28 protein-coding genes, 1 other RNA gene and 1 pseudogene (1 of these 30 running past the window's edge) are annotated in these 57,671 nt (G+C 34.2%); 26 read left to right on the top strand and 4 right to left on the bottom strand.

The annotated features are described in order from the left end of the window. From IDG64_RS05820 to IDG64_RS05795, 6 genes are all read left to right on the top strand, one after another. Positions 1–66, top strand: the end of a protein-coding gene (locus IDG64_RS05820) for a YppE family protein (protein WP_001000805.1). The gene continues 285 nt to the left of window position 1, outside the view; the window shows 66 of its 351 coding nt (coding positions 286–351); the start codon falls outside the window, past its left edge; the stop codon is at positions 64–66. Next, positions 59–622, top strand: a complete 564-nt coding sequence (locus IDG64_RS05815; protein ID WP_000241308.1) for an SLOG family protein — start codon at positions 59–61, stop codon at positions 620–622. Before IDG64_RS05820 ends, IDG64_RS05815 begins: the two co-directional genes overlap by 8 nt. A 13-nt stretch (positions 623–635) precedes the next feature. Then, positions 636–980, top strand: a complete 345-nt coding sequence (gene gpsB, locus IDG64_RS05810) for a cell division regulator GpsB (protein WP_001286320.1) — start codon at positions 636–638, stop codon at positions 978–980. Between the two features lie 62 nt (positions 981–1,042). Then, positions 1,043–1,422: RNase P RNA component class B (gene rnpB, locus IDG64_RS05805), an RNA gene on the top strand. A gap of 208 nt (positions 1,423–1,630) precedes the next feature. Further along, positions 1,631–2,776 carry a THUMP domain-containing class I SAM-dependent RNA methyltransferase gene (locus IDG64_RS05800; RefSeq protein ID WP_000487150.1) on the top strand — a complete coding sequence of 382 codons (1,146 nt, stop codon included), beginning with the start codon at positions 1,631–1,633 and terminating at the stop codon, positions 2,774–2,776. Positions 2,777–2,859: 83 nt separating this feature from the next. Continuing rightward, complete coding sequence (locus IDG64_RS05795) at positions 2,860–3,192, top strand: DUF4889 domain-containing protein (protein WP_000516793.1); 333 nt, start codon at positions 2,860–2,862, stop codon at positions 3,190–3,192. A gap of 205 nt (positions 3,193–3,397) precedes the next feature. Here IDG64_RS05795 and IDG64_RS05790 read toward each other — a convergent pair whose 3' ends face one another. After that, entirely contained in the window at positions 3,398–4,738 is a 1,341-nt protein-coding gene (locus tag IDG64_RS05790; protein ID WP_000798984.1) for a PepSY-associated TM helix domain-containing protein, read from the bottom strand. A 303-nt stretch (positions 4,739–5,041) separates the two neighbouring features. Between IDG64_RS05790 and IDG64_RS05785 the strand changes: the two genes are divergently transcribed. The 7 genes from IDG64_RS05785 to ebh all read left to right on the top strand — a co-directional run bounded on the left by IDG64_RS05785 (position 5,042) and on the right by ebh (position 46,819). Then, positions 5,042–8,482 carry a dynamin family protein gene (locus tag IDG64_RS05785; protein WP_000608512.1) on the top strand — a complete coding sequence of 1,147 codons (3,441 nt, stop codon included), beginning with the start codon at positions 5,042–5,044 and terminating at the stop codon, positions 8,480–8,482. A 19-nt stretch (positions 8,483–8,501) separates the two neighbouring features. Beyond that, positions 8,502–9,380: a 5'-3' exonuclease gene (locus tag IDG64_RS05780; RefSeq protein WP_001133021.1), complete on the top strand. Its 879-nt coding sequence runs from the start codon at positions 8,502–8,504 to the stop codon at positions 9,378–9,380. A gap of 475 nt (positions 9,381–9,855) precedes the next feature. Then, complete coding sequence (gene ald / locus IDG64_RS05775; RefSeq protein WP_000959424.1) at positions 9,856–10,974, top strand: alanine dehydrogenase; 1,119 nt, start codon at positions 9,856–9,858, stop codon at positions 10,972–10,974. Between the two features lie 94 nt (positions 10,975–11,068). Then, complete coding sequence (tdcB, locus tag IDG64_RS05770; protein WP_000210828.1) at positions 11,069–12,109, top strand: bifunctional threonine ammonia-lyase/L-serine ammonia-lyase TdcB; 1,041 nt, start codon at positions 11,069–11,071, stop codon at positions 12,107–12,109. Positions 12,110–12,139: 30 nt separating this feature from the next. After that, on the top strand, positions 12,140–13,462 hold the full coding sequence (locus IDG64_RS05765; RefSeq protein ID WP_000064778.1) for an APC family permease: 1,323 nt from the start codon (positions 12,140–12,142) through the stop codon (positions 13,460–13,462). 155 nt (positions 13,463–13,617) lie between these two features. Continuing rightward, positions 13,618–15,009: a multidrug efflux MFS transporter NorB gene (norB, locus tag IDG64_RS05760; RefSeq protein WP_000414688.1), complete on the top strand. Its 1,392-nt coding sequence runs from the start codon at positions 13,618–13,620 to the stop codon at positions 15,007–15,009. A 397-nt stretch (positions 15,010–15,406) separates the two neighbouring features. Beyond that, a complete protein-coding gene (ebh, locus tag IDG64_RS05755) occupies positions 15,407–46,819 on the top strand; it encodes a hyperosmolarity resistance protein Ebh (protein ID WP_206171292.1) in 31,413 nt (10,470 codons plus the stop codon). A gap of 58 nt (positions 46,820–46,877) precedes the next feature. Here ebh and IDG64_RS05750 read toward each other — a convergent pair whose 3' ends face one another. Continuing rightward, on the bottom strand, positions 46,878–47,279 hold the full coding sequence (locus IDG64_RS05750) for a ribonuclease HI family protein (RefSeq protein WP_001062943.1): 402 nt from the start codon (positions 47,277–47,279) through the stop codon (positions 46,878–46,880). Positions 47,280–47,681: 402 nt separating this feature from the next. On the opposite strand from IDG64_RS05750, the gene IDG64_RS15490 reads away from it, so the two are divergent. Further along, positions 47,682–47,813, top strand: a complete 132-nt coding sequence (locus IDG64_RS15490) for a hypothetical protein (protein WP_000529136.1) — start codon at positions 47,682–47,684, stop codon at positions 47,811–47,813. A gap of 64 nt (positions 47,814–47,877) precedes the next feature. Here IDG64_RS15490 and IDG64_RS05745 read toward each other — a convergent pair whose 3' ends face one another. Next, entirely contained in the window at positions 47,878–48,582 is a 705-nt protein-coding gene (locus IDG64_RS05745) for a queuosine precursor transporter (RefSeq protein ID WP_000282171.1), read from the bottom strand. Positions 48,583–48,826: 244 nt separating this feature from the next. Between IDG64_RS05745 and IDG64_RS15485 the strand changes: the two genes are divergently transcribed. The 12 genes from IDG64_RS15485 (at position 48,827) to IDG64_RS05685 (ending at position 57,267) form a co-directional block, all read left to right on the top strand. Further along, positions 48,827–49,021, top strand: coding sequence for a zinc-finger domain-containing protein (locus IDG64_RS15485; protein WP_001795441.1), 195 nt, complete (start codon positions 48,827–48,829; stop codon positions 49,019–49,021). Between the two features lie 11 nt (positions 49,022–49,032). Further along, positions 49,033–49,284 (top strand): NifU N-terminal domain-containing protein, encoded by a 252-nt coding sequence (locus IDG64_RS05735; RefSeq protein ID WP_000691942.1) that lies wholly within the window; start codon positions 49,033–49,035, stop codon positions 49,282–49,284. Between the two features lie 37 nt (positions 49,285–49,321). Then, positions 49,322–50,446, top strand: coding sequence for a virulence factor (locus IDG64_RS05730; RefSeq protein ID WP_000404645.1), 1,125 nt, complete (start codon positions 49,322–49,324; stop codon positions 50,444–50,446). 15 nt (positions 50,447–50,461) lie between these two features. Beyond that, on the top strand, positions 50,462–50,899 hold the full coding sequence (brxA, locus tag IDG64_RS05725; protein ID WP_000995287.1) for a bacilliredoxin BrxA: 438 nt from the start codon (positions 50,462–50,464) through the stop codon (positions 50,897–50,899). Positions 50,900–51,322: 423 nt separating this feature from the next. Next, complete coding sequence (locus tag IDG64_RS05720) at positions 51,323–52,279, top strand: thymidylate synthase (RefSeq protein ID WP_000934895.1); 957 nt, start codon at positions 51,323–51,325, stop codon at positions 52,277–52,279. A 199-nt stretch (positions 52,280–52,478) separates the two neighbouring features. After that, positions 52,479–52,958 (top strand): dihydrofolate reductase, encoded by a 480-nt coding sequence (locus IDG64_RS05715; protein WP_000175746.1) that lies wholly within the window; start codon positions 52,479–52,481, stop codon positions 52,956–52,958. A gap of 14 nt (positions 52,959–52,972) precedes the next feature. After that, positions 52,973–53,812 carry a fatty acid kinase binding subunit FakB2 gene (gene fakB2, locus IDG64_RS05710; protein WP_000166059.1) on the top strand — a complete coding sequence of 280 codons (840 nt, stop codon included), beginning with the start codon at positions 52,973–52,975 and terminating at the stop codon, positions 53,810–53,812. 85 nt (positions 53,813–53,897) lie between these two features. Then, positions 53,898–54,431, top strand: a complete 534-nt coding sequence (msrA, locus tag IDG64_RS05705; protein WP_000159902.1) for a peptide-methionine (S)-S-oxide reductase MsrA — start codon at positions 53,898–53,900, stop codon at positions 54,429–54,431. Next, on the top strand, positions 54,424–54,852 hold the full coding sequence (gene msrB, locus IDG64_RS05700; RefSeq protein ID WP_000913315.1) for a peptide-methionine (R)-S-oxide reductase MsrB: 429 nt from the start codon (positions 54,424–54,426) through the stop codon (positions 54,850–54,852). Before msrA ends, msrB begins: the two co-directional genes overlap by 8 nt. Before the next feature lie 11 nt (positions 54,853–54,863). Next, a complete protein-coding gene (locus IDG64_RS05695) occupies positions 54,864–55,364 on the top strand; it encodes a PTS sugar transporter subunit IIA (RefSeq protein ID WP_000473652.1) in 501 nt (166 codons plus the stop codon). Continuing rightward, positions 55,364–55,585, top strand: coding sequence for a YozE family protein (locus IDG64_RS05690; protein WP_000801007.1), 222 nt, complete (start codon positions 55,364–55,366; stop codon positions 55,583–55,585). The genes IDG64_RS05695 and IDG64_RS05690 overlap by 1 nt, the downstream gene beginning before the upstream one ends. Before the next feature lie 191 nt (positions 55,586–55,776). Next, entirely contained in the window at positions 55,777–57,267 is a 1,491-nt protein-coding gene (locus IDG64_RS05685) for a S41 family peptidase (protein ID WP_000342125.1), read from the top strand. Between the two features lie 112 nt (positions 57,268–57,379). On the opposite strand, the pseudogene IDG64_RS05680 reads toward IDG64_RS05685, so the two are convergent. Beyond that, positions 57,380–57,671: pseudogene (locus tag IDG64_RS05680) on the bottom strand (transposase); the annotation flags it as partial.

Raw genomic sequence — 57,671 nt, 5'->3', positions numbered from 1 at the left:
AAAAGTGTTCAATATGATTTACAAAATATATTAGATGGCGTAACAAAAGAGGGTACTCATGGTTAAAACAGTTTATGTAACAGGTTACAAATCATTCGAATTAAACATTTTTAAAGATGACGCACCTGAAGTACATTATTTAAAACAATTTATAAAACATAAAATTGAACAACTGTTGGATGAAGGATTAGAATGGGTGTTAATACAAGGGCAAATGGGTATAGAATTATGGACTGCAGAAGTTGTTATTGAATTACAACGAACATATGATTCGTTAAAGTTTGCTGTAATTACACCGTTCCAAGGACATACAGAAAAGTGGAATGAACATAATCAAAGTAAGTATGCCAACATAATTAAGCATGCAGATTATGTTGATAGTATTTTTCATACGTCGTATCAGGGTCCTTTTCAATTTAAACAAGCAGATCAATTTATGCTTGAACATTCGGATCAAACATTGCTCATTTATGATGAGGAACAAGAGGCAAGTCCTAAGTTCTTCAAGCAGATGTTAGTTGATTTTATGGATAAAACAAACTATACTTGTGATATTGTGACGTTCGATGAATTAACAGCATTCATCAATGACTTACAGTGGTCTGAAGATCAAAGTTTCTAATGAGGTGGAAAAAATGTCAGATGTTTCATTGAAATTATCAGCAAAAGATATTTATGAAAAAGATTTTGAAAAAACGATGGCTCGTGGCTATAGAAGAGAAGAAGTAGATGCATTTTTAGATGACATTATTGCTGATTATCAAAAAATGGCCGATATGAATAATGAAGTTGTAAAATTATCAGAAGAGAATCATAAACTTAAAAAAGAATTAGAAGAATTAAGACTACGTGTAGCAACATCAAGACCTCAGGACAATAAAAGTTTTTCTTCGAATAATACAACAACAAATACATCTTCAAATAATGTAGATATTTTAAAACGTATTTCAAACTTAGAAAAAGCTGTATTTGGTAAATAATTACTAAATACAAAAGTTTAACTGTCTTACTAATAATGACTATGTTATAATTTTAAAAGTGATATTTTGGGTAATCGCTATATTATATAGAGGAAAGTCCATGCTCACACAGTCTGAGATGATTGTAGTGTTCGTGCTTGATGAAACAATAAATCAAGGCATTAATTTGACGGCAATGAAATATCCTAAGTCTTTCGATATGGATAGAGTAATTTGAAAGTGCCACAGTGACGTAGCTTTTATAGAAATATAAAAGGTGGAACGCGGTAAACCCCTCGAGTGAGCAATCCAAATTTGGTAGGAGCACTTGTTTAACGGAATTCAACGTATAAACGAGACACACTTCGCGAAATGAAGTGGTGTAGACAGATGGTTATCACCTGAGTACCAGTGTGACTAGTGCACGTGATGAGTACGATGGAACAGAACATGGCTTATAGAAATATCACTACTAGTTTAGCTCTCCTAGATGATGGAGAGCTTTTTTCATGAAAAGAACACTTAAAATTAACGCCTTGTCTTGATATAATGACACTGCCTTGTTTTAAAATAATAAGCGAATGCGTTAATGTATCAGCGATTAAATTTGTTGGAAATGTATAAAAAACACAAGCTAAGAATAAAATACCTGTATAAAAGGAGAATCATATATGTTTCAATTACTTGCAGTTTGTCCAATGGGATTAGAAGCTGTTGTTGCTAGGGAAATTCAAGAATTAGGCTATGAAACAAATGTTGAAAATGGTCGTATATTTTTTGAAGGAGACGCAAGTGCAATTGTAAAGGCAAATTTATGGTTGCGCACAGCAGACCGAATCAAAATTGTTGTTGGACGTTTTAACGCAACAACGTTTGACGAATTATTCGAACAAACCAAAGCGCTCCCTTGGGAATCTATAATTGATAAAGAGGGTAACTTCCCAGTTCAAGGTAGAAGCGTTAAATCAACACTACATAGTGTGCCAGATTGTCAGGCGATAACTAAGAAAGCTATTGTTGAACGATTACGTCGCGCATATAACGAAAAAGGTTGGTTAAATGAATCAGGTGCGAAATACCCCGTTGAAGTTGCCATTTTAAAAGATAATGTATTATTGACTATCGATACATCAGGTTCTGGTTTGAACAGACGTGGATATAGATTAGCACAAGGTGAAGCACCAATTAAAGAAACGTTGGCAGCAAGTTTAATCCGTCTTGCAAACTGGAAAGGTGATACACCTTTAATTGATCCATTTTGCGGTTCGGGTACAATAGCTATAGAAGCTTGTTTAATTGCTCAAAATATCGCACCTGGTTTTAATCGCGAGTTCGTATCAGAGCAATGGAACATCATGCCAGCAAATATTTATGATGATTACCGTGATGAAGCGGATAAGATGGCTGATTATGATAAAGAAATCGAAGTATATGCTTCTGATATCGATCCAGAAATGGTAGAGATTGCTAAGCGTAACGCTGAAGAAGTTGGGTTGTCTGATATTATTAAATTTAGTGTAAAAGATGTCAATACATTAACAATTGATACAGAAGAACCGGTGGCGTTAATTGGAAATCCTCCATATGGTGAACGTATTGGTGATCGTGAAGAAGTTGAAGAAATGTACCGTTATATTGGTAAACTAATGAAACAACATCCATTTTTATCTACATACATTTTAACAAGTAATAAAGAATTTGAATATTTAGTAGATCGTAAAGCAACGAAGCGACGTAAGTTATTTAATGGATATATAGAATGTACTTATTATCAATACTGGGGTAAAAAGACAGAACGTAAAACTATTGAAAACTAAAGTGTTTCTAATGCGTGACTAAAATTAGTAATAATTAAGTTCTCATGATAATAGGTATTTTTGAAAAATGGAGGAGTCTATAAATGGGTAAAAAAATGGGTCTAGGTTTATCTATTGCATTGATTGTTATTGGTATTGCCGTTGTATGTTTAATGATTTTTTCTAGTCAAAAAACGACTTATTTTGGTTATATGAATAGTAAAACAAATGCAGAAAAAGTTGTCAGTGAAAAAGATGGATTAGTCAAACATAATATCAAAGTAGAACCATCAAATGATTTTAAACCGAAAAAAGGAGACTTTGTAAAATTAGTTTCTAAAGATGATGGGAAGACATTTTATAAACAAGAGATTGTTAAACATGATGACGTCCCACACGGTTTAATGATGAAAATTCACGACATGCATATGAATTAATAAAAAAGCATCTATAACGTAATTTTGAAGAAGTAGAGTTATCTTCTTATGCGTTTTAGATGCTTTTTTATCTTCAAATTCAAAAAATCGGACAGATAAAAAGTAAAAACTTTCCATCAGTACGATTTATTATAGAACCCGTTTTAAGTAATTAGAGAGACGAGAATCATTTTGTAAATTTCGTCAGTTCAAAACTTTAAGTGCATTATTGTTTAGCACGACGATCTTTAATATATAATATTAATTCAATTATAAATACAAGGATAAGTGATAATCCAAATAATGGCATTAATAATCCTAATACAATTAAACATATTATGAGTGATATAGATGCTGGTTTTTTTACGCGATGTGGTACTTTTACTGCAGTATTTTTTGTACGCTTTATCCAAGAGACAAACCCCATGCCAATGGCTACTAATAAAGCGATACATACAAATAAATTAATGATTTTATTTAAAATGCCGAATAAATGACCTTCGTGAAGCGGAATGCCCCATGTAAACCATTTAGCAATAATACCGTAGTCATCATATTTAATCGTACCTAGCTTTTTACCGCTATATTGGTCGAAATAAAGTGTTTGTTCCTTGTAAGGTGATACATCTAGCCCAGTAACACCTGAATTACTAGTATTAGATACAATAAAGGTACCATTTTTATCACTTGGATATACGATTGAAAACGGCTTTTTAATACCAGCTTTTTGCGCTTGTACAACGACCTTATCAATAGATATTTGATAATCTAATTTGGTTTGAGGCATTGCTGCATTACCATGATGACCACTTGAACCTTTTTCGGATGAAGCTGGCTGTTTATTTTTACGTGTAGCCCAAGGTAATTCGTTCAAATCTGATTTAGGTGGATTAATCGCTAATTCACCTTGACCAAGGTCACCGTTTGTGTCCATCATACCGGCAATTTTACTGCCCATAAAACCAGACCATGGCAATCCAGTTAAAACTAATACAAATACTGGAATTGCAATGATAACTCCAATCATTGCGTGCCACTTTTGCCAACGAAGTGCCTTACCTTTGTTAGAAATTAAATGCTTCTTAATGAGTAAATAAGTACCAGATAAAATCATGAATATCGTCCAACATGCGGTTAACTCTACTAAATAATTAATAATAGTATTTTCAGTAAACAAAGAACTATGTATACTTCGCATCACATTAGAATACGTATGTTTCGCATTTTGATCTGCAACAAATTGATTGTTATGATCTAGAAAGACGTAACGTTGATTTCCTGCCATATCACTCAGTGTAATTCGTTTGTTATATGGTTCATCAAGTATGCTAACTTTACTTACAAAGAATCCTTCATATTGTTGTTCAACTTGATGTACTGCATCATTTAATGTTTGATGCGTTTTTACATCACTGTCACCAAAAAACTCATTCTTATAAATATTATTTTCAACTTCTGGAAAGAACAAGTAACCAATGCCCGAAATGGTTAAAGTGATTAACAGTGGAGCAATAAATATTGCTGCATAGAAATGTAATCTTTGTAATGGATTAAATGTATTTTTCATATTTCCCTCCCAATTGGCTATTATACGGTGTCAATTCTGTGACGTGTGTGAACAAACTGTGACAATATTTATTTTCTAGAAAAATTTAACGATGATTTGTGATTTTTAGAAATATGAACTTTTAAGTTGGAATGTTTGAAGAAAATTGATTATTCGTATGTTTTATCAAGCAGCTATGATAAAATTTAAACATAATACAATGCGAGCCATTTAACGATCTATGTTTAAATGGACATCGATATTGTATGAATTCGTTTTAACAAGCAAGCATTTCTATGTGAACGAACCAAAGGGGAAAGTAACATGATTAATAAAGAACAATTAGATCTTTTATATAAATTAAAAAAAGAAGTTGAAAAGTCGCGAAATGAAGCACTTTTACATACAATTAACCAAGTAATTAAGAAAGTATATTTGCAGCAATATACATGTTCGTTCGTTGGACATTTTTCTGCAGGTAAATCGACACTGATAAATTTATTAATTGAACAAGATATCTTACCAAGTTCACCTGTACCAACGACAAGTAATACTGCTATTGTGTCAGTTTCAGACAATCACGATATTATTGCTAATTTGCCGAATCAAACGTATGCCAAATTATCTAATTATGATGAAGTAAGGGAAATGAATCGCCAAAATGTCGACGTTGAATCTGTAGAAATTAATTTTCAATCAGCTAAATTTGAAAATGGGTTTACGTTGCAAGATACACCAGGTGTTGATTCAAATGTTGCATCACATCAGTCAATAACAGAACAATATATGTATACAAGTAATATGATATTTTATACGGTTGACTATAACCACGTTCAATCTGAACTTAACTTTAAGTTTATGAAGCATATAAATGATGTTGGAATACCTGTTGTGTTTATCATTAATCAAATTGACAAGCATCAAGACGATGAATTGTCATTCTCTACGTTTAAATCACGAGTTGAAAAATCAATTGCAGATTGGGGCATTAAATTAGAACGCACCTTTTATGTATCTAAATTTGATCACCCTGAAAATGAACTTGAAGTATTATCAAGTTATCTAATTTCATTAGATCAACATAGAGAGACAATAGAGGATTATACATCAAGAACGGTTGAATACATTACCGAAGCTCAGCTAGATTACATTCAGTCTGAAATTCAGGAAGTACTAGAAGATTTAGGTATCGAAGAAGCGGAGTTTGAACAAGCATTTTTAAATAGTCAACAACATCAAGCAATTAGTGAAGAGGCACAACTTTTAAATAATCCAGATGAATTAATGGCATTTTTAAAGAATAAGCGTAAAAATATTTTAGAAAATGCATACATTATGCCGCATAATATGAGAGAAATGTTACGAAGTTATTTGGAAAGTATGTCTCAAGACTTTAATGTTGGTGGGTTTTTTAATAAAAAGAAGAAAAAGCTACAAATTCAACAACAGCGATTATTAACAGCGACAGATGCGTTACAAGAACATGTTAATCAACAAATTCGTCAACCAATGCGAGAAGATATGTCATTTGTAACGCGTTTTATCAATAAAAAAGAAGCTTCAGATAAAGTATTAAATCAGCATTATGACGTTAAGCCGGAAATGATTGAAGATTTATATCAACCACAAACATCAATCAGCAATACTTATGTACTTACATTTTCAGACGAAGTGGTTAAAGCCATTAAGAAATATGTTGAACAACAATCAACACCAATTTTTAAAGAAATAATAGAAAATGTGCAGGCAGATGAATTACCAACAGAAGAAAGTGATGATTTAAAAGAATATCAACGTTATACAGAATTAAATGAGCTGCGTCAGTCATTGACGACTAAGAATTATCGTCACTACTATATTCATTTAGATGAATCTCTAGATAAATTAATAGGTCGACAAGAGACAACATATCAAGTGGCTACTGATAATACTCAGGATAATCGTGATAATCAGCAGCTAAATCAAAATACAGCTACAACAAATATGTCTATAGATATTCAAAAAGCGCTTGATATAATTTCGGATGTGCCTTTGTTCAAGCGTACAAAGCAAGATATCCACGAAACATTAACACGTATAGATAATAAATTAATAAAAATAGGTGTATTTGGAACATTTAGTGCTGGTAAAAGTAGTTTGATAAATGCATTATTAGGCGAGCAGATTTTAGTCAGTTCTCCAAATCCTACTACAGCAGCTACTACAGAAATATCTTATGGAGACGAGAGTTATATAACGCTAAAATCACAATCGCAATTATTAGATGAAATTAATGCAGTAGTTGAATACCAAGATATGTCTTTTTCAACTATAGAAGACTTTATTAATTCAGATTTAGAAAAGTTAAAATCACATTTAAATAAAAATCAACTCGCTTTTGTACATGCAGTTGAAAAACATTATAATTTGTATGTCAATATGTTGGAAAATGGTGAAAAACATGCCATTAATCAACAAGAATTGAAAAAGTGGAGTGCAGAAGATGAATACGCAACATTTGTTAAAACAGTACACATTGCATTAATGCATGATTGGTTAAAAGGTAAAATAATTGTTGATTCATTAGGGCTACACTCAAATAACCAAAGGCATACAAATGAAACCGAGCAAATTTTAACTTCTTCAGACTTAATATTGTATGTAAGTTATTTTAATCATTCATTTACTGATAATGACAAGGCGTTTATAGAACACATGAAAGATATGAACCAGTTGAATGAAAACCAAGCATTTAAAATGGTAATTAATGCTGCTGATTTAGCAGAAAGTCAAGATGATCTTGAAGCGGTTGAAACATATGTATCAGATGCATTAAGACAAGTACACTTACAATCAGACATTTTTGCTGTATCAAGTCGAAATGCATTACAAGCTGAAGATAAGGGCATTGATCAATTAAAACAAAGCATACAACAATTTGTTGATGTTGAATCTAAATCAATTTTAGAACAACAAATGATTCATCAGCTTAAACAAATGGATCGTTCTTATGTAGAGATGATTACAGAATTTGAAACAAATAAAGCTGATATTTCACGTCGCCAACAAAGGTTAACAGTCTATAAAGATAAACAGCGTTTACAACATCAATTAATTGATGCGACGTTACAACATACAGACAACGAAGTTGAAGAACAAGTTTATCATTTAAATGCACGTTTAAAATTACAACTACTTGACGATGTTAAATCAGTGTTTAATTCTCAAATGACGCAAAATAGTGATTTTAATGAAGAAAAGAAAGTGTCTACGAAAGTATACTTAGATCAAATTCATCAACGATTGTTTTTAGAGCAATCTTTAATTACAGAACGTATAAAAAAATACTTTAATAAGCAACTCACTGAGCAAATTGCACCAATCGTTCAACAATTAGCAGATTTACATGTCATTGTTAATCCTCAGTTTAACTTTGAATCAGCTAATATAGAGCAACCATTATTGCACATCGATTTCAATGATATGCTAAATGCATTGCCTAAACAATTAACAAAACGTAAAATTTTGAATCCAAATGGGCAAAGAGATATACATGAATCAATTTGTCAAAGTACGTTAGGATTATTACAACCACAAATGGGATTATTGAGGCAACAACTTGAATTATATGTTAAGCAAATGGCTGTAGAAGCTGAATCGCAATTTGAAAGTTTTGAAGCTAATATTCAAACGCAAATAAACGATTTATTAGCATTTGATTTAGATACAACACTTATCAATCAATTGAAAGATAAACATCAACAACTGAAAACTATTTTATATTAAGAAAGAAGGAACGTTTTAAATGCCTAATAAAATATTACTTGTAGATGGTATGGCACTATTATTTAGACATTTCTACGCTACAAGTCTTCATAAACAATTTATGTACAATTCACAAGGTGTACCTACAAATGGAATACAAGGGTTTGTGCGTCATATCTTTTCGGCAATACATGAAATACGCCCTACACATGTAGCTGTATGTTGGGATATGGGACAATCAACTTTTAGAAATGATATGTTTGATGGTTATAAGCAAAATCGTTCTGCACCACCAGAAGAATTGATACCACAATTTGATTATGTTAAAGAAATTTCAGAGCAATTTGGCTTTGTAAATATTGGCGTTAAAAACTATGAAGCGGATGATGTTATAGGTACATTAGCACAACAATATTCAACTGATAACGATGTCTATATTATTACGGGCGACAAAGATTTACTGCAATGTATTAATGACAATGTTGAAGTCTGGCTAATTAAAAAAGGTTTTAACATTTATAATAGATATACATTACATCGTTTTAACGAAGAATATGCCCTTGAACCACAACAACTAATCGATATTAAAGCGTTTATGGGTGATACAGCAGATGGATATGCAGGTGTTAAAGGAATTGGTGAGAAAACGGCTATTAAGTTAATTCAGCAATATCAAAGCGTTGAAAATGTGGTTGAAAACATTGATGCATTATCAGCTGGGCAACGTAATAAGATTAATGACAATTTAGATGAACTATATTTATCGAAGCGACTGGCTGAAATTCACACACAAGTACCAATTGATAGTGAAGCGCTTTTTGAGAAAATGTCATTTGCAACAACGCTTAATCATATTTTATCAATTTGTAACGAACATGAATTACATGTTTCAGGAAAATATATTTCATCCCATTTTTAAAAAGTATAAGATTTTATGAAAAATTAAACCAATTAAGTATAAAAAGACTATTTCTATCGATACAAGGTAGAAATAGTCTTTTTGCGTATTTGGATATGTCAGAGTGAATAAATAAGCCGAATTTTGATAGATACATATTTGATTAATCAATAGAGTATAAAGAATTATATTTCATCCAAATAAATTACCATACACTACAAAATAGTACAGTTACAACTTTATTAATCTAAAAAAACATATTTGATTAATTAGTTTTTGAGTCAATGTATTAATACAACTATAAATCAAATGGAGTATAAGAAATAAATATAGTGGTATAATTGCACATAATATTTAAGAATAAGAATAATATATTAAATATTTATTAACAAATTATAGATAAAATATGAATAATTAATTAATGGTATTTACATATTCATAACCAAAGGATAAAATAATTGTGAAATTATTCACAAATGAAAGAGGAGTGTTGCAAATGTTAGTTGCAGTAGTCAAAGAATTAAAACAAGGTGAAGGACGTGTAGCTTGCACACCCGAAAATGTGCGTAAGTTAACGGATGCAGGACATAAAGTAATTGTTGAAAAAAATGCTGGCATTGGTTCAGGATTTTCTAACGATATGTATGAAAAAGAAGGCGCTAAGATCGTAACTCACGAACAAGCATGGGAAGCTGATCTTGTTATCAAAGTAAAAGAACCTCATGAAAGCGAATATCAATATTTCAAAAAGAATCAAATTATCTGGGGATTTTTACATCTAGCATCTTCAAAAGAAATAGTAGAAAAAATGCAAGAAGTTGGTGTAACTGCGATTAGTGGTGAAACCATTATAAAAAATGGAAAAGCAGAATTATTAGCGCCAATGAGTGCTATAGCAGGTCAACGCTCAGCAATTATGGGAGCTTACTACTCTGAAGCACAACATGGTGGTCAAGGTACTTTAGTGACTGGTGTACATGAAAATGTGGATATACCTGGTAGTACATATGTGATTTTCGGTGGTGGCGTAGCAGCAACAAATGCAGCAAATGTTGCCTTGGGACTAAATGCTAAAGTAATCATTATCGAGTTAAACGATGACCGCATTAAATATCTTGAAGATATGTATGCAGAAAAAGATGTCACAGTAGTCAAATCAACACCAGAAAATTTAGCAGAACAAATTAAGAAAGCAGATGTATTTATTTCTACAATTTTAATTCCAGGTGCGAAACCGCCAAAATTGGTTACTCGTGAGATGGTTAAATCAATGAAAAAAGGTTCAGTATTAATCGATATAGCTATTGACCAAGGTGGAACTATTGAAACAATTAGACCAACTACAATTTCTGATCCAGTGTATGAAGAAGAAGGTGTGATTCATTATGGTGTACCAAATCAACCAGGAGCAGTCCCAAGAACTTCAACAATGGCATTAGCACAAGGAAATATTGATTATATATTAGAAATTTGTGACAAAGGCTTAGAACAAGCAATTAAAGATAATGAAGCCTTAAGTACTGGTGTAAACATTTACCAAGGACAAGTGACAAATCAAGGATTAGCTTCATCACATGACCTAGATTATAAAGAAATATTAAATGTTATCGAATAGATAATAATTTAAATGAAATTGAGTGAAATGAATATTTTAAATATAGCATTATAGTTTGGACTAAAAATTTACAAAACGGAAGGATGTAATTATTATGACAACCAACACAGTTACATTACAAACAGCACATATTGTAAGTTTAGGAGATATCGAAGAAGCTAAAGCAAGCATTAAACCATTTATTCGTCGAACACCTCTAATTAAATCAATGTATTTAAGCCAAAGTATAACTAAAGGGAATGTATTTCTAAAATTAGAAAATATGCAATTCACAGGATCTTTTAAATTTAGAGGCGCTAGCAATAAAATTAATCACTTAACAGATGAACAAAAAGAAAAAGGCATTATCGCAGCATCTGCTGGGAACCATGCACAAGGTGTTGCTTTAACAGCTAAATTATTAGGCATTGATGCAACTATCGTAATGCCTGAAACAGCACCACAAGCGAAACAACAAGCAACAAAAGGCTATGGGGCAAAGGTTATTTTAAAAGGTAAAAACTTTAACGAAACTAGACTTTATATGGAAGAATTAGCGAAAGAAAATGGCATGACAATCGTTCATCCATATGACGATAAGTTTGTAATGGCAGGCCAAGGAACAATTGGTTTAGAAATTTTAGATGATATTTGGAATGTGAATACAGTCATCGTACCAGTTGGCGGTGGAGGATTAATTGCAGGTATTGCCACCGCATTAAAATCATTTAACCCTTCAATTCATATTATCGGTGTTCAATCTGAGAATGTTCATGGTATGGCTGAGTCTTTCTATAAGAGAGATTTAACTGAACATCGAGTGGATAGCACGATAGCAGATGGTTGTGATGTAAAAGTTCCTGGTGAACAAACATATGAAGTAGTTAAACATTTAGTAGATGAATTTATTCTTGTTACTGAAGAAGAAATTGAACATGCTATGAAAGATTTAATGCAGCGTGCCAAAATTATTACTGAAGGTGCAGGCGCATTACCAACAGCTGCAATTTTAAGTGGAAAAATAAACAATAAATGGCTTGAAGATAAAAATGTTGTTGCTTTAGTTTCAGGCGGGAATGTTGACTTAACTAGAGTTTCAGGTGTCATTGAACATGGACTGAATATTGCAGATACAAGCAAGGGTGTGGTAGGTTAAAACATTTAATCTTAAAAATGAGGTGTAATTATGTCAAATGGTAAAGAATTACAAAAAAATATAGGTTTCTTCTCAGCGTTTGCTATTGTTATGGGGACAGTTATTGGTTCAGGAGTATTCTTTAAAATATCAAACGTAACAGAAGTAACAGGAACAGCAGGAATGGCCTTGTTTGTATGGTTCCTAGGCGGCATCATTACCATTTGTGCGGGGTTAACAGCAGCAGAACTTGCTGCTGCAATCCCTGAAACAGGTGGCTTAACGAAGTATATAGAATATACATACGGTGATTTCTGGGGCTTCCTATCAGGTTGGGCGCAATCATTTATTTATTTTCCAGCTAACGTAGCAGCATTGTCTATCGTATTTGCGACACAGCTAATTAATTTATTCCATTTATCTATAGGTTCGTTAATACCAATAGCAATCGCATCTGCGTTATCTATTGTGTTGATAAATTTCCTAGGTTCAAAAGCAGGCGGAATTTTACAATCAGTTACTTTAGTAATTAAACTGATTCCAATCATCGTTATTGTAATTTTTGGTATTTTTCAATCTGGAGATATCACTTTTTCATTAATTCCAACTACAGGTAATTCAGGAAATGGTTTCTTTACAGCAATTGGTAGTGGTTTATTAGCAACTATGTTTGCATATGATGGTTGGATTCATGTAGGAAATGTTGCGGGGGAACTTAAAAATCCTAAACGCGATTTACCTTTAGCGATTTCAGTTGGTATCGGTTGTATTATGGCTGTATATTTATTAATTAACGCTACATTTTTATTAACGTTGCCAATAGAACTACTTGCTGGTAACTTAAATGCAGCTTCAGATACATCAAAAATATTATTTGGTGAAAATGGCGGTAAAATTATTACAATCGGTATATTAATTTCTGTTTATGGTACGATCAATGGCTATACTATGACTGGTATGCGCGTACCATATGCAATGGCTGAAAGAAAATTATTGCCATTTAGCCACTTATTCGCAAAATTAACAAAATCTGGCGCACCATGGTTTGGCGCAATTATACAACTTATAATCGCTATCATCATGATGTCAATGGGAGCATTTGATACAATTACAAACATGTTAATCTTTGTTATTTGGTTGTTCTATTGTATGTCATTTGTTGCGGTAATAATTTTAAGAAAACGTGAACCAAATATGGAGCGTCCATATAAAGTACCGTTATATCCGATCATACCTTTAATTGCTATTTTGGCAGGATCTTTTGTATTAATTAATACACTGTTTACACAATTTATATTAGCAATCATTGGAATTCTAATAACAGCACTTGGTATACCAGTTTATTACTATAAGAAGAAACAAAAAGCAGCATAAGGTAAGATAACTAGCATTGAGAATAAATGGATGGACTACTAATAAATTTAAAGTTTTACACATTAAAATTAAAACCATTCAATTATTCTAACGAACAGACAAATTTCTGTTATGGAATTTGTCTGTTTTTCAAAAGTATAGGGAGGCAAATAGAGATGGAAAAGCCGTCAAGAGAGGCATTTGAAGGCAATAATAAGTTGTTAATAGGAATTGTTTTAAGTGTAATAACGTTTTGGCTATTTGCACAATCATTGGTTAATGTTGTACCAATACTTGAAGATAGTTTCAATACAGATATTGGAACGGTTAATATCGCCGTTAGTATAACTGCTTTATTTTCAGGAATGTTTGTAGTAGGAGCAGGTGGTCTTGCTGATAAATATGGCAGAATTAAACTCACGAACATTGGTATTATCTTAAATATATTAGGTTCATTATTAATCATTATTTCAAATATTCCTTTATTACTTATTATAGGAAGATTAATTCAAGGACTTTCAGCAGCATGTATTATGCCTGCAACTTTGTCTATTATTAAGTCATATTACATTGGGAAAGATAGACAACGCGCTTTAAGTTATTGGTCAATTGGCTCATGGGGCGGCTCTGGTGTTTGTTCATTTTTTGGAGGTGCAGTTGCAACGCTTTTAGGTTGGCGTTGGATTTTCATCCTATCAATTATAATTTCATTAATTGCACTGTTTCTTATTAAAGGCACACCTGAAACTAAATCTAAATCGATTTCTCTAAATAAATTTGACATTAAAGGTCTGGTTCTTTTAGTCATTATGCTCCTCAGTTTAAATATTTTAATTACTAAAGGATCAGAATTAGGTGTAACCTCACTTCTTTTTATCACTTTATTAGCAATTGCAATTGGATCTTTTAGTTTATTTATAGTTCTTGAAAAGCGTGCTACAAATCCTTTAATCGATTTTAAATTATTTAAAAATAAAGCTTACACAGGTGCAACAGCTTCAAACTTTTTGTTAAATGGTGTTGCAGGAACATTAATAGTAGCCAACACATTTGTTCAAAGAGGTTTAGGATATTCTTCATTGCAAGCAGGAAGTTTATCAATCACTTATTTAGTAATGGTACTAATTATGATTCGTGTTGGTGAAAAGTTACTTCAAACACTCGGATGCAAGAAACCAATGTTAATTGGAACAGGAGTTCTTATTGTCGGAGAATGTCTCATTTCATTAACTTTCTTGCCAGAAATATTGTATGTCATTTGTTGTATTATAGGTTATTTATTCTTTGGTTTAGGACTAGGGATATATGCTACACCATCAACAGATACAGCAATTGCAAATGCACCGTTAGAAAAAGTAGGCGTTGCTGCAGGTATCTATAAAATGGCTTCTGCATTAGGTGGAGCATTTGGCGTCGCATTGAGTGGTGCAGTATATGCAATCGTATCAAATATGACAAACATTTATACAGGTGCAATGATTGCATTATGGTTAAATGCAGGTATGGGAATATTATCATTCGTTATCATTTTGTTACTTGTGCCTAAACAAAACGACACTCAATTATGATAATTGAGAATTAAATTGAAATCATACAAGTCGCTACAATATTAAACAAAAATATAAACCGATTCTTATGTGTCATTATTTTAAATGAACATAGGGATTGGTTTTTTATTACTCTTTTACACTACTTTATTTATAATTAATATAAATTGTCACAAATTCAATTTACCTTACAATATATTTTGTGTTATTATATTCTTGAGCATAAATAAATTGTTCAACACATAGTTGTAATGTGTTTCAATACTTTTTGGATAGATTGCGAAATTGTATTGAATCGTCATCGTTTTAAATTTTTAAATGAGAATGGAATGAGCATTACAATATACAAGCAATCAAAAGTAAATACATTCACAACACAACAGAGACATAACAACAAGATAAGGAGTGAACAATAGCTGTGAATTATCGTGATAAAATTCAAAAGTTTAGTATTCGTAAATATACAGTTGGTACATTTTCAACTGTCATTGCGACATTGGTATTTTTAGGATTCAATACATCACAAGCACATGCTGCTGAAACAAATCAACCAGCAAGCGTGGTTAAACAGAAACAACAAAGTAATAATGAACAGACTGAGAATCGAGAATCTCAAGTACAAAATTCTCAAAATTCACAAAATAGTCAATCATTATCTGCTACTCATGAAAATGAGCAACCAAATATTAGTCAAGCTAATTTAGTAGATCAAAAAGTAGCGCAATCATCTACTACTAATGATGAACAACCAGCATCTCAAAATGTAAATACAAAGAAAGATTCGGCAACGGCTGCGACAACACAACCAGATAAAGAAGAAGGTAAGCATAAACAAAACGAAAGTCAATCTGCTAATAAAAATGGAAACGACAATAGAGCGGCTCATTTAGAAAATCATGAAGCAAATGTAGTAACAGCTTCAGATTCATCTGATAATGGTAACGTACAACATGACCGAAATGAATTACAAGCATTTTTTGATGCAAATTATCATGATTATCGCTTTATTGACCGTGAAAATGCAGATTCTGGCACATTTAACTATGTAAAAGGCATTTTTGATAAGATTAATACGTTATTAGGCAGTAATGATCCAATAAACAATAAAGACTTGCAACTTGCATACAAAGAATTGGAACAAGCTGTTGCTTTAATTCGTACAATGCCTCAACGTCAACAAACTAGCCGTCGATCAAACAGAATTCAAACGCGTTCTGTTGAGTCTAGAGCTGCAGAGCCTAGATCAGTATCAGACTATCAAAATGCAAATTCATCATATTATGTTGAAAATGCTAATGATGGTTCAGGATATCCTGTAGGTACATATATCAATGCTTCTAGTAAAGGGGCGCCATATAATTTACCAACTACACCATGGAATACATTGAAGGCCTCTGACTCAAAGGAAATTGCTCTTATGACAGCGAAACAAACTGGAGATGGCTACCAATGGGTTATTAAGTTTAATAAAGGACATGCTCCACATCAAAATATGATTTTCTGGTTTGCATTACCAGCAGACCAAGTGCCAGTAGGAAGAACTGACTTTGTAACAGTTAATTCAGATGGAACAAATGTACAATGGAGTCATGGAGCAGGAGCAGGTGCAAATAAACCACTTCAACAAATGTGGGAATATGGAGTAAATGATCCTGATCGTTCACATGACTTTAAAATAAGAAATAGAAGTGGCCAAGTAATATATAGCTGGCCAACTGTCCATGTTTATTCTTTAGAAGATTTATCTAGAGCGAGTGATTATTTTAGTGAAGCTGGAGCAACAGCTGCTACTAAAGCATTTGGTAGACAAAATTTTGAATATATTAATGGTCAAAAACCTGCTGAATCACCGGGTGTTCCTAAAGTTTATACTTTCATCGGTCAAGGTGATGCAAGTTATACAATTTCATTTAAAACACAAGGTCCAACTGTTAATAAATTGTACTATGCAGCAGGTGGGCGTGCTTTAGAGTACAATCAATTATTTATGTACAGTCAACTATACGTCGAATCAACGCAAGACCATCAACAACGTCTTAATGGTTTAAGACAAGTGGTTAATCGTACATATCGCATAGGTACAACTAAACGTGTAGAAGTGAGTCAAGGAAATGTACAAACGAAAAAGGTATTAGAAAGTACAAACCTAAATATAGATGATTTTGTTGATGATCCATTAAGTTATGTTAAGACGCCGAGTAATAAAGTGTTAGGTTTTTACCCAACTAATGCAACTACTAACGCTTTTAGACCGGGGGGCGTTCAGGAATTAAATGAATATCAATTAAGTCAATTATTTACTGATCAAAAATTACAAGAAGCAGCAAGAACTAGAAACCCAATAAGATTAATGATTGGTTTCGACTATCCTGATGGTTATGGTAATAGTGAAACTTTAGTTCCTGTTAACTTAACGGTATTACCTGAAATCCAACATAATATTAAATTCTTTAAAAATGACGATACTCAAAATATTGCTGAAAAACCATTTTCAAAACAAGCTGGGCATCCAGTTTTCTATGTATATGCAGGTAACCAAGGGAATGCTTCCGTGAATTTAGGTGGTAGCGTAACATCTATTCAACCATTACGTATTAATTTAACAAGTAATGAGAATTTTACAGATAAAGATTGGCAAATTACAGGTATTCCGCGTACATTACACATTGAAAACTCGACAAATAGACCTAATAATGCCAGAGAACGCAATATTGAACTTGTTGGTAACTTATTACCAGGGGATTACTTTGGAACGATACGTTTTGGACGTAAAGAACAATTATTCGAAATTCGTGTTAAACCACATACACCAACAATTACAACGACAGCTGAGCAATTAAGAGGTACAGCATTACAAAAAGTACCTGTTAATATTTCGGGAATACCGTTGGATCCATCTGCATTGGTTTATTTAGTTGCACCAACAAATCAAACTACGAATGGTGGTAGTGAGGCAGATCAAATACCATCTGGTTATACGATACTTGCGACTGGTACACCTGATGGGGTCCATAACACAATTACTATACAACCAAAAGATTATGTTGTATTCATACCACCAGTAGGTAAACAAATTAGAGCAGTAGTTTATTATAATAAAGTAGTTGCATCTAATATGAGTAATGCTGTTACTATTTTGCCAGATGACATTCCACCAACAATCAATAATCCTGTTGGAATAAATGCCAAATATTATCGTGGTGATGAAGTTAGCTTTACTATGGGGGTTTCAGATAGACATTCTGGATTAAAAAGTACAACTATTACGACATTGCCAAGTGGTTGGACATCAAATTTAACTAAATCCGACAACAAAAACGGCTCATTAGCTATTACAGGTAGAGTCTCTATGAATCAGGCATTTAACAGTGATATTACATTTAAAGTATCAGCGACAGACAATGTCAATAATACGACAAATGATAGTCAATCTAAACATGTGTCAATTCATGTAGGTAAAATTAGTGAAGATGCTCATCCGATTGTATTAGGAAATACTGAGAAAGTTGTAGTAGTCAATCCGACTGCTGTATCTAATGATGAAAAGCAAAGCATAATTACTGCCTTTATGAATAAAAACCAAAATATAAGAGGATATTTAGCATCAACTGATCCAGTAACTGTCGATAATAATGGTAATGTCACATTACATTACCGTGATGGCTCATCAACAACGCTTGATGCTACAAATGTGATGACATACGAACCAGTTGTGAAATCTGAATATCAAACTGCCAATGCAGCTAAAACAGCAACGGTAACGATTGCTAAAGGACAATCATTTAATATTGGTGATATTAAACAATATTTTACTTTAAGTAATGGACAAGCTATTCCAAGTGGCACATTTACAAATATTACATCTGATAGAACTATTCCAACTGCACAAGAAGTTAGTCAAATGAATGCAGGCACGCAGTTATATCACATAGTTGCTTCAAATGCATATCATAAAGACACTGAAGATTTCTATATTAGTTTAAAAATCGTTGATGTGAAACAACCTGAAGGCGATCAACGTGTCTATCGTACGTCAACATATGATTTAACTACTGATGAAATCTCAAAAGTAAAACAAGCTTTTATTAATGCAAATAGAGATGTAATTACACTTGCCGAAGGTGATATTTCAGTTACAAATACACCTAATGGTGCTAATGTAAGTACTATTACAGTAAATATTAATAAAGGTCGATTAACGAAATCATTCGCGTCAAACCTAGCTAATATGAATTTCTTGCGTTGGGTTAATTTCCCGCAAGATTATACAGTGACATGGACGAATGCAAAAATTGCAAACAGACCAACAGATGGTGGTTTATCATGGTCTGATGACCATAAATCTTTAATTTATCGTTATGATGCTACATTAGGCACACAAATTACAACTAATGTTATTTTAACGATGCTAAAAGCGACTACTACAGTGCCTGGATTGCGTAATAATATTACTGGTAATGAAAAAACACAAGCAGAAGCTGGCGGAAGACCTAACTTTAGAACGACTGGTTATTCACAATCAAATGCGACAACTGATGGTCAACGTCAATTTACGTTGAATGGTCAAGTGATTCAAGTGTTAGACATCATCAACCCTTCAAACGGTTATGGTGGGCAACCTGTTACAAATTCAAATACTCGTGCAAACCATAGTAACTCAACTGTTGTTAACGTAAACGAACCGGCAGCTAATGGTGCTGGCGCATTTACAATTGACCACGTTGTAAAAAGTAATTCTACACATAATGCAAGTGATGCAGTTTATAAAGCACAGTTATACTTAACGCCATATGGTCCAAAACAATATGTTGAACATTTAAATCAAAATACAGGAAATACTACTGACGCTATTAACATTTATTTTGTACCAAGTGACTTAGTGAATCCTACAATTTCAGTAGGTAATTACACTAATCATCAAGTGTTCTCAGGTGAAACATTTACAAATACTATTACAGCGAATGATAACTTTGGTGTGCAATCTGTAACTGTACCAAATACATCACAAATTACAGGTACTGTTGATAATAACCATCAACATGTTTCTGCAACGGCACCAAATGTGACATCAGCAACTAATAAGACAATCAATTTATTAGCAACTGATACAAGCGGCAATACAGCTACAACTTCGTTCAATGTAACAGTGAAACCTTTGCGTGATAAATATCGAGTTGGTACTTCATCAACGGCTGCTAATCCTGTGAGAATTGCCAATATTTCGAATAATACGACAGTATCACAAGCTGATCAAACAGCAATTATTAATTCATTAACGTTTACTGAAACAGTACCAAATAGAAGTTATGCAAGAGCAAGTGCGAATGAAATCACTAGTAAAACAGTTAGTAATGTCAGTCGTACTGGAAATAATGCCAATGTTACAGTAACTGCTACTTATCAAGATGGAACAACATCAACAGTGACTGTACCTGTAAAGCATGTCATTCCAAAAATCGTTGCACATTCGCATTACACTGTACAAGGCCAAGACTTCCCAGCAGGTAATGGTTCTAGTGCATCAGATTACTTTAAGTTATCTAATGGTAGTGCCATTCCAGATGCGACGATTACTTGGGTAAGTGGTCAAGCGCCAAATAAAGATAATACACGTATTGGTGAAGATATAACAGTAACTGCACATATCTTAATTGATGGTGAAACAACGCCGATTACGAAAACAGCAACATATAAAGTAGTAAGTACAGTACCGAAGCATGTCTTTGAGACGAATAGAGGCGCTGTGTTCCCAGGTGTATCTGATGTGTATGATGCGAAACAATATGTTAAACCAGTTAATGATTCTTGGACACAAAATGCGCAACGTATGAATTTCCAATTTACAAATTCATATGGACCAAGTAAAGATGTGGTTGGTATTTCAACAAGGGATATTCGAGTTACTTATGATAATCACCAAACGCAAATTATCAAGATTTTAGCAAAAGTTAAACCAGATCCACCGCGAATTGATGGCAACTCTGTGACTTATAAAGCAGGTCTTACTAACCAACAAATTAAAATTAATAATGTGTTAAGTAGTTCATCTATTAAATTATTTAAAGCAGATAATACGCCATTAACGATTACAAACACGACTTATGGTAGTGGTAATACTGCAGTTGTAACGGTAAGTGATGCGTTACCAAATGGTGTGATTAAGGCAAGGTCTTCTATCACAATGAATAATGTGACGTACACTACTCAAGATGAACATGGTCGAGCGATAGATGTAACAAGAAATGAATCTGTTGATTCAAATGACAGTGCAACAGTAACAGTGACACCACAATTACAAGCAACTACTGAAGGCGCTGTATTTATTAAAGGTGGCGACGGTTTTGATTTCGGACACGTAGAAAGATTTATTCAAAACCCGCCACATGGGGCAACGGTTGCATGGCATGATAGTCCAGATACATGGAAGAATACAGTCGGTAACACTCATAAAACTGCGGTTGTAACATTACCTAGTGGTCAAGGTACGCGTAATGTTGAAGTTCCAGTCAAAGTTTATCCAGTTGCTAATGCTAAGGCGCCATCACGTGATGTGAAAGGTCAAAATTTGACACATGGTACAAACGCTATTGATTACATTACATTTGATCCAAATACTAATACGAATGGTATTACAGCAGCATGGGCAAATAGACAACAACCAAATAACCAGCAAGCAGGCGTTCAACATTTAAATGTCGATGTCACATATCCAGGTATTTCAGCTGCTAAACGAGTTCCTGTAACTGTGAACGTATATCAATTTGAATTCCCTCAAACTACTTATACAACAACAGTTGGTGGCACTTTAGCAAGTGGTACGCAAGCATCAGGATATGCACATATGCAAAACGCTAATGGTTTACCAACAGATGGATTTACGTATAAATGGAATAATGCAGCAACTGGTACAAACGATGCAAACTGGGCAGCTATGAATAAACCTAATATGGCTAAAGTCGTTAACGCAAAATATGACGTCATCTATAACGGACATACTTTTGCAACATCTTTACCAGCGAAATTTGTAGTAAAAGATGTGCAACCAGCGAAACCAACTGTGACTGAAACAGCGGCAGGAGCGATTACAATTGCACCTGGAGCAAACCAAACAGTGAATACACATGCCGGTAACGTAACGACGTATGCTGATAAATTAGTTATTAAACGTAACGGCAGTGTCGTGACAACATTTACACGTCGCAATAATACAAGTCCATGGGTGAAAGAAGCATCTGCAACAACTGTAGCAGGTATTGCTGGAACTAATAATGGTATTACTGTTGCAGCAGGTACTTTCAATCCTGCTGATACAATTCAAGTTGTTGCAACACAAGGTAGTGGTGAAACAATCAGTGATGAGCAACGTAGTGATGATTTCACAGTTGTCGCACCACAACCGAACCAAGCGACTACTAAGATTTGGCAAAATGGTCATATTGATATCACGCCTAATAATCCATCAGGACATTTAATTAATCCAACACAAGCAATGGATATTGCTTACACTGAAAAAGTGGGTAATGGTGCAGAACATAGTAAGACAATTAATGTTGTTCGTGGTCAGAATAATCAATGGACAATTGCGAATAAGCCTGACTATGTAACGTTAGATGCACAAACTGGTAAAGTGACGTTCAATGCCAATACTATAAAACCAAATTCATCAATCACAATTACTCCGAAAGCAGGTACAGGTCACTCAGTAAGTAGTAATCCAAGTACATTAACTGCACCGGCAGCACATACTGTCAACACAACTGAAATTGTGAAAGATTATGGTTCAAATGTAACAGCAGCTGAAATTAACAATGCAGTTCAAGTTGCTAATAAACGTACTGCAACGATTAAAAATGGCACAGCAATGCCTACTAATTTAGCTGGTGGTAGCACAACGACGATTCCTGTGACAGTAACTTACAATGATGGTAGTACTGAAGAAGTACAAGAGTCCATTTTCACAAAAGCGGATAAACGTGAGTTAATCACAGCTAAAAATCATTTAGATGATCCAGTAAGCACTGAAGGTAAAAAGCCAGGTACAATTACGCAGTACAATAATGCAATGCATAATGCGCAACAACAAATCAATACTGCGAAAACAGAAGCACAACAAGTGATTAATAATGAGCGTGCAACACCACAACAAGTTTCTGACGCACTAACTAAAGTTCGTGCAGCACAAACTAAGATTGATCAAGCTAAAGCATTACTTCAAAATAAAGAAGATAATAGCCAATTAGTAACGTCTAAAAATAACTTACAAAGTTCTGTGAACCAAGTACCATCAACTGCTGGTATGACGCAACAAAGTATTGATAACTATAATGCGAAGAAGCGTGAAGCAGAAACTGAAATAACTGCAGCTCAACGTGTTATTGACAATGGCGATGCAACTGCACAACAAATTTCAGATGAAAAACATCGTGTTGATAACGCATTAACAGCATTAAACCAAGCGAAACATGATTTAACTGCAGATACACATGCCTTAGAGCAAGCAGTGCAACAATTGAATCGCACAGGTACAACGACTGGTAAGAAGCCGGCAAGTATTACTGCTTACAATAATTCGATTCGTGCACTTCAAAGTGACTTAACAAGTGCTAAAAATAGCGCTAATGCTATCATTCAGAAGCCAATAAGAACAGTGCAAGAGGTACAATCTGCGTTAACAAATGTAAATCGTGTCAATGAGCGATTAACGCAAGCAATTAATCAATTAGTACCTTTAGCTGATAATAGTGCTTTAAGAACTGCTAAGACGAAACTTGATGAAGAAATCAATAAATCAGTAACTACTGATGGTATGACACAATCATCAATCCAAGCATATGAAAATGCTAAACGTGCAGGTCAAACAGAATCAACAAATGCACAAAATGTTATTAACAATGGTGACACGACAGACCAACAAATTGCCGCAGAAAAAACAAAAGTAGAAGAAAAATATAATAGCTTAAAACAAGCAATTGCTGGATTAACACCAGACTTGGCACCATTACAAACTGCAAAAACTCAGTTGCAAAATGATATTGATCAGCCAACGAGTACGACTGGTATGACAAGCGCATCTGTTGCTACATTTAATGAAAAACTTTCAGCAGCTAGAACTAAAATACAAGAAATTGATCGCGTACTGGCATCTCATCCAGATGTTGCAACGATTCGTCAAAACGTGACAGCAACAAATGCTGCTAAAACAGCACTTGATCAAGCACGTAATGGCTTAACAGTCGATAAAGCACCTTTAGAAAATGCGAAAAATCAACTACAACATAGTATTGACACGCAAACAAGTACAACTGGTATGACACAAGACTCTGTAAATGCTTATAATGCGAAGTTAACGGCTGCACGTAATAAGGTTCAACAAATCAGTCAAGTATTAGCAGGTTCACCGACTGTAGATCAAATTAATACAAATACGTCTGCAGCAAATCAAGCTAAATCTGATTTGGATAATGCACGTCAAGCTTTAACACCAGATAAAGCGCCGCTTCAAAATGCGAAAACGCAATTAGAACAAAGCATTAATCAGCCAACAGATACAACAGGTATGACGACCGCTTCGTTAAATGCGTACAACCAAAAATTACAAGCAGCGCGTCAAAAGTTAACTGAAATTAATCAAGTGTTGAATGGCAATCCAACGGTCCAAAATATCAATGATAAAGTGGCAGAGGCAAACCAAGCTAAGGATCAATTAAATACAGCACGTCAAGGTTTAACATTAGATAGACAACCAGCGTTAACAACATTACATGGTGCATCTAACTTAAACCAAGCACAACAAAATAATTTCACGCAACAAATTAATGCTGCTCAAAATCATGCTGCGCTTGAAACAATTAAGTCTAACATTACGGCTTTAAATACTGCGATGACGAAATTAAAAGACAGTGTTGCGGATAATAATACAATTAAATCAGGTCAAAATTACACTGACGCAACACCAGCTAATAAACAAGCGTATGATAATGCAGTTAATGCGGCTAAAGGTGTCATTGGAGAAACGACTAATCCAACGATGGATGTTAACACAGTGAACCAAAAAGCAGCATCTGTTAAATCGACGAAAGATGCTTTAGATGGTCAACAAAACTTACAACGTGCGAAAACAGAAGCAACAAATGCGATTACGCATGCAAGTGATTTAAACCAAGCGCAAAAGAATGCATTAACACAACAAGTGAATAGTGCGCAAAATGTTCAAGCAGTAAATAATATTAAACAAACAACTCAAAGCTTAAACACTGCAATGACAGGTCTAAAACGTGGCGTTGCTAATCATAACCAAGTCGTACAAAGTGATAATTATGTCAACGCAGATACTAACAAGAAAAATGATTACAACAATGCATACAACCATGCGAATGACATTATTAATGGTAATGCACAACATCCAGTTATAACACCAAGTGATGTTAACAATGCCTTATCAAATGTCACAAGTAAAGAACATGCATTGAATGGTGAAGCTAAGTTAAATACTGCGAAACAAGAAGCGAACACTGCATTAGGTCATTTAAACAATTTAAATAATGCACAACGTCAAAACTTACAATCGCAAATTAATGGTGCGCATCAAATTGATGCAGTTAATACAATTAAGCAAAATGCAACAAACTTGAATAGTGCAATGGGTAACTTAAGACAAGCTGTTGCAGATAAAGATCAAGTGAAACGTACAGAAGATTATGCGGATGCAGATACAGCTAAACAAAATGCATATAACAGTGCAGTTTCAAGTGCCGAAACAATCATTAATCAAACAACAAATCCAACGATGTCTGTTGATGATGTTAATCGTGCAACTTCAGCTGTTACTTCTAATAAAAATGCATTAAATGGTGATGAAAAATTAGCACAATCTAAAACAGATGCTGCAAGAGCAATTGATGCATTACCGCATTTAAATAATGCACAAAAAGCAGATGTTAAATCTAAAATTAATGCTGCATCAAATATTGCTGGCGTAAATACTGTTAAACAACAAGGTACAGATTTAAATACAGCGATGGGTAACTTGCAAGGTGCAATCAATGACGAACAAACGACATTAAATAGTCAAAATTATCAAGATGCGACACCAAGTAAGAAAACAGCATACACAAATGCGGTACAAGCTGCGAAAGATATTTTAAATAAATCAAATGGTCAAAATAAAACGAAAGATCAAGTTACTGAAGCGATGAATCAAGTGAATTCTGCTAAAAATAACTTAGATGGTACGCGTTTATTAGATCAAGCGAAGCAAACAGCGAAACAGCAGTTAAATAATATGACGCATTTAACAACTGCACAAAAAACGAATTTAACAAACCAAATTAATAGTGGTACTACTGTCGCTGGTGTTCATACGGTTCAATCAAATGCCAATACATTAGATCAAGCCATGAATACGTTAAGACAAAGTATTGCCAACAAAGATGCGACTAAAGCAAGTGAAGATTACGTAGATGCTAATAATGATAAGCAAACAGCATATAACAACGCAGTAGCTGCTGCTGAAACGATTATTAATGCAAATAGTAATCCAGAAATGAATCCAAGTACGATTACACAAAAAGCAGAGCAAGTGAATAGTTCTAAAACGGCACTTAACGGTGATGAAAACTTAGCTACGGCAAAACAAAATGCGAAAACGTACTTAAACACATTAACGAGTATTACAGATGCTCAAAAGAACAATTTGATTAGTCAAATTAGTAGTGCGACAAGAGTTAGTGGTGTTGATACTGTAAAACAAAATGCACAACATCTAGATCAAGCTATGGCTAGCTTGCAAAGTGGTATTAACAACGAATCTCAAGTTAAATCATCTGAGAAATATCGTGATGCTGATACAAATAAACAACAAGAGTATGATAATGCTATTACTGCAGCGAAAGCGATTTTAAATAAACAACATGGTCCAAACACTGCGCAAAATGCAGTTGAAGCAGCATTGCAACGTGTGAATACTGCGAAAGATGCATTGAATGGCGATGCAAAATTAATTGCAGCTCAAAACGCAGCGAAACAACATTTAGGTACTTTAACGCATATCACTACAGCTCAACGTAATGATTTAACAAATCAAATTTCACAAGCTACAAACTTAGCTGGTGTTGAATCTGTTAAACAAAGTGCAAATAGTTTAGATGGCGCAATGGGTAACTTACAAACGGCTATCAACGATAAGTCAGGAACATTAGCGAGCCAAAACTTCTTGGATGCTGATGAGCAAAAACGTAATGCATACAATCAAGCTGTATCAGCAGCCGAAACCATTTTAAATAAACAAACTGGACCGAATACAGCGAAAACAGCAGTCGAACAAGCACTTAATAATGTTAATAATGCGAAACATGCATTAAATGGTACGCAAAACTTAAACAATGCGAAACAAGCAGCGATTACAGCAATCAATGGCGCATCTGATTTAAATCAACATCAAAAAGATGCATTAAAAGCACAAGCTAATGGTGCTCAACGCGTATCTAATGCACAAGATGTACAACGTAATGCGACTGAACTGAACACGGCGATGGGCACATTAAAACATGCCATCGCAGATAAGACGAATACGTTAGCAAGCAGTAAATATGTCAACGCCGATAGCACTAAACAAAATGCTTACACAACTAAAGTTACCAATGCTGAACATATTATTAGCGGTACGCCAACGGTTGTTACGACACCTTCAGAAGTAACAGCTGCAGCTAATCAAATAAACAGCGCGAAACAAGAATTAAATGGTGACGAAAGATTACGTGTAGCAAAACAAAACGCCAATACTGCTATTGATGCATTAACGCAATTAAATACTCCTCAAAAAGCTAAATTAAAAGAACAAGTGGGACAAGCCAATAGATTAGAAGACGTACAATCTGTTCAAACAAATGGACAAGCATTGAACAATGCAATGAAAGGCTTAAGAGATAGTATTGCTAACGAAACAACAGTCAAAGCAAGTCAAAACTATACAGACGCAAGTCCGAATAACCAATCAACATATAATAGCGCTGTGTCAAATGCGAAAGGTATCATTAATCAAACTAACAATCCGACTATGGATGCTAGTGCGATTACCCAAGCTGCAACACAAGTGAATAATGCTAAAAATGGTTTAAACGGTGCTGAAAACTTAAGAAATGCACAAAACACTGCTAAGCAAAACTTAAATACGTTATCACACTTAACAAATAACCAAAAATCTGCCATCTCATCACAAATTGACCGTGCAGGTCATGTGAGTGAGGTAACAGCTGCTAAAAATGCAGCAACTGAGTTAAACACGCAAATGGGCAACTTGGAACAAGCTATCCATGATCAAAACACAGTTAAACAAGGTGTTAACTTCACTGATGCAGATAAAGCTAAACGTGATGCGTATACAAATGCGGTAAGCAGAGCTGAAGCAATTCTGAATAAAACGCAAGGTGCAAATACGTCTAAACAAGATGTTGAAGCGGCTATTCAAAATGTTTCAAGTGCTAAAAATGCATTAAATGGTGATCAAAACGTTACAAATGCGAAGAATGCAGCTAAAAATGCATTAAATAACTTAACGTCAATTAATAATGCACAAAAACGTGACTTAACAACTAAAATTGATCAAGCAACAACTGTAGCTGGTGTTGAAGCTGTATCTAATACAGGTACACAATTGAATACAGCGATGGCTAACTTGCAAAATGGTATTAATGATAAAGCAAATACACTAGCAAGTGAAAACTATCATGATGCTGATTCAGATAAGAAAACTGCTTATACTCAAGCCGTTGCGAACGCAGAAAATATTTTAAATAAAAATAGTGGATCAAATTTAGATAAAGCTGCCGTTGAAAACGCGTTGTCACAAGTTGCTAATGCGAAAGGTGCCCTAAATGGTAACCATAATTTAGAGCAAGCTAAATCAAATGCAAACACTACTATAAACGGACTTCAACATTTAACAACTGCTCAAAAAGATAAATTGAAACAACAAGTGCAACAAGCACAAAATGTTGCAGGTGTAGATACTGTTAAATCAAGTGCCAACACATTAAATGGTGCTATGGGTACGTTAAGAAATAGCATTCAAGATAACACAGCTACGAAAAATGGCCAAAACTATCTTGATGCTACAGGAAGTAACAAAACAAACTATAACAATGCTGTTGATAGTGCTAATGGTGTCATTAATGCAACAAGCAATCCAAATATGGATGCTAATGCAATTAACCAAATCGCTACACAAGTGACATCAACGAAAAATGCATTAGATGGTACACATAATTTAACGCAAGCGAAACAAACAGCAACAAATGCCATCGATGGTGCTACTAACTTAAATAAAGCGCAAAAAGATGCGTTGAAAGCACAAGTGACAAGTGCGCAACGTGTTGCAAATGTAACAAGTATCCAACAAACTGCAAATGAACTTAATACAGCTATGGGTCAATTACAACATGGTATTGATGATGAAAATGCAACAAAACAAACTCAAAAATATCGTGACGCTGAACAAAGTAAGAAAACTGCTTATGATCAAGCTGTAGCTGCTGCGAAAGCAATTTTAAATAAACAAACAGGTTCAAATTCAGATAAAGCAGCAGTTGACCGTGCATTACAACAAGTAACAAGTACGAAAGATGCATTGAATGGTGATGCAAAACTGGCAGAAGCGAAAGCGGCAGCTAAACAAAACTTAGGCACTTTAAACCATATTACGAATGCACAACGTACTGACTTAGAAGGCCAAATCAATCAAGCGACGACTGTTGATGGCGTTAATACTGTAAAAACAAATGCCAATACATTAGACGGCGCAATGAATAGCTTACAAGGTTCAATCAATGATAAAGATGCGACATTAAGAAATCAAAATTATCTTGATGCGGATGAATCAAAACGAAATGCATATACGCAAGCTGTCACAGCGGCTGAAGGCATTTTAAATAAACAAACTGGTGGTAACACATCTAAAGCAGACGTTGATAATGCATTAAATGCAGTTACAAGAGCGAAAGCGGCTTTAAATGGTGCTGACAACTTAAGAAATGCGAAAACTTCAGCAACAAATACGATTGATGGTTTACCTTACTTAACACAATTACAAAAAGACAACTTGAAGCATCAAGTTGAACAAGCGCAAAATGTAGCTGGTGTAAATGGTGTTAAAGATAAAGGTAATACATTAAATACTGCCATGGGTGCATTACGTACAAGTATCCAAAATGATAATACGACGAAAACAAGTCAAAATTATCTTGATGCATCTGATAGCAACAAAAATAATTACAATACTGCTGTAAATAATGCAAATGGTGTTATTAATGCAACGAACAATCCAAATATGGATGCTAATGCGATTAATGGCATGGCAAATCAAGTCAATACAACAAAAGCAGCGTTAAATGGTGTACAAAACTTAGCTCAAGCTAAAACAAATGCGACGAACACAATTAACAACGCACATGACTTAAACCAAAAACAAAAAGATGCATTAAAAACACAAGTTAACAATGCACAACGTGTATCTGATGCAAATAACGTTCAACATACAGCTACTGAATTGAACGGTGCGATGACAGCACTTAAAGCAGCTATTGCTGATAAAGAAAGAACAAAAGCAAGCGGTAATTATGTCAATGCTGATCAAGAAAAACGTCAAGCGTATGATTCAAAAGTGACTAACGCTGAAAATATCATTAATGGTACACCGAATGCGACATTAACAGTCAATGATGTAAATAGTGCGACTTCACAAGTCAATGCGGCTAAAACAGCATTAAATGGCGATAACAACTTACGTGTTGCTAAAGAAAATGCTAATAATACAATTGATGGCTTAGCACAATTGAATAATGCACAAAAAGCAAAATTAAAAGAACAAGTTCAAAGTGCAACTACATTAGAAGGTGTTCAAACTGTTAAAAATAGTTCTCAAACGTTGAATACAGCGATGAAAGGCTTAAGAGATAGTATTGCGAATGAAGCAACAATTAAAGCAGGTCAAAACTACACTGACGCAAGTCCAACTAATCGTAACGAGTACGACAGCGCAGTTACTGCAGCAAAAGCAATCATTAATCAAACATCGAACCCAACGATGGAACCAAATACTATTACGCAAGCAACATCACAAGTGACAACTAAAGAACATGCATTAAATGGTGCGCAAAACTTAGCTCAAGCTAAGACAACTGCGAAAAACAACTTAAATAACTTAACATCAATTAACAATGCACAAAAAGATGCGTTAACGCGTAGCATTGATGGTGCAACAACAGTAGCTGGTGTAAATCAAGAAACTGCCAAAGCAACAGAATTAAATAACGCAATGCATAGTTTACAAAACGGTATCAATGATGAGGCACAAACTAAACAAACTCAGAAATACCTAGATGCAGAGCCAAATAAGAAATCAGCTTATGATCAAGCTGTAAATGCAGCGAAAGCAATTTTAACAAAAGCTAGTGGTCAAAATGTAGACAAAGCAGCAGTTGAACAAGCATTACAAAATGTGAACAGTACGAAGACGGCGTTGAACGGTGATGCGAAATTAAATGAAGCTAAAGCCGCTGCGAAACAAACGTTAGGTACATTAACACACATTAATAATGCACAACGTACAGCGTTAGATAATGAAATTACACAAGCAACAAATGTTGAAGGTGTTAATACAGTTAAAGCCAAAGCGCAACAATTAGATGGTGCTATGGGTCAATTAGAAACATCAATTCGTGATAAAGACACGACGTTACAAAGTCAAAATTATCAAGATGCTGATGATGCTAAACGAACTGCTTATTCTCAAGCAGTAAATGCAGCAGCAACTATTTTAAATAAAACAGCTGGCGGTAATACACCTAAAGCAGATGTTGAAAGAGCAATGCAAGCTGTTGCACAAGCAAATACTTTATTAAACGGTATTCAAAACTTAGAACGTGCGAAACAGGCTGCTAACACAGCGATTACAAACGCTTCGGACTTAAATACAAAACAAAAAGAAGCATTAAAAGCACAAGTAACAAGTGCAGGACGCGTATCTGCAGCAAATGGTGTTGAACATACTGCGACTGAAATAAATACTGCGATGACAGCTTTAAAACGTGCTATTGCTGATAAAGCTGACACAAAAACTAGTGGTAACTATGTCAATGCTGATGCGAATAAACGTCAAGCATATGATGAAAAAGTGACAGCTGCCGAAAGTATCGTTAATGGTACACCAACACCAACGTTAACACCATCAGATGTTACAAATGCAGCAACGCAAGTAACGAATGCGAAGACGCAGTTAAACGGTAATCATAATTTAGAAGTAGCGAAACAAAATGCTAACACAGCAATTGATGGTTTAACTTCTTTAAATGGTCCGCAAAAAGCAAAACTTAAAGAACAAGTGGGTCAAGCGACGACGTTGCCAAATGTTCAAACTGTTCGTGATAATGCACAAACATTAAACACTGCAATGAAAGGTCTACGAGATAGCATTGCGAATGAAGCAACGATTAAAGCAGATCAAAACTACACAGATGCAAGTCAAAACAAACAAAATGACTACAACAATGCAGTCACTGCAGCAAAAGCAATCATTGGTCAAACAACTAGTCCATCAATGAATGCGCAAGAAATTAATCAAGCGAAAGACCAAGTGACAGCTAAACAACAAGCGTTAAATGGTCAAGAAAACTTAAGAACTGCGCAAACAAATGCGAAGCAACATTTGAATGGCTTAAGTGACTTAACTAATGCACAAAAAGATGCAGCGAAACGCCAAATCGAAGGTGCAACGCATGTTAATGAAGTAACACAAGCGCAAAATAATGCGGACGCATTAAATACAGCTATGACGAACTTGAAAAATGGTATTCAAGATCAAAATACGATTAAGCAAGGTGTTAATTTCACTGATGCAGATGAAGCGAAACGTAATGCATATACAAATGCAGTGACGCAAGCTGAACAAATTTTAAATAAAGCACAAGGTCCAAATACTGCAAAAGACGGTGTCGAAACTGCGTTACAAAATGTACAACGTGCTAAAAACGAATTGAACGGTAATCAAAATGTTGCGAACGCTAAGACAACTGCGAAAAATGCATTGAATAACCTTACATCAATTAATAATGCACAAAAAGCAGCATTGAAATCACAAATTGAAGGTGCGACAACAGTTGCAGGTGTAAATCAAGTGTCTACAATGGCATCTGAATTAAATACTGCAATGAGCAACTTACAACGTGGTATTAATGACGAAGCAGCTACAAAAGCAGCTCAGAAATATACTGATGCAGATAGAGATAAACAAACTGCATACAATGATGCTGTAACAGCAGCTAAAACGTTATTAGATAAAACAGCTGGTTCAAATGACAATAAAGTAGCCGTTGAACAAGCATTACAACGTGTGAATACTGCTAAAACAGCATTAAATGGTGACGCGCGATTAAATGAAGCGAAGAACACAGCTAAACAACAAGTAGCGACAATGTCACATTTAACTAATGCTCAAAAAGCAAACTTAACAGAACAAATTGAACGCGGTACAACTGTTGCTGGTGTTCAAGGCATCCAAGCAAATGCTGGTACTTTAAATCAAGCAATGAATCAATTAAGACAAAGTATTGCTTCTAAAGATACGACTAAATCAAGCGAAGATTATCAAGACGCGAATGCAGATCTACAAAATGCATACAACCATGCAGTATCTGATGCTGAGGGTATTATTAGTGCAACGAATAATCCTGAAATGAATCCAGATACGATTAATCAAAAAGCGAGCCAAGTTAATAGTGCGAAGTCAGCATTGAACGGTGATGAAAAATTAGCAGCTGCAAAACAAACTGCGAAAACAGATATCGGTCGTTTGACAGACTTGAACAATGCACAACGAACTGCGGCAAATGCTGAAGTGGATCAAGCACCAAATCTTGCAGCTGTCACAGCGGCTAAAAATAAAGCAACATCGTTAAACACAGCGATGGGTAATTTGAAACATGCACTTGCTGAAAAGGATAATACGAAACGTAGTGTCAATTACACAGATGCGGATCAACCAAAACAACAAGCGTATGATACTGCAGTTACACAAGCAGAAGCAATTACTAATGCAAATGGCAGTAACGCGAATGAAACACAAGTTCAAGCAGCGCTTAACCAATTGAATCAAGCTAAAAACGACTTGAATGGTGATAATAAAGTTGCTCAAGCGAAAGAAACAGCAAAACGTGCATTAGCTTCATATAGTAACTTGAATAACGCGCAATCAACTGCAGCAACTAGTCAAATTGACAATGCAACGACAGTAGCAGACGTAACTGCTGCACAAAATACTGCTAATGAATTAAATACAGCAATGGGTCAACTTCAAAATGGTATTAATGACCAAAACACTGTTAAACAACAAGTGAACTTTACAGATGCTGACCAAGGTCAGAAAGATGCTTACACAAATGCTGTTACGAATGCTCAAGGTATTTTAGATAAAGCAAACGGTCAAAATATGACAAAAGCACAAGTTGAAGCTGCATTAAATCAAGTAACGACTGCTAAGAATGCTTTAAACGGTGATGCAAATGTAAGACAAGCAAAATCAGATGCGAAAGCAAACTTAGGTACATTAACACACTTAAATAATGCACAAAAACAAGATTTAACATCACAAATCGAAGGTGCAACAACAGTCAACGGTGTAAATAGTGTTAAAACGAAAGCACAAGACTTAGATGGTGCAATGCAACGATTAGAGTCAGCAATCGCAAATAAAGATCAAACTAAAGCGAGCGAAAACTACATTGACGCAGATCCAACTAAGAAAACAGCATTTGATAATGCCATCACACAAGCTGAATCTTACTTAAATAAAGATCATGGTACGAATAAAGATAAGCAAGCTGTTGAACAAGCAATTCAAAGTGTAACGTCTACTGAAAATGCTTTGAACGGTGACGCGAACTTACAACGCGCTAAAACTGAAGCTACACAAGCTATCGATAACTTGACACAATTGAATACACCGCAAAAAACAGCATTGAAACAACAAGTGAATGCTGCACAACGCGTATCAGGTGTAACTGATCTGAAAAATAGTGCTACATCACTTAATAATGCGATGGATCAATTAAAACAAGCAATTGGTGATCATGACACAATTGTAGCTGGTGGTAATTACACTAACGCAAGTCCTGATAAACAAGGTGCTTACACTGATGCATATAATGCTGCGAAGAATATCGTAAATGGTTCACCTAATGTGATTACAAATGCAGCAGATGTTACTGCGGCAACACAACGTGTCAATAATGCTGAAACAAGTTTAAATGGTGATACAAACTTAGCAACTGCGAAGCAACAAGCTAAAGATGCATTACGTCAAATGACACATTTATCTGATGCACAAAAACAAAGTATTACTGGTCAAATTGATAGCGCGACACAAGTAACTGGTGTACAAAGTGTGAAAGACAATGCAACAAATCTTGACAATGCAATGAATCAACTTCGAAATAGTATTGCGAATAAAGATGAAGTAAAAGCGAGTCAACCATATGTTGATGCAGATACAGATAAACAAAATGCATACAATACAGCAGTTACAAGTGCTGAAAATATCATTAATGCAACGAGTCAGCCAACACTTGATCCATCTGCAGTAACACAAGCAGCTAATCAAGTGAACACTAACAAAACTGCGCTTAATGGTGCGCAAAACTTAGCAAATAAAAAGCAAGAAACAACTGCTAACATCAACCGATTAAGTCATTTAAACAATGCTCAAAAGCAAGATTTAAATACACAAGTGACAAATGCACCAAATATTAGCACAGTAAATCAAGTGAAAACTAAAGCTGAACAATTAGATCAAGCAATGGAACGTTTAATCAACGGAATCCAAGACAAAGATCAAGTGAAACAAAGTGTTAACTTTACAGATGCAGATCCAGAAAAACAAACAGCATACAACAATGCGGTAACTGCTGCTGAAAATATTATTAATCAAGCAAATGGTACAAATGCGATCCAATCACAAGTTGAAGCAGCACTTTCAACTGTAACAACTACTAAACAAGCGTTGAATGGTGATAGAAAAGTAACAGATGCTAAAAACAATGCAAACCAAACATTATCTACGTTAGATAACTTAAACAATGCACAAAAAGGTGCTGTTACTGGAAACATCAATCAAGCGCACACTGTAGCTGAAGTAACGCAAGCCATTCAAACAGCTCAGGAACTGAATACAGCGATGGGTAACTTGAAAAATAGCTTGAATGATAAAGACACTACACTTAGTAGTCAAAACTTTGCAGATGCAGATCCAGAGAAGAAAAATGCATACAATGAAGCGGTTCGTAATGCTGAAAATATTTTAAATAAATCTACAGGTACAAACGTGCCTAAAGATCAAGTTGAAGCAGCTATGAATCAAGTGAATACAACGAAAGCAGCGCTTAATGGTACTCAAAACCTTGAAAAAGCTAAACAACACGCAAATACAGCAATTGACGGTTTAAGCCATTTAACAAATGTACAAAAAGAGGCATTAAAACAATTGGTACAACAATCGACTACTGTTGCAGAAGCACAAGGTAATGAACAAAAAGCAAACAATGTTGATGCAGCAATGGACAAATTACGTCAAAGTATTGCAGATAATGCGACAACAAAACAAAACCAAAATTATACTGATGCAAGTCCGAATAAAAAGGATGCGTACAATAATGCTGTCACAACTGCACAAGGTATTATTGATCAAACTACAAACCCTTCATTAGATCCGACTGTTATCAATCAAGCTGCTGGACAAGTAAGCACGTCTAAAAATGCTTTAAATGGTAATGAAAACTTAGAGGCAGCGAAGCAACAAGCAACGCAATCTTTAGGTACATTAGACAACTTAAATAATGCGCAAAAACAAGCTGTTACTAATCAAATTAATGGCGCGCATACTGTTGATGAAGCAAATCAAATTAAGCAAAATGCGCAAAACTTAAATACTGCGATGGGTAACTTGAAACAAGCGATAGCTGATAAAGATGCTACGAAAGCAACAGTTAACTTCACTGATGCAGATCAAGCAAAACAACAAGCATATAACACTGCAGTTACAAATGCTGAAAATATCATTTCAAAAGCTAATGGTGGTAATGCAACACAAACTGAAGTTGAACAAGCAATCCAACAAGTAAATGCAGCAAAACAAGCATTAAATGGTAATGCCAACGTTCAACATGCAAAAGACGAAGCAACAGCATTAATTAATAACTCTAATGATCTTAACCAAGCACAGAAAGATGCATTAAAACAACAAGTACAAAATGCAACTACTGTAGCTGGTGTAAACAATGTTAAACAAACGGCGCAAGAGTTAAACAATGCGATGACACAATTAAAACAAGGCATTGCAGATAAAGAACAAACAAAAGCTGATGGTAACTTTGTCAATGCAGATTCTGACAAGCAAAATGCATATAATCAAGCAGTAGCGAAAGCTGAAGCATTAATTAGTGGTACGCCTGATGTTGTCGTTACACCTAGCGAAATTACTGCAGCGTTAAATAAAGTTACGCAAGCTAAAAATGATTTAAATGGTAATACAAACTTAGCAACGGCGAAACAAAATGTTCAACATGCTATTGATCAATTGCCAAACTTAAACCAAGCGCAACGTGATGAATACAGCAAACAAATCACGCAAGCAACACTTGTACCAAACGTCAATGCTATTCAACAAGCGGCAACAACGCTTAATGACGCGATGACACAATTGAAACAAGGTATTGCGAATAAAGCACAAATTAAAGGTAGCGAGAACTATCACGATGCTGATACTGACAAGCAAACAGCATATGATAATGCAGTAACAAAAGCAGAAGAATTGTTAAAACAAACAACAAATCCAACAATGGATCCAAATACAATTCAACAAGCATTAACTAAAGTGAATGACACAAATCAAGCACTTAACGGTAATCAAAAATTAGCTGATGCCAAACAAGATGCTAAGACAACACTTGGTACACTAGATCATTTAAATGATGCTCAAAAACAAGCGCTAACAACTCAAGTTGAACAAGCACCAGATATTGCAACAGTTAATAATGTTAAGCAAAATGCTCAAAATCTGAATAATGCTATGACTAACTTAAACAATGCATTACAAGATAAAACTGAGACATTAAATAGCATTAACTTTACTGATGCAGATCAAGCTAAGAAAGATGATTATACTAATGCGGTTTCACATGCAGAAGGTATTTTATCTAAAGCAAATGGCAGCAATGCAAGTCAAACTGAAGTGGAACAAGCGATGCAACGTGTGAACGAAGCGAAACAATCATTGAATGGTAATGACAATGTACAACGTGCAAAAGATGCAGCGAAACAAGTAATTACAAATGCAAATGATTTAAATCAAGCGCAAAAAGATGCATTAAAACAACAAGTCGATGCTGCGCAAACTGTTGCAAATGTAAACACGATTAAGCAAACAGCACAAGATTTAAATCAAGCAATGACACAATTGAAACAAGGTATTGCAGATAAAGACCAAACTAAAGCAAATGGTAACTTTGTCAATGCTGATACTGATAAGCAAAATGCTTACAACAATGCGGTAGCACATGCTGAACAAATCATTAGTGGTACACCAAATGCAAACGTGGATCCACAACAAGTGGCTCAAGCGTTACAACAAGTGACTCAAGCTAAGGGTGATTTAAACGGTAACCATAACTTACAAGTTGCTAAAGACAATGCGAATACAGCAATCGATCATTTACCAAACTTAAATCAACCACAAAAATCAGCATTAAAAGATCAAGTATCACATGCAGATCTTGTTACAGGTGTTAATGCTATTAAGCAAAATGCTGATGCGTTAAATAATGCAATGGGTACGTTGAAACAACAAATTCAAGCAAACAGTCAAGTACCACAATCAGTTGACTTTACACAAGCAGATCAAGACAAACAACAAGCATATAACAATGCAGCTAACCAAGCGCAACAAATCGCAAATGGCACACCAACACCTGTATTGACGCCTGATACAGTAACACAAGCAGTTACAACTATGAATCAAGCGAAAGATGCATTAAACGGTGATGAAAAATTAGCACAAGCGAAACAGGATGCTTTAGCAAATCTTGATACGTTACGCGATTTAAATCAACCACAACGTGATGCATTACGTAACCAAATCAATCAAGCACAAGCGTTAGCTACAGTTGAACAAACTAAACAAAATGCACAAAATGTGAATACAGCAATGAGTAACTTGAAACAAGGTATTGCAAACAAAGATACTGTCAAAGCAAGTGAGAACTATCATGATGCTGATGCCGATAAGCAAACAGCATATACAAATGCAGTGTCTCAAGCGGAAGGTATTATCAATCAAACGACAAATCCAACGCTTAACCCAGATGAAATAACACGTGCATTAACTCAAGTGACTGATGCTAAAAATGGCTTAAACGGTGAAGCTAAATTGGCAACTGAAAAGCAAAATGCTAAAGATGCCGTAAGTGGGATGACGCATTTAAACGATGCTCAAAAACAAGCATTAAAAGGTCAAATCGATCAATCGCCTGAAATTGCTACAGTGAACCAAGTTAAACAAACAGCAACAAGCCTAGATCATGCAATGGATCAATTATCACAAGCTATTAATGATAAAGCTCAAACATTAGCGGACGGTAATTACTTAAATGCAGATCCTGACAAACAAAATGCGTATAAACAGGCAGTAGCAAAAGCTGAAGCATTATTGAATAAACAAAGTGGTACTAATGAAGTACAAGCACAAGTTGAAAGCATCACTAATGAAGTGAACGCAGCGAAACAAGCATTAAATGGTAATGACAATTTGGCAAATGCAAAACAACAAGCAAAACAACAATTGGCGAACTTAACACACTTAAATGATGCACAAAAACAATCATTTGAAAGTCAAATTACACAAGCGCCACTTGTTACAGATGTCACTACGATTAATCAAAAAGCACAAACGTTAGATCATGCGATGGAATTATTAAGAAATAGTGTTGCGGATAATCAAACGACATTAGCATCTGAAGATTATCATGATGCAACTGCGCAAAGACAAAATGACTATAACCAAGCTGTAACAGCTGCTAATAATATCATTAATCAAACTACATCGCCTACGATGAATCCAGATGATGTTAATGGTGCAACGACACAAGTGAATAATACGAAAGTTGCATTAGATGGTGATGAAAACCTTGCAGCAGCTAAGCAAGAAGCGAACAATAGACTTGATCAATTAGATCATTTGAATAATGCGCAAAAGCAACAGTTACAATCACAAATTACGCAATCATCTGATATTGCTGCAGTTAATGGTCACAAACAAACAGCAGAATCTTTAAATACTGCGATGGGTAACTTAATTAATGCGATTGCAGATCAACAAGCCGTTGAACAACGTGGTAACTTCATCAATGCTGATACTGATAAACAAACTGCTTATAATACAGCGGTAAATGAAGCAGCAGCAATGATTAACAAACAAACTGGTCAAAATGCGAACCAAATAGAAGTAGAACAAGCTATTACTAAAGTTCAAACAACACTTCAAGCGTTAAATGGAGATCATAATTTACAAGTTGCTAAAACAAATGCGACGCAAGCAATTGATGCTTTAACAAGCTTAAATGATCCTCAAAAAACAGCATTAAAAGACCAAGTTACAGCTGCAACTTTAGTAACTGCAGTTCATCAAATTGAACAAAATGCGAATACGCTTAACCAAGCAATGCATGGTTTAAGACAGAGCATTCAAGATAACGCAGCAACTAAAGCAAATAGCAAATATATCAACGAAGATCAACCAGAGCAACAAAACTATGATCAAGCTGTTCAAGCCGCAAATAATATTATCAATGAACAAACTGCAACATTAGATAATAATGCGATTAATCAAGCAGCGGCAACTGTGAATACAACGAAAGCAGCATTACATGGTGATGTGAAATTACAAAATGATAAAGATCATGCTAAACAAACGGTTAGTCAATTAGCACATCTAAACAATGCACAAAAACATATGGAAGATACGTTAATTGATAGCGAAACAACTAGAACAGCAGTTAAGCAAGATTTGACTGAAGCACAAGCATTAGATCAACTTATGGATGCATTGCAACAAAGTATTGCTGACAAAGATGCAACACGTATGAGCAGTGCATATGTCAATGCAGAACCGAATAAAAAACAAGCATATGATGAAGCAGTTCAAAATGCTGAGTCTATCATTGCAGGATTAAATAATCCAACTATCAATAAAGGTAATGTAACAAGTGCGACACAAGCAGTAACATCATCTAAAAATGCATTAGACGGTGTTGAACGATTAGCGCAAGATAAGCAAACTGCTGGAAATTCTCTAAATCATTTAGATCAATTAACACCAGCACAACAACAAGCACTAGAAAATCAAATTAATAATGCAACAACTCGTGATAAAGTGGCTGAAATCATTGCACAAGCGCAAGCATTAAATGAAGCGATGAAAGCATTAAAAGAAAGTATTAAAGATCAACCACAAACTGAAGCAAGTAGTAAATTTATTAATGAAGATCAAGCACAAAAAGATGCTTATACGCAAGCTGTACAACACGCGAAAGATTTGATTAACAAAACAACTGATCCTACATTAGCTAAATCAATCATTGATCAAGCGACACAGGCAGTGACTGATGCTAAAAACAACTTACATGGTGATCAAAAATTAGCTCAAGATAAGCAACGTGCAACAGAAACGTTAAATAACTTGTCTAACTTGAATACACCACAACGTCAAGCACTAGAAAATCAAATCAATAATGCAACAACTCGTGGCGAAGTAGCACAAAAATTAACTGAGGCACAAGCACTTAACCAAGCAATGGAAGCATTACGTAATAGCATTCAAGATCAACAACAAACAGAATCTGGTAGCAAGTTTATTAATGAAGATAAACCGCAAAAAGATGCTTACCAAGCAGCAGTACAACAAGCCAAAGATTTGATTAATCAAACTAGCAATCCAACGCTTGATAAAGCACAAGTTGAACAATTGACACAAGCTGTTAACCAAGCTAAAGATAACTTACATGGTGATCAAAAACTTGCAGACGATAAACAACATGCGGTTACTGATTTAAATCAATTAAATGGTTTGAACAATCCGCAACGTCAAGCACTTGAAAGTCAAATAAACAACGCAGCAACTCGTGATCAAGTAGCACAAAAATTAGCTGAAGCAAAAGCACTTAATCAAGCAATGGAAGCATTACGTAATAGTATTCAAGATCAACAACAAACAGAATCTGGTAGCAAGTTTATCAATGAAGATAAGCCACAAAAGGATGCATACCAAGCAGCAGTACAACAAGCCAAAGATTTAATTAACCAAACAGGTAATCCAACACTCGATAAAGCACAAGTTGAACAATTAACACAAGCAGTAACAACTGCAAAAGATAACCTACATGGTGATCAAAAACTTGCTCGTGATCAACAACAAGCAGTAACGACTGTTAATGCATTACCAAACTTAAATCATGCTCAACAACAAGCTTTAACTGATGCTATAAATGCAGCGCCTACAAGAACAGAGGTTGCACAACATGTTCAAACTGCTACTGAACTTGATCACGCGATGGAAACATTGAAAAATAAAGTTGATCAAGTGAATACAGATAAGGCTCAACCAAATTACACTGAAGCGTCAACTGATAAAAAAGAAGCAGTAGATCAAGCGTTACAAGCTGCACAAAGCATTACAGATCCAACTAATGGTTCAAATGCGAATAAAGACGCTGTAGAACAAGCATTAACTAAGCTTCAAGAAAAAGTGAATGAGTTAAATGGTAATGAGAGAGTCGCTGAAGCTAAAACACAAGCGAAACAAACTATTGACCAATTAACACATTTAAATGCTGATCAAATCGCAACTGCTAAACAAAACATTGATCAAGCGACGCAACTTCAACCAATCGCTGAATTAGTAGATCAAGCAACGCAATTGAACCAATCAATGGATCAATTACAACAAGCTGTTAATGATCATACAAATGTTGAGCAAACAGTTGATTACACGCAAGCAGATTCAGATAAGCAAAAGGCTTATAAACAAGCGATTGCTGATGCTGAAAATGTATTGAAACAAAATGCGAATAAGCAACAAGTGGATCAAGCACTTCAAAATATTTTAAATGCAAAACAAGCATTAAATGGTGATGAACGTGTAGCACTTGCTAAAACAAATGGTAAACATGACATCGACCAATTGAATGCATTAAACAATGCTCAACAAGATGGATTTAAAGGTCGCATCGATCAATCAAACGATTTAAATCAAATCCAACAAATTGTAGATGAGGCTAAGGCACTTAATCGTGCAATGGATCAATTGTCAGAAGAAATCACTGGCAATGAAGGACGCACGAAAGGTAGCACGAACTATGTCAATGCAGATACACAAGTCAAACAAGTATATGATGAAGCGGTTGATAAAGCGAAACAAGCACTTGATAAATCGACTGGTCAAAACTTAACTGCAGAACAAGTTATCAAATTAAATGATGCAGTAACGGCAGCGAAACAGGCATTAAATGGTGAAGAAAGACTTAATAATCGTAAGTCTGAAGCATTACAAAGATTGGATCAATTAACACATCTAAACAATGCTCAAAGACAATTAGCAATCCAACAAATTAATAATGCTGAAACGCTAAATAAAGCATCTCGAGCAATTAATAGAGCAACTAAATTAGATAATGCAATGGGTGCAGTACAACAATATATTGACGAACAGCACCTTGGTGTTATCAGCAGCACAAATTACATCAATGCAGATGACAATTTGAAAGCAAATTATGATAATGCAATTGCGAATGCAGCACATGAGTTAGATAAAGTGCAAGGTAATGCAATTGCAAAAGCTGAAGCAGAGCAATTGAAACAAAATATTATCGATGCTCAAAATGCATTAAATGGAGACCAAAACCTTGCAAATGCCAAAGATAAAGCAAATGCGTTTGTTAATTCGTTAAATGGATTAAATCAACAGCAACAAGATCTTGCACATAAAGCAATTAACAATGCCGATACTGTATCAGATGTAACAGATATTGTTAATAATCAAATTGACTTAAATGATGCAATGGAAACATTGAAACATTTAGTTGACAATGAAATTCCAAATGCAGAGCAAACTGTCAATTACCAAAACGCTGACGATAATGCTAAAACAAACTTCGATGATGCCAAACGTCTAGCAAATACATTGCTAAATAGTGATAACACAAATGTGAATGATATTAACGGCGCAATTCAAACAGTCAATGATGCAATCCATAATCTTAATGGTGATCAACGACTACAAGATGCTAAAGACAAGGCAATTCAATCTATTAATCAAGCTTTAGCTAATAAGCTAAAAGAAATCGAAGCTTCAAATGCGACGGATCAAGACAAGCATATTGCGAAAAATAAAGCAGAAGAATTGGCAAACAGCATCATCAACAACATTAATAAAGCAACAAGTAATCAGGCTGTATCTCAAGTTCAAACAGCAGGCAACCACGCGATTGAACAAGTGCATGCCAATGAAATACCAAAAGCTAAAATTGATGCCAATAAAGACGTTGATAAGCAAGTTCAATCATTAATTGACGAAATCGATCAAAATCCAAATCTAACAGATAAGGAAAAACAAGCACTTAAAGATCGAATTAATCAAATACTTCAACAAGGTCATAACGACATTAACAATGCGCTGACTAAAGAAGAAATTGAGCAGGCAAAAGCACAACTTGCGCAAGCATTACAAGACATCAAAGATTTAGTGAAAGCTAAAGAAGATGCGAAAAATGCAATAAAAGCCTTAGCTAATGCGAAGCGTGATCAAATCAATTCAAATCCAGATTTAACACCTGAGCAAAAAGCAAAAGCGCTCAAAGAAATTGACGAAGCTGAAAAACGAGCACTACAAAACGTTGAGAATGCTCAAACTATAGATCAATTAAATCGAGGATTAAACTTAGGTTTAGATGACATTAGAAATACACATGTATGGGAGGTTGATGAACAACCTGCTGTAAATGAAATTTTTGAAGCAACACCTGAGCAAATCCTAGTTAATGGTGAACTCATTGTACATCGTGATGACATCATTACAGAACAAGATATTCTTGCACACATAAACTTAATTGATCAGCTTTCAGCAGAAGTTATCGATACACCATCAACTGCAACGATTTCTGATAGCTTAACAGCAAAAGTTGAAGTTACATTGCTTGATGGATCAAAAGTGATTGTTAATGTTCCTGTAAAAGTTGTAGAAAAAGAATTGTCAGTAGTCAAACAACAGGCAATTGAATCAATCGAAAATGCGGCACAACAAAAGATTGATGAAATCAATAATAGTGTGACATTAACACTGGAACAAAAAGAAGCTGCAATTGCAGAAGTTAATAAGCTTAAACAACAAGCAATTGATTATATTAACAATGCACCTGATGTTCATTCAGTTGAAGAAATTCAACAACAAGAACAAGCGCATATTGAACAATTTAATCCAGAACAATTTACGATTGAACAAGCAAAATCAAATGCAATTAAATCGATTGAAGATGCAATTCAACATATGATTGATGAAATCAAAGCTCGTACTGATCTAACAGATAAAGAGAAGCAAGAAGCTATTGCTAAGTTAAATCAATTAAAAGAACAAGCAATTCAAGCGATTCAACGTGCGCAAAGCATCGATGAAATAAGTGAGCAATTGGAACAATTTAAAGCTCAAATGAAAGCAGCTAATCCAACAGCAAAAGAACTAGCTAAACGCAAGCAAGAAGCAATTAGTAGAATTAAAGACTTTTCAAATGAAAAAATAAATAGTATTCGAAATAGTGAAATTGGCACAACTGATGAAAAACAAGCAGCAATGAATCAAATTAACGAAATTGTGCTTGAAACAATTAGAGATATTAATAATGCGCATACATTACAGCAAGTTGAGGCTGCATTGAACAATGGTATTGCTCGAATTTCAGCAGTACAAATTGTAATATCTGATCGTGCTAAACAATCGTCAAGTACTGGAAATGAATCTAATAGCCATTTAACAATTGGTTATGGAACTGCAAATCATCCATTTAACAGTTCGACTATTGGACATAAAAAGAAAATTGATGAAGATGATGACATTGATCCACTTCATATGCGTCACTTTAGTAATAATTTCGGTAATGTTATTAAAAACGCTATTGGTGTGGTGGGTATCTCTGGCTTACTAGCTAGTTTCTGGTTCTTCATTGCCAAACGTCGTCGTAAAGAAGATGAAGAGGAAGAATTAGAAATAAGAGATAATAATAAAGATTCAATAAAAGAGACTTTAGACGATACAAAACATTTACCACTTTTATTTGCGAAACGTCGCAGAAAAGAAGATGAAGAAGATGTTACTGTTGAAGAAAAAGATTCGCTAAATAATGGCGAGTCACTCGATAAAGTTAAACATACGCCGTTCTTCTTACCAAAACGTCGTCGTAAAGAAGATGAAGAAGATGTGGAAGTTACAAATGAAAACACAGATGAAAAAGTGTTGCAAGATAACGAACATTCACCAATCTTAATCGCAAAACGACGCAAAGATAAAGAGGTAGATGTTGAAACAACAACTAGTATTGAATCTAATGAAGATGACGCACCTTTATTATTGGCTAAAAAGAAAAATCAAAAAGATAACCAATCCAAAGGGAAAAAGTCGGCATCAAAAAAACCTTCTAAAAAGCTAGCAGCTAAAAAGAAGAAAAAGAAATCTAAAAAAAATAAAAAGTAATTTGTTTCTTCGATAAAAAGAGGAGCACCGATTGAAATTATGTCAGTCGGTGCTCCTTTTATTTGTTCTTTTTAATTAATTTGTACAATGCTTGCTGTGCGTGTTGATTCGCTTCTTTGTTTTGTTCTCTCGGAATCCATTTAACAAATAATAAATCAAAATCTTGTTCAAATATTTCCAATTGATCAAAATAAGGTTTAAATTTTGCATTTTTTACATAACCAGCGTTAACACTATCCGCAATTAACTTAGAGTCAGTGTACAACAACGCATTGCTAACGTTTAATTCACGGGCGTGTTTCAATGCATAGATACAAGCAGCCCATTCTGCAGTGTGGTTATCCATTTCGCCTAACTCATGTGTATATGTATAATGCTGCTCATCTTCTTTGATTACAATGGCACATGTACTTATGCCTGGATTTCCTTTCGTCGCAGCATCAAAATTTATTTTCGCCATAATAAACCTACTTTCTATTCAATACTTAGTTAAAGTTACTATTACTGTAATACAAAATATGTTGGATAATCCATTAAAAAACACGCATCACTTAAATAAGTAACACGTGTTTAAAATACTCGCTGATTAAAAGATGATTTTCTAATACGTAGTACTGTAATATACTTCCTAAAAAAATCATCTTCAGGCTGGGACATAAATCAATGTTCTATGCTCTACGAAGTTATATTGGCAGTAGTTGACTGAACGAAAATGCGCTTGTAACAAGCTTTTTTCAATTCTAGTCAGGGGCCCCAACACAGAGAATTTCGAAAAGAAATTCTACAGGCAATGCGAGTTGGGGTGTGGGCCCCAACACAGAGAATTTCGAAAAGAAATTCTACAGGCAATGCGAGTTGGGGTGTGGGCCCCAACACAGAAGATGACGAAAAGTCAGCTTACAATAATGTGCAAGTTGGGGATGGGCCCCAACAAAGAGAAATTGGATTCCCAATTTCTACAGACAATGCAAGTTGGGGTGGGACGACGAAATAAATTTTGCGAAAATATCATTTCTGTCCCACTCCCTTAAAACTTATTCTTTTGTGTAGTAAGTGCGTTAATAGCCTTGATCTAACTTATCAATCTTACCTTTACGATAAAATGATTTAGCAATATATCCAAATGGTACATTGAAAACTGTTGAAGCTAATTTTAATACGTAAGTTGTAATAAATATTTCAAATACAACTGTACCAGGTAAACTTCCGATAAAAGCGATAGCTACAAATAAAGCTGTATCAATTATTGAGCTTAAAAATGTACTACCATATGCACGGATGAAAAACGTTTTATCAGAACTAAATACTTTTTTAATTAGTGAAAAGATAAATACATCAATATGTTGACCAATAATATATGCGACGATTGAGCCTAAAGCAATACGTGGCACAACATCAAAGATTGCGTGTAATGCTTTTTGTGCCATATCTTCTGGTGCAGGAATAAAATGTAATGACAATTGCATAACAATAATCATAATTAATGTTGATGAAAAGCCTAACCAAACTGCTCTTTTTGCAACTCTACGCCCATAAATATCGTTTAATATATCTGTTGCTAAATAAATAGAAGCAAACATGACATTACCTAAAGTTGCTGAAATACCAAAGATTTCTACAGTTTTAATCACTTGTATGTTGGCAATGATTGTGCCAATTGCAACCCATGCAATTAAACCTTGTTTACCAAAAAAGCGATACATAAGTACCATAAGTACGAACGTTGCAATAAACGTAACTAGTCCTAAAATTTCATTATACATATTAAAATGTCCTCCTAAATTTTGATCATGCGGGTGTTTAGAAACCGCTCAATAAATAACTTACTCATTTTACTGAAAAATCGTTTGCGATGCAATAGCATTTGAATATAAATACATTTTACGTATAGAATTGTAAAAGGTTTCATTCAAATCTTAGGGTCAAAAATGTTATAATATTTTTATGTCAAATTTAAAACAGTAACACTTATTTACAAGGTTGCAATATTTTGAAGTAATAAAGGAAGTGTCGCGTATTTTAACTTTTTCAGAGCAAAATGCACTCGCGAAAATAGATGATTTAATGAATACTTATTGCAATCAATGTCCAATCAAAACTCGTCTGCGTAAATTAGAGGGGAAAACGAAGGCGCATCATTTTTGTATCAATGAGTGTTCAATAGGGAAAGAAATAAAACAATTAGGAAATGAACTTCAATAGGAGGAAGTCAAATGAAAATTATATCTATATCAGAAACACCGAACCACAACACAATGAAGATTACACTTAGTGAAAGCAGAGAAGGTATGACATCAGATACGTATACTAAAGTTGATGATTCACAGCCAGCATTTATTAATGACATCTTAAAGGTTGAAGGCGTTAAATCAATTTTCCATGTTATGGACTTTATTTCAGTAGATAAAGAAAATGACGCAAATTGGGAAACAGTATTGCCAAAAGTAGAGGCTGTATTCGAATAAATTTTTCATCAACTAGTATTCGGGGGGAATAAAGTATATGGAAATTTTACGTATAGAGCCAACACCAAGTCCAAATACAATGAAAGTTGTTTTGTCATATACAAGAGAAGACAAGTTATCTAATACTTATAAAAAAGTAGAAGAAACACAACCAAGATTTATAAATCAGTTGTTATCTATAGATGGTATCACTTCCATTTTTCATGTCATGAACTTCTTAGCTGTTGATAAGGCACCAAAAGCTGATTGGGAAGTCATATTACCTGATATTAAAGCTGCTTTTTCTGATGCGAATAAGGTTTTAGAATCTGTAAATGAACCTCAAATTGACAATCATTTTGGTGAAATTAAAGCTGAATTATTAACTTTTAAGGGTATACCGTATCAAATTAAGCTAACTTCTGCTGACCAAGAATTAAGAGAACAATTACCACAAACATATGTTGATCATATGACTCAAGCGCAAACAGCACATGACAATATTGTTTTTATGCGTAAATGGCTAGATTTAGGAAATCGCTATGGAAATATTGAAGAAGTAATGGATGGTGTCCTAGAAGAAGTGCTAGCTACCTATCCAGAATCACAGTTACCCGTATTGGTAAAACATGCTTTAGAAGAAAATCACGCAACTAATAATTATCATTTCTATCGACATGTCTCTTTGGATGAATATCATGCAACTGATAATTGGAAGACTCGATTACGAATGTTAAACCATTTTCCAAAGCCGACTTTTGAAGATATACCGCTACTTGATTTAGCTTTATCTGATGAAAAAGTACCGGTTAGACGTCAAGCGATTGTATTATTAGGTATGATTGAAAGTAAAGAAATTTTACCGTATTTATATAAGGGGCTTCGTGATAAAAGTCCTGCTGTAAGAAGAACAGCAGGGGATTGCATAAGCGATTTAGGGTATCCAGAGGCACTACCAGAAATGGTGCTACTATTAGATGATCCACAGAAAATCGTTAGGTGGCGTGCTGCTATGTTTATCTTTGATGAAGGTAATGCAGAGCAGCTTCCCGCACTAAAAGCCCATATTAATGACAATGCGTTTGAAGTTAAATTACAAATTGAAATGGCCATATCTCGTATTGAAAACGGAGATGAGGCACTTGGTTCAGTATGGAAACAAATGGCAAACAGAACAATTTAATTGGAGGAATTAAATATGAATGCATATGATGCTTATATGAAAGAAATTGCGCAACAAATGCGTGGCGAATTAACTCAAAATGGTTTTACAAGTTTAGAAACGAGCGAAGCAGTATCGGAGTATATGAACCAAGTAAATGCTGATGACACTACTTTTGTAGTTATTAACTCTACATGCGGCTGTGCAGCTGGATTAGCAAGACCAGCTGCAGTAGCAGTTGCAACACAAAATGAACATAGACCTACAAATACAGTTACAGTTTTTGCTGGGCAAGATAAAGAAGCAACTGCTACAATGCGAGAATTCATTCAGCAAGCACCATCTAGTCCTTCGTATGCTTTATTCAAAGGTCAAGATTTAGTTTATTTTATGCCTAGAGAATTTATCGAAGGTAGAGATATTAATGACATTGCAATGGACTTAAAGGATGCCTTTGACGAAAATTGTAAATAGTACACATAAATAAATATAAAGGTTAACACATTTTATAATATTAAAAATGGTGTCTGTCATTGAAAATAGAGAATATAGTTGTATTCTATTTGTTAAATAAAGTCCGTTTTTACCAACTATATTTTCTAGAAATTTAACTGTTTTAATAGGACATCAAACATAATATTCAAATCATGTGTTAACCTCTTTTTTAAAATTTTTTAGCATTAAAGTTATAGATTTGGGTAAACAATTACCAATTGGAAACATATATCACGTTACGATGTGGTAGGTACTTAATCAGCATTTTATAAATAAAGTAACGGAATTCATGATATTAATATCATATTCCTAAAATGAGTGATAACAAAATGCTACATAAAATTAAGTTATATCAAACTAAATATACATACTATAAATAATGAAAATGAGGTGTTATCGCATATGTTGAATTCATTTGATGCAGCATATCACAGTCTTTGTGAAGAAGTTTTAGAAATAGGAAATACACGAAATGATCGCACAAATACAGGTACGATTTCGAAATTTGGTCATCAACTTCGCTTTGACTTATCTAAAGGATTTCCACTATTAACGACAAAGAAAGTTTCTTTTAAATTAGTAGCAACCGAATTATTATGGTTCATTAAAGGAGATACAAACATCCAATACTTATTAAAATATAATAATAATATTTGGAACGAATGGGCTTTTGAAAATTATATAAAATCAGACGAGTATAACGGTCCAGATATGACAGATTTCGGGCATCGTGCATTGAGTGATCCTGAATTTAACGAACAATATAAAGAACAAATGAAACAATTTAAGCAACGTATTCTTGAAGATGATACTTTTGCGAAGCAATTCGGTGATTTAGGAAATGTTTATGGTAAACAATGGCGAGATTGGGTTGATAAAGATGGTAATCATTTTGATCAACTTAAAACAGTAATTGAACAAATTAAGCATAATCCAGATTCAAGACGACACATCGTATCTGCATGGAATCCAACAGAAATTGATACAATGGCACTTCCGCCTTGTCATACCATGTTCCAGTTTTATGTCCAAGATGGTAAGTTAAGTTGCCAGTTATACCAACGTAGCGCAGATATCTTTTTAGGTGTGCCATTTAATATCGCAAGCTACGCTTTATTGACACACCTTATTGCCAAAGAATGTGGACTTGAAGTAGGAGAATTTGTGCATACATTTGGAGATGCACATATTTATTCAAATCATATTGATGCGATTCAAACACAATTAGCACGTGAAAGCTTCAATCCTCCAACATTAAAAATTAACAGTGACAAGTCTATTTTCGACATAAATTATGAAGATTTGGAAATTGTTGACTATAAATCACATCCAGCAATAAAAGCTCCAATAGCAGTGTAGTCATTGCATAGTTAGCTAACCATATAGACAGCAAAATGACATCATAGTATTTTCAAGTGCAAAAAAGTACTTTTTTGTGTTAAACGTTTTCATAAATTATGCAAAATCATTATTTCTATCACACTTTATGATAAAAATTGTGTTAAATTAAAGATAACTTAGTAATAAAAAATGAAATGATAGAAGAAGGAGGATAATTATGACTTTATCCATTCTAGTTGCACATGACTTGCAACGAGTAATTGGTTTTGAAAATCAATTACCTTGGCACCTACCAAATGATTTGAAGCATGTTAAAAAATTATCAACAGGTCATACTTTAGTAATGGGTCGTAAGACATTTGAATCGATTGGTAAACCACTACCGAATCGTCGAAATGTTGTACTTACTTCAGATACAAGTTTCAACGTAGAGGGCGTTGATGTAATTCACTCTATTGAAGATATTTACCAACTACCGGGCCATGTTTTCATATTTGGAGGGCAAACATTATTTGAAGAAATGATTGATAAAGTGGACGACATGTATATTACTGTTATTGAAGGTAAATTCCGTGGTGATACGTTCTTTCCACCTTATACATTTGAAGACTGGGAAGTTGCCTCTTCAGTTGAAGGTAAACTAGATGAGAAAAATACAATTCCACATACCTTTCTACATTTAATTCGTAAAAAATAAGGGGGAAAACGACCATGACAAAACAGATTATAGTAACAGACTCAACATCCGATTTATCTAAAGAATACTTAGAAGCAAACAACATTCATGTAATTCCTTTAAGTTTAACTATTGAAGGAGCTTCATACGTTGACCAAGTAGATATTACATCAGAAGAATTTATTAATCATATTGAAAATGATGAAGATGTAAAGACAAGTCAGCCAGCCATAGGTGAATTTATATCTGCTTATGAAGAACTAGGAAAAGATGGCTCTGAAATCATAAGTATTCATCTTTCTTCAGGATTAAGTGGTACATATAACACTGCTTACCAAGCAAGTCAAATGGTAGATGCTAATGTAACTGTTATTGATTCAAAATCTATTTCTTTTGGTTTAGGGTATCAAATACAACACCTAGTAGAGCTTGTAAAAGAAGGTGTCTCAACTTCTGAAATAGTTAAAAAGTTAAATCATTTAAGAGAAAACATTAAATTATTTGTAGTTATAGGGCAATTGAATCAATTAATTAAAGGTGGCAGAATTAGTAAAACAAAAGGTTTGATTGGTAATCTTATGAAAATTAAACCAATTGGTACACTAGATGATGGTCGCTTAGAGCTTGTGCACAATGCGAGAACTCAAAATTCTAGTATCCAATACTTGAAAAAGGAAATTGCTGAATTTATAGGAGATCATGAAATCAAATCCATTGGTGTCGCACATGCTAACGTCATTGAATATGTTGATAAATTGAAGAAAGTTTTTAATGAAGCTTTTCATGTGAATAATTACGATATAAATGTAACTACACCAGTTATTTCTGCACATACTGGTCAAGGTGCGATTGGCCTCGTAGTCCTTAAGAAGTAAATTTAATCTTTTCAGTGTTAATTACTTCCATTTCAATCCTTTATAGACTAAATTTATAATTAGATAGATAGAGGAGGTAATTCATATGACAAAAGAATATGCAACATTAGCAGGAGGATGTTTCTGGTGCATGGTTAAACCATTTACATCATATCCAGGCATCAAGTCAGTCGTATCTGGTTATAGTGGCGGTCATGTTGACAACCCAACTTATGAACAGGTATGTACGAATCAAACCGGCCATGTCGAAGCAGTACAAATTACGTTTGATCCAGAGGTTACTTCCTTTGAAAATATATTAGACATATATTTCAAAACATTTGACCCAACTGATGATCAAGGGCAATTTTTCGATAGAGGCGAAAGCTATCAACCAGTCATTTTCTATCATGATGAACATCAGAAAAAGGCTGCTGAGTTTAAAAAGCAACAATTAAATGAACAAGGTATTTTCAAGAAACCAGTGATTACACCTATTAAACCATATAAAAATTTCTATCCAGCTGAAGACTACCATCAAGATTATTACAAAAAGAACCCGGTACATTATTACCAATATCAACGTGGTTCAGGTAGAAAAGCGTTTATAGAATCACATTGGGGGAATCAAAATGCTTAAAAAAGATAAAAGTGAACTAACAGATATAGAATATATTGTTACACAAGAAAACGGCACTGAACCACCATTTATGAATGAATATTGGAATCATTTTGCTAAAGGAATTTATGTAGATAAAATTTCTGGTAAACCTTTATTTACATCTGAAGAAAAGTTTCATTCTGAATGTGGATGGCCTAGCTTTTCCAAAGCGCTTGATGACGATGAAATTATAGAATTAGTCGACAAATCATTTGGTATGTTGAGAACTGAAGTGCGTTCAGAAGAATCAAATAGTCATTTAGGACATGTCTTTAATGATGGACCTAAAGAAAGTGGCGGCTTAAGATACTGTATCAATTCCGCTGCAATTCAATTTATTCCATATGAAAAGTTAGAAGAATTGGGTTATGGCGATTTAATATCACATTTTGATAAGTAGGAGTGGAAAGTATGTTTAAAAAATTATTCGGAAAAGGCAAAGAAGTTCAGAAAGATATCGCAATTTATGCACCATTAACTGGAGAATTCGTGAAAATTGAAGATATTCCAGATCCTGTATTCGCACAAAAAATGATGGGCGAAGGTTTTGGTATTAATCCAACTGAAGGAGAAGTTGTGTCTCCAATTGCAGGACGTGTTGACAATGTCTTTCCAACTAAGCATGCGATTGGGTTAAAAGCAGATAACGGATTAGAATTATTAGTTCATATCGGTTTAGACACAGTTCAATTAGACGGTGAAGGATTTGAAGTGTTAGTGTCTAGTGGTGACGAAGTTAACGTCGGAGATCCATTAGTAAGATTCAACCTTGAATATATTAATAATAACGCTAAATCTGTAATTTCACCAATTATAATTACTAACACTGATCAAGCAGCTTCAATTAATATTTATGATGAAAATGCTGTGATTAAAGGTGAAACAAAAGTGATTGATGTGACAATGAACTAATGAAAAACTATTCGTTTTATCAATTTGTCATGACAGTTCGTGGTCGACACGACGATAAAGGTCGTCTAGCAGAAGAGATATTTGACGATCTTGCTTTCCCAAAACACGATGATGATTTTAACATACTGTCTGATTATATTGAGACACATGGTGATTTCACATTGCCAATGTCTGTATTTGATGATTTATATGAAGAATATACGGAATGGCTAAAATTTTAATATAATTTTTAATAATAATAGTTAGAACCAGGGTGATGCAATTCGTTATCCTGGTTTTAATTTAAAATAAACTAAGTTGTGACTAAAAATTAATCAATTATAGTGAAATATGGTGCGCTATCTTGCATAAATTGATATGATTAACTACACAGAATTTAAAAGTACATAATACATAATAAGGAAGTGATACAATGGATGATAAGCAACACACATCTTCATCCGATGATGAACGCGCTGAAATTGCAACAAGCAATCAAGACCAAGAAACTAATTCATCGAAACGCGTTCACTTAAAACGTTGGCAATTCATATCAATATTAATTGGTACAATCCTAATAACAGCTGTCATCACAGTTGTTGCATATATTTTTATAAATCAAAAAATAAGTGGTTTAAACAAAACTGATCAAGCAAACTTAAATAAAATTGAAAATGTGTATAAAATCTTAAATAGTGATTATTACAAAAAACAGGACTCTGACAAGTTAAGTAAAGCTGCAATTGATGGCATGGTCAAAGAATTAAAAGATCCTTATTCTGAATATTTAACAAAAGAACAAACGAAATCCTTTAATGAAGGTGTTTCAGGTGATTTTGTAGGTATTGGTGCAGAAATGCAAAAGAAAAATGATCAAATTATGGTTACTAGTCCTATGAAGGGATCTCCAGCAGAACGTGCTGGCATTCGTCCTAAAGATGTCATTACTAAAGTAAATGGAAAATCAATTAAAGGTAAAGCATTAGATGAAGTTGTCAAAGATGTTCGTGGTAAAGAAAACACTGAAGTCACTTTAACTGTTCAACGAGGTAGTGAAGAAAAAGACGTTAAGATTAAACGTGAAAAAATTCATGTTAAAAGTGTTGAGTATAAGAAAAAAGGTAAAGTTGGAGTTATTACTATTAATAAATTCCAGAATGATACATCAGGTGAATTGAAAGATGCAGTTCTAAAAGCTCACAAAGATGGTTTGAAAAAGATTGTTTTAGATTTAAGAAATAATCCAGGTGGACTACTAGATGAAGCTGTTAAAATGGCAAATATTTTTATCGATAAAGGAAAAACTGTTGTTAAACTAGAAAAAGGTAAAGATACTGAAGCAATTCAAACTTCTAATGATGCGTTAAAAGAAGCGAAAGACATGGATATATCCATCTTAGTGAATGAAGGTTCAGCTAGCGCTTCTGAAGTGTTTACTGGTGCGCTAAAAGACTATAATAAAGCTAAAGTTTATGGGTCAAAAACATTCGGCAAAGGTGTCGTACAAACTACAAGAGAGTTTAAGGATGGTTCATTGTTAAAATATACTGAAATGAAATGGTTAACGCCAGATGGTCATTATATTCACGGTAAAGGCATTAAACCAGACGTTACTATTGACACACCTAAATATCAATCTTTAAATGTCATTCCTAATACGAAAACATTTAAAGTTGGAGACGATGATAAAAATATTAAAACTATTAAAATTGGTTTATCAGCTTTAGGTTATAAAGTTGATAATGAATCAACGCAATTTGATAAAGCTTTAGAAAATCAAGTTAAAGCTTTCCAACAAGCGAATAAACTTGAGGTAACTGGTGAATTTAATAAAGAAACGAATAATAAATTTACTGAGTTATTAGTTGAAAAAGCTAATAAACATGATGATGTTCTCGATAAGTTGATTAATATTTTAAAATAAGCGATACACACTACTAAAATTGTATTATTATTATGTTAATGACACGCTCAGGCTGGAACATTAAGTTCTTAGGCAATGTAAAAAAGCTGATTTCTATTAATTATTTGATAGAAATCAGCTTTTCTTCAACTAAGTCACGATATAGTGTTTTTGAATTTTCGTTCAATTTCGATTCGTGATTTGGAATACTTTTCTTCCACACAAATGTATACCTATTGGCATTAGCTTCTACTTTTGTACCATCAATAAAAATTGAATTATGATCAATAAGATTTTGCTTTAAACATTGACTATGAAACTGGATAAATAAAGATTCAATTAATGCATCAGTATTAGGATTTACTCTAAAACGATTAATAGTTTTATAAGAAGGTGTTTGATTTTGAGCTAACCACATCATTCGA

The sequence above is a fragment of the Staphylococcus sp. EG-SA-15 genome, assembly GCF_017151895.1.
GTDB lineage: Bacteria > Bacillota > Bacilli > Staphylococcales > Staphylococcaceae > Staphylococcus > Staphylococcus aureus.
This window is presented reverse-complemented; position numbering and strand designations above follow the sequence as displayed.

Excerpts from the sequence above, each read along its gene's own strand:
- IDG64_RS05815 (WP_000241308.1), top strand. The coding sequence starts at position 59 with ATGGTTAAAACAGTTTATGTAACAGGTTACAAATCATTCGAATTAAAC.
- gpsB (WP_001286320.1), top strand. The coding sequence starts at position 636 with ATGTCAGATGTTTCATTGAAATTATCAGCAAAAGATATTTATGAAAAA.
- IDG64_RS05800 (WP_000487150.1), top strand. The coding sequence starts at position 1,631 with ATGTTTCAATTACTTGCAGTTTGTCCAATGGGATTAGAAGCTGTTGTT.
- IDG64_RS05795 (WP_000516793.1), top strand. The coding sequence starts at position 2,860 with ATGGGTAAAAAAATGGGTCTAGGTTTATCTATTGCATTGATTGTTATT.
- IDG64_RS05790 (WP_000798984.1), bottom strand. The coding sequence starts at position 4,738 with ATGAAAAATACATTTAATCCATTACAAAGATTACATTTCTATGCAGCA.
- IDG64_RS05785 (WP_000608512.1), top strand. The coding sequence starts at position 5,042 with ATGATTAATAAAGAACAATTAGATCTTTTATATAAATTAAAAAAAGAA.
- IDG64_RS05780 (WP_001133021.1), top strand. The coding sequence starts at position 8,502 with ATGCCTAATAAAATATTACTTGTAGATGGTATGGCACTATTATTTAGA.
- ald (WP_000959424.1), top strand. The coding sequence starts at position 9,856 with ATGTTAGTTGCAGTAGTCAAAGAATTAAAACAAGGTGAAGGACGTGTA.
- tdcB (WP_000210828.1), top strand. The coding sequence starts at position 11,069 with ATGACAACCAACACAGTTACATTACAAACAGCACATATTGTAAGTTTA.
- IDG64_RS05765 (WP_000064778.1), top strand. The coding sequence starts at position 12,140 with ATGTCAAATGGTAAAGAATTACAAAAAAATATAGGTTTCTTCTCAGCG.
- norB (WP_000414688.1), top strand. The coding sequence starts at position 13,618 with ATGGAAAAGCCGTCAAGAGAGGCATTTGAAGGCAATAATAAGTTGTTA.
- IDG64_RS05750 (WP_001062943.1), bottom strand. The coding sequence starts at position 47,279 with ATGGCGAAAATAAATTTTGATGCTGCGACGAAAGGAAATCCAGGCATA.
- IDG64_RS05745 (WP_000282171.1), bottom strand. The coding sequence starts at position 48,582 with ATGTATAATGAAATTTTAGGACTAGTTACGTTTATTGCAACGTTCGTA.
- IDG64_RS05735 (WP_000691942.1), top strand. The coding sequence starts at position 49,033 with ATGAAAATTATATCTATATCAGAAACACCGAACCACAACACAATGAAG.
- IDG64_RS05730 (WP_000404645.1), top strand. The coding sequence starts at position 49,322 with ATGGAAATTTTACGTATAGAGCCAACACCAAGTCCAAATACAATGAAA.
- brxA (WP_000995287.1), top strand. The coding sequence starts at position 50,462 with ATGAATGCATATGATGCTTATATGAAAGAAATTGCGCAACAAATGCGT.
- IDG64_RS05720 (WP_000934895.1), top strand. The coding sequence starts at position 51,323 with ATGTTGAATTCATTTGATGCAGCATATCACAGTCTTTGTGAAGAAGTT.
- IDG64_RS05715 (WP_000175746.1), top strand. The coding sequence starts at position 52,479 with ATGACTTTATCCATTCTAGTTGCACATGACTTGCAACGAGTAATTGGT.
- fakB2 (WP_000166059.1), top strand. The coding sequence starts at position 52,973 with ATGACAAAACAGATTATAGTAACAGACTCAACATCCGATTTATCTAAA.
- msrA (WP_000159902.1), top strand. The coding sequence starts at position 53,898 with ATGACAAAAGAATATGCAACATTAGCAGGAGGATGTTTCTGGTGCATG.
- msrB (WP_000913315.1), top strand. The coding sequence starts at position 54,424 with ATGCTTAAAAAAGATAAAAGTGAACTAACAGATATAGAATATATTGTT.
- IDG64_RS05695 (WP_000473652.1), top strand. The coding sequence starts at position 54,864 with ATGTTTAAAAAATTATTCGGAAAAGGCAAAGAAGTTCAGAAAGATATC.
- IDG64_RS05690 (WP_000801007.1), top strand. The coding sequence starts at position 55,364 with ATGAAAAACTATTCGTTTTATCAATTTGTCATGACAGTTCGTGGTCGA.
- IDG64_RS05685 (WP_000342125.1), top strand. The coding sequence starts at position 55,777 with ATGGATGATAAGCAACACACATCTTCATCCGATGATGAACGCGCTGAA.